The sequence below is a fragment of the Belliella marina genome, assembly GCF_042682445.1.
Classification (GTDB): Bacteria; Bacteroidota; Bacteroidia; order Cytophagales; family Cyclobacteriaceae; genus Belliella; species Belliella marina.
Window position 1 is genome coordinate 434694 of sequence record NZ_JBHUHR010000015.1, and the last position, 57671, is coordinate 492364.

General features: G+C 40.4%; 50 protein-coding genes. 13 read left to right on the top strand and 37 right to left on the bottom strand.

Annotated features, from left to right (window positions below):
* Window positions 1-417: 417 nt before the first annotated feature.
* Window positions 418-1272: a formyltetrahydrofolate deformylase gene (gene purU / locus ACFSKL_RS06145; RefSeq protein ID WP_376884425.1), complete on the top strand. Its 855-nt coding sequence runs from the start codon at window positions 418-420 to the stop codon at window positions 1270-1272.
* Window positions 1273-1598: 326 nt separating this feature from the next.
* Here purU and ACFSKL_RS06150 read toward each other — a convergent pair whose 3' ends face one another.
* On the bottom strand, window positions 1599-2576 hold the full coding sequence (locus ACFSKL_RS06150) for an NADPH:quinone oxidoreductase family protein (RefSeq protein WP_376884427.1): 978 nt from the start codon (window positions 2574-2576) through the stop codon (window positions 1599-1601).
* A gap of 305 nt (window positions 2577-2881) precedes the next feature.
* On the opposite strand from ACFSKL_RS06150, the gene ACFSKL_RS06155 reads away from it, so the two are divergent.
* A complete protein-coding gene (locus tag ACFSKL_RS06155) occupies window positions 2882-4270 on the top strand; it encodes a dipeptidase (protein ID WP_376884429.1) in 1389 nt (462 codons plus the stop codon).
* Between the two features lie 139 nt (window positions 4271-4409).
* A complete protein-coding gene (locus ACFSKL_RS06160; RefSeq protein WP_376884431.1) occupies window positions 4410-6500 on the top strand; it encodes a protein-disulfide reductase DsbD family protein in 2091 nt (696 codons plus the stop codon).
* A 244-nt stretch (window positions 6501-6744) separates the two neighbouring features.
* On the opposite strand, the gene ACFSKL_RS06165 is transcribed toward ACFSKL_RS06160, so the two are convergent.
* A complete protein-coding gene (locus ACFSKL_RS06165; RefSeq protein ID WP_376884433.1) occupies window positions 6745-8106 on the bottom strand; it encodes a fasciclin domain-containing protein in 1362 nt (453 codons plus the stop codon).
* A gap of 205 nt (window positions 8107-8311) precedes the next feature.
* Complete coding sequence (locus ACFSKL_RS06170) at window positions 8312-9280, bottom strand: fasciclin domain-containing protein (RefSeq protein WP_376884435.1); 969 nt, start codon at window positions 9278-9280, stop codon at window positions 8312-8314.
* 312 nt (window positions 9281-9592) lie between these two features.
* On the opposite strand from ACFSKL_RS06170, the gene gldB reads away from it, so the two are divergent.
* The gene (gldB, locus tag ACFSKL_RS06175) at window positions 9593-10600 is read left to right on the top strand and encodes a gliding motility lipoprotein GldB (protein ID WP_376884437.1); all 1008 of its coding nucleotides are present in this window, start codon (window positions 9593-9595) and stop codon (window positions 10598-10600) included.
* On the opposite strand, the gene ACFSKL_RS06180 is transcribed toward gldB, so the two are convergent.
* The 3 genes from ACFSKL_RS06180 to nth are packed head-to-tail and all read right to left on the bottom strand — an operon-like array spanning window position 10569 to window position 14256.
* Complete coding sequence (locus ACFSKL_RS06180) at window positions 10569-11789, bottom strand: glycosyltransferase family 4 protein (RefSeq protein WP_376884438.1); 1221 nt, start codon at window positions 11787-11789, stop codon at window positions 10569-10571. The two genes, gldB and ACFSKL_RS06180, sit on opposite strands and share 32 nt — an antisense overlap.
* Window positions 11786-13576 (bottom strand): asparagine synthase (glutamine-hydrolyzing), encoded by a 1791-nt coding sequence (gene asnB / locus ACFSKL_RS06185; protein WP_376884440.1) that lies wholly within the window; start codon window positions 13574-13576, stop codon window positions 11786-11788. The genes ACFSKL_RS06180 and asnB overlap by 4 nt, the downstream gene beginning before the upstream one ends.
* A gap of 11 nt (window positions 13577-13587) precedes the next feature.
* Entirely contained in the window at window positions 13588-14256 is a 669-nt protein-coding gene (nth, locus tag ACFSKL_RS06190; protein WP_376884442.1) for an endonuclease III, read from the bottom strand.
* 111 nt (window positions 14257-14367) lie between these two features.
* On the opposite strand from nth, the gene ACFSKL_RS06195 reads away from it, so the two are divergent.
* The gene (locus tag ACFSKL_RS06195) at window positions 14368-15246 is read left to right on the top strand and encodes a prolyl oligopeptidase family serine peptidase (protein WP_376884443.1); all 879 of its coding nucleotides are present in this window, start codon (window positions 14368-14370) and stop codon (window positions 15244-15246) included.
* A 63-nt stretch (window positions 15247-15309) separates the two neighbouring features.
* Here ACFSKL_RS06195 and ACFSKL_RS06200 read toward each other — a convergent pair whose 3' ends face one another.
* Entirely contained in the window at window positions 15310-15543 is a 234-nt protein-coding gene (locus tag ACFSKL_RS06200) for a hypothetical protein (protein ID WP_376884445.1), read from the bottom strand.
* Complete coding sequence (locus ACFSKL_RS06205; RefSeq protein ID WP_376884447.1) at window positions 15518-16120, bottom strand: RNA polymerase sigma factor; 603 nt, start codon at window positions 16118-16120, stop codon at window positions 15518-15520. Before ACFSKL_RS06205 ends, ACFSKL_RS06200 begins: the two co-directional genes overlap by 26 nt.
* A 479-nt stretch (window positions 16121-16599) precedes the next feature.
* Here ACFSKL_RS06205 and ACFSKL_RS06210 point away from each other — a divergent pair, with 479 nt between their 5' ends.
* Window positions 16600-16959: a DUF3127 domain-containing protein gene (locus ACFSKL_RS06210; RefSeq protein WP_376884448.1), complete on the top strand. Its 360-nt coding sequence runs from the start codon at window positions 16600-16602 to the stop codon at window positions 16957-16959.
* 132 nt (window positions 16960-17091) lie between these two features.
* Entirely contained in the window at window positions 17092-17544 is a 453-nt protein-coding gene (locus ACFSKL_RS06215) for a hypothetical protein (RefSeq protein ID WP_376884450.1), read from the top strand.
* A 4-nt stretch (window positions 17545-17548) separates the two neighbouring features.
* Here the strand turns inward: ACFSKL_RS06215 and ACFSKL_RS06220 are convergent, their stop codons facing one another.
* From ACFSKL_RS06220 to ACFSKL_RS06230, 3 genes are all read right to left on the bottom strand, one after another.
* Window positions 17549-17698: a hypothetical protein gene (locus ACFSKL_RS06220; RefSeq protein WP_376884452.1), complete on the bottom strand. Its 150-nt coding sequence runs from the start codon at window positions 17696-17698 to the stop codon at window positions 17549-17551.
* Between the two features lie 228 nt (window positions 17699-17926).
* Entirely contained in the window at window positions 17927-18442 is a 516-nt protein-coding gene (gene purE / locus ACFSKL_RS06225) for a 5-(carboxyamino)imidazole ribonucleotide mutase (protein ID WP_376884453.1), read from the bottom strand.
* Between the two features lie 3 nt (window positions 18443-18445).
* Entirely contained in the window at window positions 18446-19585 is a 1140-nt protein-coding gene (locus ACFSKL_RS06230) for a 5-(carboxyamino)imidazole ribonucleotide synthase (protein ID WP_376884455.1), read from the bottom strand.
* Between the two features lie 388 nt (window positions 19586-19973).
* Here ACFSKL_RS06230 and katG point away from each other — a divergent pair, with 388 nt between their 5' ends.
* On the top strand, window positions 19974-22217 hold the full coding sequence (gene katG / locus ACFSKL_RS06235; RefSeq protein WP_376884458.1) for a catalase/peroxidase HPI: 2244 nt from the start codon (window positions 19974-19976) through the stop codon (window positions 22215-22217).
* A 916-nt stretch (window positions 22218-23133) separates the two neighbouring features.
* Here the strand turns inward: katG and ACFSKL_RS06240 are convergent.
* Window positions 23134-23286: a lmo0937 family membrane protein gene (locus ACFSKL_RS06240; protein WP_376884460.1), complete on the bottom strand. Its 153-nt coding sequence runs from the start codon at window positions 23284-23286 to the stop codon at window positions 23134-23136.
* 297 nt (window positions 23287-23583) lie between these two features.
* A complete protein-coding gene (locus tag ACFSKL_RS06245) occupies window positions 23584-25344 on the bottom strand; it encodes a MutS-related protein (RefSeq protein ID WP_376884462.1) in 1761 nt (586 codons plus the stop codon).
* 338 nt (window positions 25345-25682) lie between these two features.
* On the opposite strand from ACFSKL_RS06245, the gene ACFSKL_RS06250 reads away from it, so the two are divergent.
* The 4 genes from ACFSKL_RS06250 to ACFSKL_RS06265 all read left to right on the top strand — a co-directional run bounded on the left by ACFSKL_RS06250 (window position 25683) and on the right by ACFSKL_RS06265 (window position 29022).
* Window positions 25683-26846, top strand: coding sequence for an AIR synthase related protein (locus ACFSKL_RS06250; protein ID WP_376884682.1), 1164 nt, complete (start codon window positions 25683-25685; stop codon window positions 26844-26846).
* A 116-nt stretch (window positions 26847-26962) separates the two neighbouring features.
* Window positions 26963-27304, top strand: a complete 342-nt coding sequence (locus ACFSKL_RS06255; RefSeq protein ID WP_376884464.1) for a type II toxin-antitoxin system RelE/ParE family toxin — start codon at window positions 26963-26965, stop codon at window positions 27302-27304.
* Between the two features lie 20 nt (window positions 27305-27324).
* Window positions 27325-27633: a helix-turn-helix domain-containing protein gene (locus ACFSKL_RS06260; protein WP_376884684.1), complete on the top strand. Its 309-nt coding sequence runs from the start codon at window positions 27325-27327 to the stop codon at window positions 27631-27633.
* A gap of 57 nt (window positions 27634-27690) precedes the next feature.
* Entirely contained in the window at window positions 27691-29022 is a 1332-nt protein-coding gene (locus ACFSKL_RS06265) for a neutral/alkaline non-lysosomal ceramidase N-terminal domain-containing protein (protein WP_376884467.1), read from the top strand.
* Between the two features lie 17 nt (window positions 29023-29039).
* Here ACFSKL_RS06265 and ACFSKL_RS06270 read toward each other — a convergent pair whose 3' ends face one another.
* From ACFSKL_RS06270 to ACFSKL_RS06385, 24 genes are all read right to left on the bottom strand, one after another.
* Window positions 29040-29879, bottom strand: a complete 840-nt coding sequence (locus ACFSKL_RS06270) for a UbiA prenyltransferase family protein (protein ID WP_376884469.1) — start codon at window positions 29877-29879, stop codon at window positions 29040-29042.
* A gap of 83 nt (window positions 29880-29962) precedes the next feature.
* Complete coding sequence (locus ACFSKL_RS06275; protein WP_376884472.1) at window positions 29963-30286, bottom strand: hypothetical protein; 324 nt, start codon at window positions 30284-30286, stop codon at window positions 29963-29965.
* Window positions 30287-30316: 30 nt separating this feature from the next.
* Window positions 30317-31717, bottom strand: coding sequence for a class II fumarate hydratase (gene fumC / locus ACFSKL_RS06280; RefSeq protein ID WP_376884473.1), 1401 nt, complete (start codon window positions 31715-31717; stop codon window positions 30317-30319).
* Window positions 31718-31795: 78 nt separating this feature from the next.
* Window positions 31796-32281, bottom strand: coding sequence for a hypothetical protein (locus tag ACFSKL_RS06285; protein WP_376884475.1), 486 nt, complete (start codon window positions 32279-32281; stop codon window positions 31796-31798).
* A 21-nt stretch (window positions 32282-32302) separates the two neighbouring features.
* Window positions 32303-32683, bottom strand: coding sequence for a RidA family protein (locus ACFSKL_RS06290; protein WP_376884477.1), 381 nt, complete (start codon window positions 32681-32683; stop codon window positions 32303-32305).
* A gap of 168 nt (window positions 32684-32851) precedes the next feature.
* Window positions 32852-32935, bottom strand: a complete 84-nt coding sequence (locus ACFSKL_RS06295; RefSeq protein ID WP_376884686.1) for a GxxExxY protein — start codon at window positions 32933-32935, stop codon at window positions 32852-32854.
* Between the two features lie 79 nt (window positions 32936-33014).
* Window positions 33015-34148 carry a glycosyltransferase gene (locus ACFSKL_RS06300; protein WP_376884479.1) on the bottom strand — a complete coding sequence of 378 codons (1134 nt, stop codon included), beginning with the start codon at window positions 34146-34148 and terminating at the stop codon, window positions 33015-33017.
* Between the two features lie 20 nt (window positions 34149-34168).
* Entirely contained in the window at window positions 34169-34783 is a 615-nt protein-coding gene (locus ACFSKL_RS06305; RefSeq protein WP_376884481.1) for a glycosyltransferase family 4 protein, read from the bottom strand.
* A gap of 134 nt (window positions 34784-34917) precedes the next feature.
* Window positions 34918-36054 (bottom strand): glycosyltransferase, encoded by a 1137-nt coding sequence (locus tag ACFSKL_RS06310; RefSeq protein ID WP_376884483.1) that lies wholly within the window; start codon window positions 36052-36054, stop codon window positions 34918-34920.
* The gene (locus tag ACFSKL_RS06315) at window positions 36044-37144 is read right to left on the bottom strand and encodes a glycosyltransferase family 4 protein (protein WP_376884485.1); all 1101 of its coding nucleotides are present in this window, start codon (window positions 37142-37144) and stop codon (window positions 36044-36046) included. Before ACFSKL_RS06315 ends, ACFSKL_RS06310 begins: the two co-directional genes overlap by 11 nt.
* Window positions 37137-38525, bottom strand: coding sequence for an O-antigen ligase family protein (locus ACFSKL_RS06320; protein ID WP_376884488.1), 1389 nt, complete (start codon window positions 38523-38525; stop codon window positions 37137-37139). Before ACFSKL_RS06320 ends, ACFSKL_RS06315 begins: the two co-directional genes overlap by 8 nt.
* Window positions 38513-39448 (bottom strand): glycosyltransferase family 2 protein, encoded by a 936-nt coding sequence (locus ACFSKL_RS06325; RefSeq protein WP_376884489.1) that lies wholly within the window; start codon window positions 39446-39448, stop codon window positions 38513-38515. The genes ACFSKL_RS06320 and ACFSKL_RS06325 overlap by 13 nt, the downstream gene beginning before the upstream one ends.
* Window positions 39449-39468: 20 nt before the next feature.
* Window positions 39469-41160 carry a capsule assembly Wzi family protein gene (locus ACFSKL_RS06330; protein ID WP_376884491.1) on the bottom strand — a complete coding sequence of 564 codons (1692 nt, stop codon included), beginning with the start codon at window positions 41158-41160 and terminating at the stop codon, window positions 39469-39471.
* Between the two features lie 34 nt (window positions 41161-41194).
* Window positions 41195-42811 (bottom strand): capsule assembly Wzi family protein, encoded by a 1617-nt coding sequence (locus ACFSKL_RS06335; protein ID WP_376884493.1) that lies wholly within the window; start codon window positions 42809-42811, stop codon window positions 41195-41197.
* Between the two features lie 45 nt (window positions 42812-42856).
* On the bottom strand, window positions 42857-43504 hold the full coding sequence (locus tag ACFSKL_RS06340; RefSeq protein WP_376884495.1) for a hypothetical protein: 648 nt from the start codon (window positions 43502-43504) through the stop codon (window positions 42857-42859).
* A 1-nt stretch (window position 43505) separates the two neighbouring features.
* Window positions 43506-44423: a methyltransferase domain-containing protein gene (locus ACFSKL_RS06345; protein WP_376884497.1), complete on the bottom strand. Its 918-nt coding sequence runs from the start codon at window positions 44421-44423 to the stop codon at window positions 43506-43508.
* A gap of 37 nt (window positions 44424-44460) precedes the next feature.
* The gene (locus ACFSKL_RS06350) at window positions 44461-47913 is read right to left on the bottom strand and encodes a CotH kinase family protein (RefSeq protein WP_376884498.1); all 3453 of its coding nucleotides are present in this window, start codon (window positions 47911-47913) and stop codon (window positions 44461-44463) included.
* Between the two features lie 12 nt (window positions 47914-47925).
* A complete protein-coding gene (locus ACFSKL_RS06355; protein WP_376884500.1) occupies window positions 47926-48600 on the bottom strand; it encodes a DUF4956 domain-containing protein in 675 nt (224 codons plus the stop codon).
* 9 nt (window positions 48601-48609) lie between these two features.
* The gene (locus ACFSKL_RS06360; protein ID WP_376884502.1) at window positions 48610-49329 is read right to left on the bottom strand and encodes a VTC domain-containing protein; all 720 of its coding nucleotides are present in this window, start codon (window positions 49327-49329) and stop codon (window positions 48610-48612) included.
* On the bottom strand, window positions 49326-50414 hold the full coding sequence (locus ACFSKL_RS06365) for an HlyD family secretion protein (RefSeq protein ID WP_376884505.1): 1089 nt from the start codon (window positions 50412-50414) through the stop codon (window positions 49326-49328). Before ACFSKL_RS06365 ends, ACFSKL_RS06360 begins: the two co-directional genes overlap by 4 nt.
* A 127-nt stretch (window positions 50415-50541) precedes the next feature.
* Complete coding sequence (locus ACFSKL_RS06370) at window positions 50542-51840, bottom strand: oligosaccharide flippase family protein (RefSeq protein WP_376884508.1); 1299 nt, start codon at window positions 51838-51840, stop codon at window positions 50542-50544.
* Between the two features lie 15 nt (window positions 51841-51855).
* Window positions 51856-52920 (bottom strand): Wzz/FepE/Etk N-terminal domain-containing protein, encoded by a 1065-nt coding sequence (locus tag ACFSKL_RS06375; protein WP_376884510.1) that lies wholly within the window; start codon window positions 52918-52920, stop codon window positions 51856-51858.
* Window positions 52921-52973: 53 nt separating this feature from the next.
* Window positions 52974-55616 carry an SLBB domain-containing protein gene (locus ACFSKL_RS06380; protein ID WP_376884512.1) on the bottom strand — a complete coding sequence of 881 codons (2643 nt, stop codon included), beginning with the start codon at window positions 55614-55616 and terminating at the stop codon, window positions 52974-52976.
* A 168-nt stretch (window positions 55617-55784) separates the two neighbouring features.
* Window positions 55785-56786 carry a radical SAM/SPASM domain-containing protein gene (locus tag ACFSKL_RS06385; RefSeq protein ID WP_376884514.1) on the bottom strand — a complete coding sequence of 334 codons (1002 nt, stop codon included), beginning with the start codon at window positions 56784-56786 and terminating at the stop codon, window positions 55785-55787.
* A gap of 272 nt (window positions 56787-57058) precedes the next feature.
* On the opposite strand from ACFSKL_RS06385, the gene ACFSKL_RS06390 reads away from it, so the two are divergent.
* Window positions 57059-57481, top strand: coding sequence for a hypothetical protein (locus tag ACFSKL_RS06390; RefSeq protein ID WP_376884516.1), 423 nt, complete (start codon window positions 57059-57061; stop codon window positions 57479-57481).
* Window positions 57482-57671: the final 190 nt, after the last annotated feature.

Sequence of the window (57671 nt, forward strand, 5' to 3'; positions counted from 1 at the left end):
GGAAAAACAAGTCTCAAAAAACAATGAAAAAAGTGTCAATTATTTTCAGGACGTGACCAGAAACGAGAAACGAGAGGGAATCAACCCCGAATGGGCCTGCCTGACGTCAGGCAGGGTTAAACTTTAAATAACCCCGGGTCGCAACCCGGGGAATAATGATGATATAGTAGACAACAACCCCGAAGTGGGTTGAACTTCTCTAATTAAAAGAAAAAAGTGTCAACTAATTTCATGACGTGACAAAACAGCAAATTAACCTCCCAGCTTCTTAGTAACTCAATTAACCAATAACCTAATCAACTTTATTGACCAATTTCCTTCAGGTTTCAACTATTCCATTTTAACAAAACCCTATATATTTGCTTCCAGAAATAAGACAATATTGATTTTGACTTACCCCTCAAACCTAATTTTGAAATGAAAAAAGCAACCTTAATCATTCAGTGTAAAGATCAAAAAGGTATAGTTTCTGCCGTTTCGGCATTTTTGTATGCTTATCAAGGCAATATTTTAGAGATAGACCAGCATGTTGATCAAGAGTTGGGGATGTTTTTTATGCGGGCATCTTGGGAATTGGAAAGTTTCGGATTGGCAAAGGATGAAATCGAAACCGTCTTTCAAGAACAGGTAGGAGATCAATTTGGCATGCAATTCCAGTTGTATTTCAACAACAAAAAGCCCAAGATGGCACTTTTTGTTTCCAAGCAATCACATTGTCTTTTTGATATTCTGAGTAGGTATTATTCAGGCCAGTTTGAAGTTGAGATTCCTTTGGTTATTTCCAACCACAAGGATTTGAAGCGTGTGGTGGAGGCCTTCAGGATACCTTTTCATTATCTACCAATGGACAAGGAAAATAAGGCTGCAATAGAACAGCAGCAGATAGACCTTTTGGAAAGCCATGAAGTGGATTTTGTGGTATTGGCAAGGTACATGCAGATTTTGAGCGGTGATTTTATCAGAAAGTACCCAAACAAAATCATCAACATCCACCACTCCTTTCTCCCGGCATTTGTGGGGGCGAAGCCTTATCACGCAGCGTATGAAAGAGGTGTGAAAATCATCGGAGCTACCGCACATTACGTCACCGAAGAGCTGGATGCAGGGCCAATCATCGAGCAGGATGTAGCGCGTGTCCGTCACCATAATACCGTATCTGATTTGGTCCAAATGGGTCAGGATATAGAGAAAGTAGTCCTATCAAAAGCAATCAAATACCATCTGGAAAACAAAGTTTATCCAGTTGGAAATAAGACTGTTATATTTTATTGATAACCCGGGTTCAATTAACCAATGACCATGTATTTGTCTGTAAAAGATGCAAGTACTAATTATAAGAGTTTAACATGCTTTGTGCTTTTAATCCTTTGCGGGAAAATTACAACATAGGAGACGCTAAGAGCGCAAAGTTTTTTTGATTGAATTAATACAACACTAACAGAATACAACCAAACTCAGTTTGATATGAATATTCGAATTGTGTTAACCAAAATTGTCGATGGAATTATTTAAGCAAATAACATCAAAAAATTTCTGGATCAAGCCAATCAATTAGGGCTACAAATTGAAACTAAATAACCCTTCAATTTTCAAATTTTTCAATCAATTTCCACAATCGCCTTCCCAATTATTTTCCTGTCAAGCATATCCTGCAGTGCCTGCGGTGCTTCCTGAAGGGGATAGATTTTATGAATGTGTTGGGAGATTTTCCCTTGCTGAATCATTTCGACCAGCTCATTGATGTTCTGTTGATTTTGTTGGGGTTCTTCGGTTGAAAACCTCCCCCAAAATACCCCCATGACCGAACAGCCTTTGAGCAGTGCAAGATTGAAGGGGAGTTTTGGGATTTCTCCGGCAGCAAATCCCACTACGAGGTAGCGGCCTTTCCATGCCATTCCCCGCAATGCCGGATCGGCATATTTTCCCCCTACGACATCCAATATGACATCCACTCCTTTTCCATCCGTAAGTGCTTTGATCCGCTCTTTGAGATCTTCTGATTCATAATTGATCAGCTGTTCAGCTCCATGTTTTTGACAGATTTCCAACTTATCAGCTGTAGAAGCTGCTGCGATTACTTTTGCACCAAGGACTTTGCCCAATACCACTGCTGCAAGCCCAACCCCTCCTGATGCCCCAAGGACCAACAATGTTTCTCCGGACTTGATCTGTGCACGGTCTTTCAGCGCATGGTATGCCGTACCAAAAGTATAAAGGGTAGATGCTGCAGTCACATAATCCATCTCATCTGGAATTGGGAATACCCGATCAGCACCCACTTTCACTTTTTCCGCAAAACCACCCCAGCCACAAAGTGCCAAAACCCGCTGTCCTTTTTTTAAGTTTTTAACATCGGAGCCAACTTGCTCGATGATTCCCGAGACTTCTCCGCCGGGGGAAAACGGCAATTCAGGTTTGAATTGATATTTATTTTGGATGATCAGCACATCGGGAAAATTTACTGCACAGGCAAATACACGGATCATCACCTCTTGGTTGCCCAATAGGGGTTCGGGAATTTCTGTATAAATCAGAGAATCAGGTAATCCGAATTGTTGGCAAATTATGGCTTTCATGTGTTTATAATTGTTTTTTTCACGGTCCCGACCATCAGGGAAATCTCCCTGGCAGAATAGCCATCCGGCTGTGTGGGATTTTCTCCATGCCCGTCTGCCTCAGACAGACAAGCCTGCTTGTAGCAGACAAGCTCGATATCATAGATAAAAGTTTTCCCTAAAATAGGCAATTGACGATATAAAACGTAATTTTGCCTGCACAAATGGCTTCCAAGGTTGCCGAGAATCAAAAAAATACTAATTTATAATTTTCCCACAAGTGTATTGGCTTACAGTGTCTTGTGGGACATAATCTAAACCCAAGTATGTCAGTAAAAAAATATATCCAAGACAATCAGGAGAAATTTCTCAATGAACTTTTAGACTTGCTGAGAATCCCATCGGTAAGCGCTGATCCAAAATTTAAAGACGATGTTTTTGCAGCCGCTGAATTTGTAAGGGAAAGTTTGGAAAAAGCAGGTGCTGATCAAGTTGAACTTTGTCAGACGGCAGGTTATCCGATTGTCTATGGAGAAAAAATAATCGATCCATCACTTCCTACTGTTTTGGTCTATGGCCACTATGACGTGCAGCCGGCAGATCCGTATGAGCTTTGGGATTCTCCACCCTTTGAGCCTGTGATCAAAAAAACTCCAAGACACCCGGAAGGTGCGATTTTTGCCCGTGGATCGGCAGACGACAAGGGGCAGTTTTACATGCATGTCAAGGCTTTCGAAGCCATGATGGCCAATAACAACCTCCCTTGCAATATCAAATTTATGATCGAAGGAGAGGAGGAAGTAGGTTCTGAGCATTTGGATATTTTTGTCAAGGAAAACAAAGAAAAGCTCAAAGCTGATGTAGTATTGGTATCTGATACACACATGATTTCTTTGGAAGATCCTTCCGTGACTGTTGGGTTGAGGGGGCTGTCGTATATGCAAGTGGAGGTGACTGGCTCGAATAGAGACCTTCATTCTGGAACATATGGCGGTGCAGTTGCCAATCCCATCAATATTCTTTGTAAGATGATTGCATCCCTCCAGGATGAAAACAACCACATCACTATCCCGGGATTTTATGATAAGGTAGAAGAATATTCAAGCGAATATAGAAAAGCATTGAATGATGCCCCGTTTGATTTGGATGCTTATAAAAAAGAACTGGACATCAATGACGTGCATGGTGAAGCAGGTTACTCGACCATCGAAAGGGTTGGGATCCGACCTACCTTGGATGTCAATGGGATCTGGGGTGGCTATACAGGTGAAGGAGCCAAGACTGTCTTACCTTCCAAAGCCTATGCAAAAATCTCCATGCGACTTGTACCAAACCAAGACCACAGGGAAATTTCAAAATTGTTTGAAGAGCATTTCAAGGCCATTGCCCCAACTTCAGTGAAAGTAAAAGTGACTCCACATCATGGAGGACAGGCAGCAGTTGTGTCTACGGATACACCGGGTTACAGAGCTGCCGATTTGGCAATCCAAGAGGCATTTGGGAAAAAAGCCATCCCAACGAGAGAGGGTGGTTCCATCCCTATTTGTTCTTTGTTCCAAAAAGAGCTTGGCTTGGATCCTATCCTGCTTGGTTTTGGCTTGGATACTGATGCGCTGCATTCTCCAAACGAGCACTATGGTGTAAAAAATTACTACATGGGAATCGAAACCATCGCATTGTTCTTCAAATACTTCAAAGAGCAGGCTGGTAAATAACAGATGACAATGAAACTCCAAACAGTAATTATGATGCTGTTTGGAGTTTTTGTTTTACGAAGTCCTTTTGTAGACCCCTTCACTGAACTTTCTTAGTTCATTTATCCTTTTTACAATCAGTTTAGCATCCATTCATATTATGTCAAGACTTATCAAATCTTCACTGGTTCTATCGCTATTTGTATTTCTAAGCAGCTCAGCGATTGCCCAGATGATTTCACCACCAAACTGGTCGATCCAATTATCCCAAAAAGATATCAAAGTAGGAGATGAAGTAAAGTTGGTTTTCAAAGCACAGATACCAATTGATTGGTATATCTATTCCAATGACTTTGATCCCGATTTGGGACCTATGTTGACTGAGTTGCAGTTGGAAGACAAAAAGTCAACAGGCTTCACCTTGGTCGGAAAGCTCAAAGCCATCAATCCCAAGAAGAAATTCGATGAGACATGGGAAGGTGATGTCACCTATTTCGAAGGTTCTGGAAGCTTCGAACAAACGATTAAAATCACTTCAGAAAACATCAACATAGAAGGCTTTTTGAGTTACCAAATGTGTACAGATGTCACTGGGCAATGCGTGCCATTTGAAGAAGATTTTACCATAAAAGCTACTGCAACTGTTACAAAAAATCCAGCAAGTGTAGTTGACTCGGAAGTGATATCGTCAGCTGATGCGGAAGAAATTGCTAATGAGGACTCAGTTGATCAGGTTGAAGAGACTCCAAATACAGAAGAGGTAGCAACGCATGAGCAAAAAAGAACTTACATTGATTTGGAAGGAGATTCTGACAAGGAAGGTTTGATCGGATTTATGATCTTGGCCTTTTTGGCTGGTTTGGCTGCCTTGTTGACTCCCTGTGTGTTTCCGATGATTCCGATGACGGTTACTTTCTTCACAGGAAGGTCCAAGACCAGAGCTGCCGGAATCAGAAATGCCTTTATTTATGGATTTTCTATCATTGCCATTTACACGATTGCAGGTACGGCAGTTGCTGCTATCCAAGGTCCTGAATTTGCCAATTGGCTGTCCACCCATTGGGTTCCCAATGTGTTTTTCTTCTTGGTATTTATTTTCTTTGCCTTCGCATTTTTGGGAATGTTTGAACTGACTTTGCCGAATAGTTTTGTGAACAAAATGGACGAAAAGGCGGACAAAGGTGGTATGACCGGAATTTTCTTTATGGCTTTCACATTGGTATTGGTGTCATTTTCCTGTACTGGTCCTATAGTGGGATCGATTTTGATCAGCTCTGCAGGTGGAGCTTTGGTCAAGCCAATCCTCGGTATGTTTGCATTTTCCTTGGCTTTTGCCATACCTTTTGCCCTATTTGCTGTTTTTCCACATTGGCTAAATTCCCTGCCAAAATCCGGTGGCTGGTTGAATTCCGTGAAAGTTGTCTTGGGTTTTTTGGAATTGGCTTTGGCTTTCAAATTCCTATCAGTTGCCGACCAGGTGTATCATTGGGGCTTGTTGGATCGGGATATTTACATTGCGATTTGGGTTGTGATTTTCACTTTGTTGGGCTTTTACCTTTTGGGAAAAATCAGGACCAAGCACGATTCCCCAATGGAGACCATTGGGGTACCTAGGTTGATGTTGGCGATTTCCACATTTGTATTTGTGGTCTATTTGATACCTGGACTGTTGGGAGCACCATTGAAAGCTTTGAGCGGTTACCTTCCTCCGATGGCTACGCATGACTTTAACATCATGGTAAACAGAAATCCGGCCATGTCAGAAGCAAACCAATTGGATGAAATCCCAAAATATGCTGACCTTTTGCATTTTCCTCCTGGGTTTCAGGGTTACTTTGACTACGATCAAGCTTTGGCAGCAGCAAAGAAGGCAGGCAAACCATTGTTTATTGATTTCACAGGCCATGGTTGCGTGAACTGTAGAGAAATGGAAGCGAGGGTTTGGACTGATCCTCAGGTAATGCAGCGATTGAATGAAGATTTTGTATTGGTAGCATTGTATATCGATGAGAGGTTTGAGTTGCCAGAATCAGAATGGTTTGTGTCCGAGTATGATGGAAAGGAAAAGAAGACAATTGGCAAGCAAAATGCTGATTTCCAAATCACAAAATTCAACAACAATGCCCAGCCTTATTATGTGATTTTGGACCACAATGAAGAACTGCTGGTAAAGCCAAAAGGGTATGATAGCAATATTGTGGGTTTTGTTAACTTTCTGGACGCTGCAAAAGAAGAGTTTGGCAGGAGATAGGTTTTGATGAACCACAGATAGACACGGATAATACTGATTATCTCATGGTAAAGGGTTGTGTTTTAGTGTTTATCTGTGGTTTTTGATTTTTATCTATATCTCACCAATCCAGGGCAGTCTATATATTTCCCCTGATAGGGCATTGGATGAACCACAAGTGGGCACGGAAGACATGGTGGTGGGGACATAAAAACTGTGTTTATGGTGTTCATAAGTGGTTCTGATTTTTCCTTTGGTTCGATTTTTAATCCTCTGGGATCAACACTTGATCTATCCCGTGAACCACACCATTTTTTCCATGGATATTGAGTAAATCGGAGATCAATCCCGATTCGTTGATCTGCAGCTGTGCCAAATTTACAGTCAATGTTTGGCCACTCACCAAAGTGGGAAGTGTGGCACCTTCACGCAGATCCTGGGAAAACATCCTATTGGGAACCATATGGTATTGTAAGATTCTTCTGAGTGTCTCAGTATCAATGTCACCTGTTCCAGATACACCCAGATCATCAAACAACTCCTCAAAAGCCACATCTGTCGGGGCAAATACTGTAATATTGTCTTCAAAGCCCCTATCCAGGTTTTCCAACAAACCAGTGCTTTCCAAAGCTGCTTTCAGGTGTGTGAACTGAGGGGGGGCTGCGCTGTTCAGTTCAGTGAGTTTTTCGGCCAATGTTTTGTTTGGTGCACTGATGATGTAATCTACCACATGGACCAAACCATTATCAGCCTGTAGATTGGAAGAGGTCAGTCTTGATTTTCCGTTGATCCAGATAGCGCCATTGGGAGCGATGCTGAGGAAAAGAGGCTCTTCAGTCACCGAAGGTACGGAACCCGCTTCTATGGATGATGCGGGCAATACCCCATCGATCAGATGATAGGTGATTAGATCCTCCAACTCAGGTGAATCCAACAATTCATCTTTCGTCATTTCATTGTCGGTCAAATACCTGTTGAAAGCAGCATTGGTAGGGACAAATAGGGTTAGGGGGCCTTCTTCTGACAAGGAAACTTCCATTTCAAGTACTTCGACAGCTTCAAGAAAGATGGTAAACCCGTTGTTTTCAACCACATTCAAAATGGAATTGGCCGGTGGAAACAGTACCTTGTCAATCTCATGGATCATCCCGTTTCGAGCTTCTATATTTCGGGTCAATACTTGCACTGAGTCGTTTAGAATGACATTGCTGCCATTTCTGCTGAAGGAAATATTGATTCCCTCCAAGAATGTTTCCACTTCCTCAGAAGGTATTTGGTTGTAAATAATCCTCCCTGGGATGACGTGATATGCCAAAAGTGCTGACAAATCATCTGGCGAAATGTTCTGTAAAGAAGATATTCCCAGATTTTTCAGAGTTTCCCTAAACGCGTCATCATTAGGCGCAAATACAGTAAAAGGACCTGGACCTGAAAGGGCTTCTTGAAGGCCTGAGTGATTGATTGCTTCATTGAAGAGGGAAAAATTCTCTAAACTTTCTATTGTTTCAATGATAGGTTGCTCATTTTGGGGAGGGAGGTTGTTGGTGTCATTACATGAAAAGTAAAGAAAACATATGATGCAAACCTGCAAAAATCTTTTGAGCAATTCCAATCCTTGTTTTTTCATTCCTATTCTATTAATGAGGTGTTTCCCTCTAGATTCTGTATGCCAAAGTTATCAAGTAAATTGTTTCCATAGCCAATCTCTAGGGGTTTATGTCTTCTTGATTTCATAAAAAATATTCAAAAGTATGAAAATAGCATAGCCAAAGCCAAAAAAAGGAGAAGGCTTTTGCCTCCCCCTTTTTCTATATTCCAATAATTGGATCAAATTAATCCATTGGCGGTAGCAATACCTTATCGATTACATGAATTACACCGTTAGTGGCATGTATATTCAATGATTCGCCTATTAGCCCCGAATCATTGATTTGCAAGTTGTCCAAATCAACCGTCAAAGACTCCCCTACCAATAATGTCTCCAATTGTTCACCGTCCGTCAGATCCTGCGAGAAAGCCCTCGCTTCTACGACATGGTACATTAAAACATTTCTAAGTGTTTGGATATCGATTTCCTCTACATTATTTACAGACAAAGCTTCATATAAATCTTCAAAAGCAGCATCTGTTGGAGCAAATACAGTATAATTATCCTCAAATCCACCCATAAATGCATCAACAAGATCAGCTCTTACCAAGGCAGCTACCAATTGGGTGAATTCAGGGTTGTCACTAGCTGCCATATCGGTAGCAATTTCAGCAATGTTCTGAGTTGGAGCGGTGATAACGTTCTCCAAAACATGAATTACACCATTAGAAGCACTTACATCTGTAGCAATGATTTTGGAATTACCATTAATCCAAAGTTCTCCATCCGGATCTCTACTTACAAAAAATGGAGCTTCAGCAACAGTGTTCACCCTTCCGGTTTCTACATCTCCAGAAGCAATGTTTCCACTCACAACATGATAAGTCAATATATCGGCAAGATCTGGATTAGCCAATAATTCATCGACTGTCATGTCATTATTAGCAGACAAAAATCTCGCAAAAGCTTCATCATTTGGTGCAAAAACAGTAAATGGGCCATCGCCCGATAGTGTACCTACCAATTCAGCCCTTTCTACTGCGGCTACCAAGGTTGAAAATTCAGGATTTGCGGCAGCTACTTCTACGACATTATTAGTTTCTACAATTGGGTTGGTGTCGTCATCATCATTACACGAGACAAGACCAAATCCCAAGGTCAAAGCAATAACTGGGTATTTTAGACCCCAATTTGATAGACTATTCTTTTTCATAATATTTATTGGTTTAGTTAAATTAAAAATACAACTCATTAACCCTTCCCGTGATACAATTGTTATGATCTTCCCCACATTGGATTGAAATTGTGTTTCAAGCAGCTTAAATTGTAGACATATTTCGGCGGTATGTCAATATTTGTTTTTCTGTATATTCAAATAGGCCATAAAATTTGTATTTGTTTTGTACAATTCATATCGGAAATTTTATATATTGAAGATGTGCATTTATCATACCAAAATTTTTTAATGGATCTGAACCGTTATGAAACCATTATCTATTAGATTTGGAATTCAAAGTATTTGATAATGAATTATAACCCCAAGTATTTCTTCCTAAGTTTCTTACCACTGTTGCTTTTTTTCTCGTGTAACAAGGACAAAGAAGAATGTAATCTAAACCCCATGATTTTGGATGCTTTGGATGACTTGTCCATTACCAGGTTGGAGGACAGCTTTTATACAGTGGAATCCATGGAAGAAATGAGGTATCTGTTGGAGGACTTTCCGGACTTTACCAAAAATTACCTCCAAGTAGAACAATATGAATCCAAGGAGGAACTGGCAGAAGAGCTATTGGAAATCAACCAAGACTCGTTGATGCAAGAGCTGTATGGAGAAGTGAAAAGCAATTTTCCTGAGTTGGATCAGTTGGAGAAAGACTTGAACCATGCTTTTGCATACATCAAATATTACTTTCCGGACTTTAAGGTTCCCAAAGTTTATACCTTCCTCTCAGGATTTAGCAATGACCTTTACATTTCGGATGATATAATAGTCATCGGTTTGGATTATTTTCTCCCAAAAGAACATAGATTCCAGCCTTCCGACCTTCCCAGATACATAGCCGATCGCTATGAAAGCGATTATATTGTACCGATGATAGTCACGGCGATTTCTTCTAAATACAACAAAGTAGACCCAAACCAAAATTCATTATTGGCAGAAATGATTTTTTATGGTAAAGCATACCATTTTACCAAGGCAATATTGCCCTGTATGCCTGATGATTTTATTATTGGTTACACAGCCGAAGAGGTTGCTTCTTGTTTTGCCAATGAGAAATTTATTTGGTCACATTTTATCGAAAATGACTTGCTGTTTGAAACCAATCCATTTGAAATCAGGAAGTATACAGGGGAAGCTCCGGCCACTGATGTCATCAGCCCTGATGCGCCGGGAAGAATCGGAAGGTGGCTTGGATGGAACATTGTGGATGATTACCGTATGAACCATGATATCCCTCTTGATGAACTGATGGAAAATCAAGATGCGGAATCAATTTTTAGGCTGTCAGGATATAAACCTCGTCAGTAATTTCCCCACCAAATTTCTTGGCATCGATAATAGTCAACACACGCTTGATCGCAATTTCTTTGGAGAAATGCTGCTCCGCCATTTTTCGGGCATTTTGTTGGTATCTATTGAGTATTTGGCTTTTTCCGGTCAATAAATCAAAATTCCGAATAGTTTGTCCAGGGTCATTGGGGTCATGATAGATTCCCAGTTCGTACTTTTTGGTCAAGGTATGCACCCAGCCCTTGTGGTTGACAAGAATGGCCTTCCCTGCCGCCAAGGCATCAAAAAACTTGTTTGGACTGTTGGTTTTCAATACAGGGAGATGGTCAAATGAAATAAAAGCCATATCTGAGATTGACAATAAATCAGCGACTCTTTCCTTATTTCCAAACGCTACAAATCTGACATTTTCCAATTGCAGTTTTTCACTGGTATCCAATAGCTTTGCCAACTGGCTACCTTTGCCCAAAATGACAAATTGGTAATCTTTTCTATTCTCTTGGGAGCATTTCGCAATTTCAAGCAGTTCCCCAACGGCATTTACCTGCCCCAATGCGCCTGTGTAAATTACCGTAAACCGATCTTCCAAACCATATTTTTGCAAAATTCTAGGACTTTTGTCTTGGGGATAGAAAAATCCAGTGTCAGAAAAATTCGGCACAATATATACAGGAGTCTCTGTCCTGGATCTTACCGTATTGGCTATGCCGGGAGACAGGGCAATACACTTGATGGCATGTTTATAAATCCTTTTTTCCAGATTATAAAGAAGTTGTTTTACAAGGGGATTGCCAATCACCCCAACCTGGATCGGCGCATCAGGCCAAAGATCCCTGATTTCAAAGATGTAGGGAATCGCAAATTTTCTCTTTGTCCAAAGTCCAATAAGGCCAGTGGTCAATGGAGTGGATGTGATGTACAAATAATCGGGTCTTGGGAGCTTGGCAACCCAGCTCTTGGCTAGCATGACAAATCGGAGGAAGGATTTGACTCTTTTGAAAAAGCCCCATTCTTGATGGTATGTCACCGGTAAATAATGCACATGGATACCATCTATGATTTTCAAATCATAATATCCCTTGTTGTGGCTTGTAATTATATCCACGGCAATACCTGCATCTACCATGCCTTTAGCCAAATGGTAAGAGCGGATAGCGCCTCCTTCTTCTGGTGTGAGGAAATATTGATGGATATAGATTATTCTCATTGCTGGTATTTGAGCCAAGTTGCTAAGATAAACAGATTCCATACCAATAGAAATCCATCCTTGGGGACTTTTTCGGGAGCCTTGGTGAATGCCTGCATTTCTTCAGGGAATTGGGGATGCCATTCAGAATGCATTTCCCTAATGCCGTCAAACACCCAGTATCTAAAGTCTTCATTATCTTCTAGCCACTCCTTGATAGGCATGCCAAAGCCTAGTTTCTTTCGGGAAGCTATTTTGCCTAAACCTCTGCTTGTCAAGGCTTCTTTGATCATTTTTTTTCCCAAATGCATCAGTGATTGCTCTTCCGAAAAGCTTGTTGCCCACTCGATCAAATCATAATCCAGGTAAGGAGATCTGCCTTCTATCCCATGTGCCATGCAAGCATTGTCATGGATTTTGAGGACATCATTGACCAAATAATAACTTCTGTCAAAATTGAGGGCATTCTGAAATGTGGATGGGCTATTGGGATACCAAGCCAGAAACTTTGGGAAATCTTCCTCAGGGATATTTTGGAGGGAAGCAAAGTTGATAAATGTCCTTCTGGGATCCGATTCAATGCTTTTGAGGAATTTTTTATATGGACTGGGAAGCGGAAGGTTTGCAGTCCATTGCTTCAGCTTGAGATAGAAATTTAGCTTTTTGAGGAATTCCCCGAAAGCCAGATGTCTCGTGTAGCCAGCAAACAATTCATCTGCCCCAGCTCCAGAGATGAGGACTTTTACGCTTTTTTTTGCCTCCTTGGCTATCAGCCAAGTTAAGATACCAGCACTGTCTCCAATAGGCTGATCCATCCCTAGGATATATTCATCCCAATGATTTCTGATTTTCTCGGGCGTTATGAGCACTTCATTGTGGAAATCCCCATACTTGCTTGTCAACTCTCTCGCAAAAGCCGGATCATTGTACTTTTGCTGAAGTTTTGGTTCAAATGCGGCTGTGAAAGTTGGGGTAGGTGTACCAGTCTCCTCAATCCATAACCTGTATAGCAAACTGCTATCTGCGCCGCCACTAAGGATCAATCCCACAGGTCTTTCTGCATGAAAAGTCTTCAATACGGCATCCTTCAGTTTGTCCTCAAACACTTTTTGTTCGGGGGCAATCTTTTCCGTTTTTGCATGCGTCCAGTGAAAACCATCTATTTCTTCCCCTTCAAAGTTCAAAATGATGCCATTTCCTGGAAGTAACTGTTGTACTTCTTTATAGAAACTTTTGTCCGGAAAAGAGTGTCTGGAGTAAAAATAGGGCAGAAATTGATGCTTGTCTATTTCGGGAATTTTAGACAATCCCGCCAAGACGCCTTTTGCTTCGGAAGAAATGTGCCATAGGATTCCATTTTTACGAAAATAAAGAGGTTTTTCTCCAGAAGGGTCTCTGGCGATGATGATCTTCCGGGTTTCCAAATTGATAAAAACAAAGGCAAACATACCTTTGAGTGAGGCTATCTTATCGGCACCATAATGCCCAAGCCATTGTAGAAGAACTTCGGAATCCGAATTGGAATGAAAGGTATGCCCCAAATCAATAAGCTTATTTCTCAAATCCTGATAATTGTAGAGTGCGCCATTCCATACCAAGACCGAACGATTGTCCTCAGACCACATTGGTTGGTTGGAAGTATCACCAAGATCTAGGATTTTTAACCTGTTGCCAGCTATCCAGATATTGTCTGTTATTTTGGAGTAATTTGAGTGGTCAGGTCCCCGATGTTGAGTTGCCAGCATCATTTTTCGGATGGCAACTTCTCCATTGGTTTCCGGATTGATGAGCAGGTTGATGCCACACATGTAAGCTTTCTCTAGGGGGTTTGTACGCTTGATTTGATATTGTTGCTTTTTTCAAAATACCTACAAAAATGTGTGATGGTACATTCCTCACATTTGGGCTTACGGGCCAGACAGACATATCGTCCATGCAAGATTAGCCAGTGATGTGCTTTGTGTACATACTTCGATGGGATGTTTTTGATCAGTTGCTTTTCGACTTCCAAAGGTGTTTTGGCATTTTGAGGTACCAAACCCAATCTTTTTGAAACCCTAAAGACATGGGTATCAACAGCCATATTCGGTTGGTTCCATACAACTGAAGTGATCACATTCGCAGTTTTGCGCCCTACTCCCGGAAGTTTGACAAGCTCTTCTACCGTAGATGGCACTTCACTCCCAAAGTCATTTACAAGCATTTTTCCCAATCCGATCAAATGCTTCGTCTTGTTGTTTGGATAGGAGATGCTTCTGATATAAGGAAATAGTTCATCAAAATGTGTATTTGCAAGATGTTCTGGAGTTGGGAAGTGCTGAAATAAGGTCTTGGTAACGATATTCACTCTTTTGTCTGTGCATTGGGCACTTAGGACTACTGCCACAAGCAACTGAAATGGATTTTCGTAGCTCAATTCAGTCTCAGCAACAGGCATATTTTCCTCAAAATGATCTATGAAATTCTGATATCTTTCTTTTTTTAACATTCCTTTTTCTTTTGGTTTTTAAAAATAGCAAGCTTCTAGTTGATTTACGAGTCAGAATTTATTTATTTACAACAAGATAGTTAAAGAACCGGCTAAAAGTTATTCTAAATTATGGATAGGGCAAACATAAGTAGGATCATATTCAAATTGATATTCGTTTCAATTTTGCTCGTAAATGCTTGCGCCGATCCCGGAGAGCCACCTTTGAACTTGGATCCCAGTGTGGCTGTAGAAATCAAAGATGATCCATATGGAAACCACCCTAGGCAAGTTGTGGATGTCTACCTTCCGGCAAATAGGTCATCGGACAAGACCAAATTATTTATTTGGGTACATGGAGGTGGCTGGACAGATGGTGATAAATCCGAATTTGCGCAGATCAAGCCGTTGATGGAGGCAGTGTTTGAGGATTATGCTTTCGTCGCTGTCAATTATAGGCTATACAATATCACCACGAGGAGCAATCAGTTTCCCAACCAGGAGGAAGATATCCAAAGTATGATGGACTATGTGAAGTCACGCTTAGGTGATTGGGATGTGGGGGAAGATGTAGTTTTGGCAGGAGGAAGTGCCGGAGGGCATTTGGCACTTTTGCATAGTTACAAACACAACGGGAATGGATTGGTAAAAGCTGCTGTTGCATTTTTTCCACCGACGGATTTCAAAACTTTTCATGGTTTCAATTTTCTGACTACTGCATTGCTTGAGGCGCTTATTGGGGGCTCTCCCAGCAGCAATCCAAGTGGCTATGCCAATTCCAGTCCAACGAATTTTGTCAAATCGTCTTCCGTACCCACTGTGTTTTTTCATGGAACAGCCGACAATGTGGTGCCTGTATCCCAGAGTTATCGATTGGAGGAAAAGTTAGTTGGGAGTAAAGTGCCACATTATCGGGAATATATCGATGGAGCAGGCCATAGTTTCCCACAGCCTGTCATTATAGATTTGATTGGTAAGACTGCAGCATTTCTACAGGTCCATGTTCCTTGATTTTTTTGGGATAAAAAAAGCCTGAAGAATATATCATCAGGCTTACCGGTTTATTTAAAAGGATCAAACTCTTTCGAGTCCCGTAGATTTGGCCTTCTTAAGAATGGCTTTTACTACTTTTTCGGAAGGGTGAAGAATGATTAGGTCTAACTTCTCGATCGCGCTCAGCATTTCCAAGTATTCTTCCATCATAGACTCATCCTGATGTAAGGCCTGCACTAGAAGTTCATTCTCTCCCTCACTCATTTCTTGGTAGATATATCTTACCAAGTCATTTGGGGTAAATTGTTTTGTCATAGGCTATGTTCAATTGTTTCATTTTTTTTCGCATGTTGATCAGCGCATAGCGCATCCTGCCCAGGGCAGTATTGATACTGACTCCTGTCTGTTCGGCAATTTCCTGAAAACTCAAATCCATGTAATGTCTCATGATCAACACCTGTTTTTGGGTATCAGGCAGTTCATCAATCAATTTGCGGACTAACTCCAAGGTGTCTTCTTTGATTCTGAGATCCTCGACTGTTTCCTCTGCAAATTTTAAGGTATTGAATAGATTTCCGCCATCCTCCATGATGATGGTTGGATAGCGTTTGCTCTTTCTAAAGTAATCAATAGCCAAATTGTGCGCAATCCGCATTAGCCATGGCTGAAATTTTCCCTCTTCATTGTACTTGTCTGAATTGAGTGTCTGAACTACTTTGACAAATACATCCTGCAATAGATCCTCTGCAACTCCTTGATCCTTTACGATCAAATAGATGGTCGTATATACCCTGGATTGATATTTTTCCACCAACACTTCAAATGCAGCCTCACTACCACCTCTGTATTGTGTTATTAGTTCGCTGTCTTTAGGACTGATCCTTTTACTCATGTTTATCGACTTTTAAATAACGTAGAGGTTTATGCCATATTATATATTTATGAATGAAACAATATTTACGAATGTAATCAAATGTATAGATTCATAAACACACTTGCAATAGATGAATCGATTTTTTTGGACAAACCACCTAGCAAACGCGTAGCAAATACCTTTAAATGGTTGTTCAGGCTTGGTTTTATGAAATAATATTTGGCTGGAGACATTGTTTTCCCCGATTGAATCCAAATCAGTCCACGTGCATTTTTACTCAAAAATTGTGCAGGGAATTTTTTACGGGGATGTATTTTTTGATTTTCTATTTTTGTGGTCGGGAAGTTGCTCGTTGTCAGTGACCAGATGAATTGTCCGGTGTACACAGACTCGGAAAATTTCGACTTTTTTAACAGGATACACATTATCTAAAATGGTGTTTCTTGACTGATTTTAGTACCTTCGTTTTTCAGAGAAAAACAATAAAACATATATATATGGAAATCAACGGGAAAATTGTTCAGGTAATGGCTGAGCAAAGTGGAAATGGTAGAAATGGTGTCTGGAAAAAGAAGGATTACATTTTGGAGACAGATGGTAATTATCCAAAAAAAGTTGCTTTGACTGTTTGGGGTGATAAAATCGACCAATTCAATTTGCAAGAAGGTGATCAGGTTACCGCAGGTATTGAGATAGAAAGCCGGGAGTACAACGGCAGATGGTACACGGATGTGAAAGCTTGGAAAGTAGACAAACAAGGTGGAGCAGCTGCCCCGAACACCCAGGCACAAAGCCCTGCGGCAATGCCAGATGTGACTTCGTTTTCCAGCGACGAAGGAGATGTGTTGCCATTTTAATGGAAAACAATGGGTTGATAAGCTTTCAACAAAAGTTTATCAACCCTTCTTTTTTAGATTTTTTTAGACAAAGTTTTCTATCTTGTTTTAGTGTTACAATCTTAATATTTAGTAAAACTAAATTCTTTGACCATGTGGGACAATTTTGACGATGATGATTATGATGAAGACGATGAAGCTGAATTTCAAAGAGAAAGGGATGAAAAGAAAAAACATCCACTTTGGATAAAAAGTAGGGATATTTTTGAATTGACTTTGGCACTGGTGGGATCGCTCGATGAAGCAAGGAGCGAGCTGTATGGTTCCTTGATGATGGAAAGTGCTGCCGTTTTGGGAGCTAAATTTTCCGGTGCGCATGCTGTGGACAGCTATGTGATAAAAATGGAAAATGCTGTCATCATGAAAGTCCACGCAAGGTCATTGGGAAGTTTGATTTTTCAATTGTCTTTGGAAGAAACCCATGCTGAAGAGCATTTGCAATTGCTTCGGGATGCCTTGGATGAATTCAAGATCCTATTTAGGGAATGGGTCAAAGGGTTTGATAGTGCAGATCGCTATGACGATGGCTGGGGCTTATTTGTGTAAGCTGCTATTGCATATTTTCACCAAACTTGAACCCCATATAAAGTCCTCCGACTATCAGCAATAAAGAAATCCCACCGAGCAACAACAGCACTCCCAGTGGCATTTCCCAATCTTCTTTGCCGATTTTAAACTTTACAATTCTATTGAGATCCATGACTTAATGTTGGTTTCTTTTGTGATTTTTTTTTGAAAATACGCTAATACTTTATTTAGTTGATTGGAGATTAGTTATTTGTGTATTAAAAACCATAAATTGTCCAATCAACCAATCCCTATTTTCCCAATAACTTATTAACCAACTTTCGATTAGAGTTTAGAGGTTTTGAACTTAATCCAACTGACAACTTAATTAACCAATCACTAATCCCCCAGTAACTAACCCCTAATCCCCCAGACTGTCTTTCCAGCCTTTCAATTCAATTTCCCTTGCCGAATCTTCCACTTTTTGTTTGAGGTCTTTTTTGAAGTTATCCATATTTTCGGCGATTTTTGGATCAAAAGCTGCAATGATCGAAGCAGCAAGAATACCGGCGTTTTTTGCGCCATTGAGGGCTACTGTAGCTACAGGAATTCCACCGGGCATTTGCAGGATCGAAAGGATACTGTCCCAGCCATCTATGGAATTGGAAGAAAGGATAGGAACCCCAATCACCGGAAGCGAAGTCAAAGAAGCGACCATTCCAGGCAAATGGGCAGCACCTCCAGCTCCTGCAATGATAACTTTCAGACCTCTTTTTCTTGCAGACTCTGCATAATCTAGCATTCTATGTGGTGTACGGTGCGCGGAAACTACCGTAAGTTCATAAGACACTCCCAATTCCTCAAGTGCTTTGGCAGCTTCTGACATAATTGGCAGATCAGACTTGCTTCCCATGATGATTCCTACTTGCTTACTCATAATTTATGCTTTTATTTTTATCAAATCTTTGATTTTCAAGGCTCTTGATTTGAGCTTCTCTATATTCTCATCCAAAATGGTTACATGCCCCATTTTTCTGAATGGCTTTGTTGTTTTTTTGCCGTACAGATGCACGTACACCCCTTTTTCTGCCATGGCCTCATCCATGCCCTCCACGACTGCATTTCCTGTATATCCCTCTTCACCCAGTAAGTTCACCATAGCTGCGGGCATCCTCAATTCAGGATTGCCAAGTGGCATGTTCATCACTGTACGAAGGTGCTGCTCAAATTGGGAAGTGAAATTCGCTTCAATGGTATGGTGGCCACTATTATGTGGTCTCGGGGCAATTTCGTTGACAAGGATCTCTCCGTTTTTGGTCACAAAAAGCTCTACTGCCAAAATCCCCACCAAACCCAATGATTCAATGACTTCTACTGCTACTTTTTTTGCTTTTTCTTCTATTTCCGCACTTACGGAAGCAGGGGCAAACAGGAACTCAACCAAATTGGCAGTTGGATGAAAAGCACATTCTACCGAAGGGTAAGCAACCAAATCACCTCTTTTGTTTCTGGCCACAATCACCGCAAGTTCCTTTTCAAAATCTATGAGTTTCTCAAGCAAACTTGGAGCTTCAAAAGCTTTGTCCAAGTCTGAAGCTGTTCTTAAAATTTGAACACCCCTACCATCATAACCATCCTTTCCAAGCTTGTTGACAGCAGGAAGAAAATCTGCATTTTTCAAGACCTCTTCTTTGTTCGCAGTCAGTATAAAATCTGCTGTTGGGATTTGGTGCTCTTTGTAAAACTGCTTTTGTGCCCTTTTATCTTGTATAAGTTTGATCAAATGTGGTTGTGGATAAACCTCCTTTCCCTCATCGACCAGTTTTTGCAAAGCATCCGTATTTACACTTTCGATTTCTATTGTAATCACGTCGCAGTTTTTACCAAAAGCATAAACTGTCTCATAATCCGTCAATGAACCTTGGGTAAATCGATGTGCGATTGCCTTGCAGGGAGCGTTTGGATCAGGATCCAAAATATGGATATCTATATTGTAATTGATGGCCGATTGGATCACCATGCGTCCCAATTGTCCGCCACCAAGTATACCCAATACCTTCTGTTGATAATTCTGTTGCACTGAAAAGCTTTTGTTTGTTTGCCCAAAAATAAGGAAAAAAGAATTGTTAAATCATTTTTCCTGCGATTGTTGTCCCGAAATCAGAATTGGAAGAAGTGTCCACTGAAATTAACCCAGACCTATGATAAAATCCGGAAATCGAAGCCTTCTACTTCAAAAGTATCCAAACACCGATTATCAATTCGATGGAGTTGTGTAATGCTGATCTCTTGGAGTTTGTGGGGAGAGATTGATTGGCATCATTGTATTTGCGCAAGCTTTTATGTATTTTGGATTGCATAGAAAACAGACAAGATTCATAGATTTTATCAATCGAAAAAATATTACGATAACAAACATATTACATAATTTAGTGATTCTATAAATCAACAATAAAATCAAATACGATATGGAAAAAATCAATGAAGACGGTAGCATGGGCCACAATGTAAATGGAGGAGGCAAATGTCCTGTCATGCATGGAGCCAACACACAATTGGGAAATGGTGGAACGATGAACCAAGATTGGTGGCCGAACCAATTGAATTTAAACATTTTGCATCAACATGCCCCAAAATCGAATCCGCTTGGGGATGATTTTGATTATGCAGAGGAATTCAAAAAGCTTGACTTGCCACAGGTGAAAAAAGACCTAGAAGAGGTTTTGACCACTTCGCAGGAATGGTGGCCTGCGGATTATGGTCATTATGGACCTTTGATGATCCGTATGGCTTGGCATAGTGCTGGGACTTACCGTACAGGAGATGGACGGGGTGGTGCCGGTACAGGAAATCAGCGGTTTGCTCCATTGAACAGTTGGCCAGATAATGGCAATTTGGATAAGGCCCGCAGGTTACTTTGGCCGATAAAACAGAAATATGGAAATAAGATTTCCTGGGCAGACTTGTTCATCTTGGCTGGGAATGTTGCCATAGAATCCATGGGGCTGAAAACTTTTGGATTTGGTGGAGGTAGAGAAGATATATTCCAACCTGAGGAAGATATCTACTGGGGAGCAGAAAAAGAATGGTTGGCAACAAGCGATAAAGAGAATAGCCGCTATTCGGGAGACCGTGATCTTGAAAACCCATTGGCAGCAGTTCAGATGGGTTTGATCTATGTAAATCCCGAGGGGCCGGATGGTAATCCAGATCCATTGGCTTCTGCAAGGGACATTCGGGAAACTTTCAAGAGAATGGCTATGAATGACTATGAGACTGTGGCATTGACAGCTGGAGGACATACTTTTGGGAAAGCACACGGAGCTGGGGATGCGGCACTGGTAGGTACAGAACCTGAAGCTGCAGCAATCGAGGAAATGGGTTTTGGATGGAAGAGTAGTTTCAAAAGTGGAAAAGGCAGGGATGCCATTACGAGTGGCTTGGAAGGGGCCTGGACTCCTACCCCCACGACATGGGATATGAGTTATTTTGATGTGTTGTTTGGCTATGATTGGGAATTGACCAAAAGTCCGGCAGGAGCGCACCAGTGGGCGGCAAAGAATTTGGCTGAAAAGGATCATGCACCAGATGCTGAAGATGGATCGATCAAAGTAGATATCATGATGTCAACTGCCGATATGGCTATGAAGATGGATCCTGAGTACAGAAAAATATCAGAGCATTTTCACAAAAATCCAGAAGAATTTGCGGATGCTTTCAAACGTGCCTGGTTCAAATTGACCCACCGAGATATGGGACCAAAATCCCGCTATTTGGGACCGGAGGTGCCAGCTGAAGATTTGATCTGGCAAGATCCAATTCCAGCCGTAGATCATGAGTTGGTCAATGGAGAGGATATTGCCAATTTGAAAGCAAAAATACTTTCTTCGGGTCTTTCTGTTTCTGAATTGGTATATACGGCTTGGTCATCTGCATCTACTTTCCGTGGATCGGACAAAAAAGGCGGCGCCAATGGTGCTCGTATCCGTCTGGCTCCGCAGAAAGATTGGGAAGTAAACCAACCGGAGCAACTTTCAAGAGTATTGGGTATTCTTGAAGGAATCCAAAGTGATTTCAACAATTCACAGACTGGAAACAAGAAGATATCTTTGGCAGATTTGATTGTCTTGGGTGGTTGTGCAGGGATCGAAAAGGCCGCCAAAGATGGTGGATTTGCTCTAGAGGTTCCTTTCAGACCGGGAAGAGCAGATGCCACAGCAGAGCAGACCGACGCAGAGTCTTTTGATTGGTTGAAGCCAGAGGCCGATGGGTTCAGAAACTATCGCAGGGCGGCATTTACCGTTTCTGATGAAGAGATGTTGATAGACAAGGCGCAATTACTGGAATTGAGTGCTCCTGAAATGACCGTTTTGTTAGGCGGGTTGCGTGTGTTGGATGCCAATTTCAAAAAATCCAAACATGGAGTATTCACTGATAGGCCTGGTACTTTGAGCAATGACTTCTTTGTGAATCTCGTGGATAGCGGTGTGGCTTGGGCTCCTTCAAGAAAAGAGGCGGATGTCTTTGAGGCACATGACCGCAAGACTGGTGAAGTGAAGCGTACTGGAACCAGGGTAGACTTGATTTTTGGATCCAATTCACAGCTTCGTGCGATAGCAGAAGTGTATGCCCAAGATGATGCGAAGGAAAGATTTGTAAGGGATTTCGTCAAAACCTGGGACAAAGTGATGAATTTGGATCGCTTTGATTAAGCTATAATATATTGAACCTATAATCCAAAAGGTGATCTGGAAACGGATCACCTTTTTTGTTGCTGTTGAAAATGAATTAAAATCAAAAGCAGAGTCTTAGCTATAGTCAGATGTAGTTTTGCGACTTTGTGTTCATTGAGAACTCCTCGTATTCACTGTGGATTGATCCCAGAGCAGTTTTACCACAAGGGACATCAGGATTACACAAGGGACACTATGATTTTTACGCTATGTTGAGACTTTGTGATCCTTGAGAAACCTTCGCATTCCCTGTGGTTTGATCCCAGAACAGTTTTACCACAAGGGACACCAGGATTGCACAAGGGACACTATGGTTTTTGCGCCATGTTGAGACTTTGTGATCCTTGAGAAACCTTCGTGTTCTCTGTGGTTTGATCCCAGCAGTTTTACCACAAGAGACACCAGGATTGCACAAGGGACACAATGGTTTTTGCACTATGTTGAGACTTTGTGATCCTTGAGAAACCTTCGCATTCCCTGTGGTTTGATCCCAGCAGTTTTACCACAAGGGGCACCAGGATTGCACAAGGGACACAATGGTTTTTGCACTATGTTGAGACTTTGTGATCCTTGAGAAACCTTCGCATTCCCTGTGGTTTGATCCCAGAACAGTTTTACCACAAGGGACACTATGGTTTTTGCACTATGTTGAGATTTTGTGATCCTTGAGAAACCTTCGCGTTCTCTGTGGTTTGATCCCAGCAGTTTTACCACAAGGGACATCAGGATTGCACAAGGGACACTATGATTTTTACGCTATGTTGAGACTTTGTGAGCATAGTGAAACCTTCGTGTTCTCTGTGGTTAAATCGATGCTGCATCATATGAGGATTCTAAATCCGCAAATAAAAAAAGCTCCAGTTGGAGCTTGTAATATTCAAATCAAAATACAAAACTATACTGCTCTACCACCGATAAGCCTAAGCAAAATAGAAATCACGGCCAGCACCAATAGTATGTGAATCAATCCACCAATACTATATACAAAGAATCCCAAGATCCACCCTATAATCAAAATCACTGCGATCAAATACAATAAAGAGTTCATAATATGTTGGTTAAAGTAAATAATTGGTTTATACCAACTTAAACAAGTACTATGCCAACACCATTATTTAGGGTCTGCTTAAAAACACAAAACCAACTGGTAATGTATGGGTTATTTTATATAGTGAATGATCTTGCGCAAGGTTTTTCAGCAAATGAACGCAAAAACCTTGTAGTATATTGACTTGGTTTTGTTAGCCAGCTTCATCCCGATACGCTTCGACATCGGGACTACTTCCTTGGCTTCACTTCTCCAACTCGTATTTTACGCAAATCTGACTTTTTCAGCAGACCCTATTTACTCAAAGCGGATGCCCATGAGTTCCATCAGTTTGTGCGCATTGAAGCTCGGGCATGGGCCTTCTTTTATGGTATAGTCGAAATGGATCTCTTTATCGGTAATCTCACTGTGGAAACTCTTGTTCACTAGATAATCGAGTTTCTCATCCAATTCACTGAGTTCTATGTCATGGGTGGAAATTATCCCTTTTCCCCCTGCATGATACAACTGCCGGATCAATGCTTCACTTCCCAGGATTCTATCAGCAGTGTTCGTTCCTTTGAGGATCTCGTCCAATAGAAAGAAAACTTTTGTCCCTGACTCTGCTGTATCCAACAACAATTTGATTCTCGCCAACTCTGCATAGAAAGAACTCACACTTTCACCCAAATTATCCGAATTCCGCATACTGGTAAAAAGTTGGAAATTGCCTATTTCAAAGGACTTGGCGAATGGGCTCAATCCCAAGTTTGCCAAAACCATATTGATCCCCAATGTCCGCATGAATGTAGTCTTACCAGACATATTCGCACCCGTGAGCAATACGACCTGTTTGGTTTCATCCATGCTAAAATCATTGCCTATAGCTTTATCGGGATGTAGCAGTGGATGGCAAATGTTTCGGACATTGATTTGTTCTTGGTCCAGCCAATTCACTTTGCAGGTGGATTTTTCCCCTTTCGTGAATGAAGCCAATGAGACCAACACTTGCCATTTATCTAAATTTTCTTCCCAATGCTTGAGATAATTGCCGTTTTTGTTCTTCCACAACACCAATCTCCACCAGAGAAAGATATCAGTCCAAAAAAGAAAATTAAAAACCAAATAGACCATATTGAGTCGGCTTTGGATCATAAATGTTTTTTGTTCGAGTGACTTCAATACTTTTGGTGCTTCTATTTCTTCATTCTTGAATGCATGCTGGAGTGTCTGTAAAGTTTTGTCCTGAAATTCTTCCTTGACAAGCAGTGAAGACCAAAAAGTAAAAGTCTTGACATCTCCCTGGTTGGGCATGAGCATTGCCGCTTCTTGCAGAGGTTTGAAGACGGTTGCCAAAAATGCTCCACCCAAAAGTATCCAAAGTCCAATCCAGCCAAATGCCAATCCAAAATACAAAGTTGCAATCAACATCGCCAATCCACCGATAGGTCCTAAGAACATCGGGATGAAAAGCCAAGATTTGAATGAAACTGCAGACTCCAGCCAATGATAAAATTCGACTTTGGACTTTTCCTTTTTGATAAATGCCCTTCCCAAAGCTTCAAAGCTTTGCAGGAATTCATCCTTTTGGGAGAGTTCTTGGATGCTTTTACTCCGCTCTTTGGCTGTATGTGGATCAAATTGACTTTTCATCCAAGAGACCAATTTGGTTTTCCCTCCCTTGTTGACAGTATGGTTGATCAACTGGAAAAGCGAATGCTCACCAAAAAGGTCCAAGTCATTAGCGAAGGGATGGCTCTTTTCCTGAAACTCTACCCCAGGATCGAAGGCATGCAATTTTCTTTCCTTTCTCATCTGAAGCTCTCCCCGCATACTGATCAATTCCTTCAGAAAGACTTCTTTGTCTTTTTGCTTGTTGAATTCCAATATGAGATAGACAAATATCCCAATCATGAATGGGAGTATTAGCAAGAGCAATCTCAATTCGCTGATTCCCACTATGGCAACAGCCAAAATCCCAAAGAACAATATGAGCCTGATGATGGAAAGTCCAGCGGCTTTTTTCTTTGTATTGCTAAGTGCTATTTCCAGTTTGGTAAAATCTATCTGATCAATCATCCTGCAAAATTAGTCTTTTATGTGAATCCCAAGACCAAAATCAATTAACTCTTGGGAATTCTTTGGGTTATGGAGAATTGCCAAGGACATAATTTTCAATCTACTGATTCCGATATATACCAATGAAAACCACTATTATCAATTTGAAAGCGAGGAATCCTTCGAGGGTTGCCTGTTTAGGTGGATTGGTCGGTGAGGACACCGACCAAGGCGATTAAGTGACAACCCTTGAAGATTTTTGGCTAAAAGCTATTTGACTACGATAAATGGTAACAGGTTATTCCAATCCCCAATTTATCATTACCTTTGTCTCCCATATAAACAACCCATCTACCCCCATGAACGAAAGGTATATGCAGCGCGGTGTTTCTGCGTCCAAAGAGGATGTTCACCAGGCAATTTCCAAGTTGGATAAAGGTCTTTTTCCCAAGGCTTTTTGTAAAATTGTAGAAGATACATTGGGCAATGATCCTGAGTATTGCAACATCATGCATGCAGATGGAGCAGGGACTAAATCGGCATTAGCCTACATGTACTGGAAAGAGACCGGGGATTTGAGTGTGTGGAAAGGAATCGCCCAAGATGCGATTATCATGAACACAGATGACCTACTATGTGTGGGAGCTGTGAACAACATTTTGGTGTCTTCCACTATTGGAAGAAACAAGAATCTCGTGCCCGGAGAAGTCATCTCTGCCATCATCAATGGCACTGAGGAAGTGCTCCAAATGCTTCGTGATAATGGTGTGAATGTGGTTTTGACAGGTGGAGAGACGGCTGATGTGGGAGATTTGGTCAGGACGATCATTGTGGATAGCACCGTGACTTGCAGAATGCGCAGAGACGAAGTGATCTCAAACGATCAGATCAAAGCGGGAGATGTAGTGGTTGGACTTTCATCTTACGGGCAGGCTACTTATGAAGATTTTTATAATGGCGGAATGGGCAGCAATGGGCTTACATCTGCCCGTCATGACGTTTTTTCCAAAGTATTGAAAAGTAAATTCCCCGAAAGCTTCGATCCGGCAGTACCCGAAAGCTTGGTTTATTCAGGAAAATACAACCTTACAGATGCCGCACCTGGTACTTCTGTAGATATTGGAAAGCTGGTACTTTCCCCTACGAGGACCTATGCTCCGATCATGGTGGATGTATTGAAATATCTTAGGCCACAGATCCATGGAATTGTACATTGTAGCGGTGGTGCACAGACCAAAGTTTTACACTTTGTGGATAATGTGCATGTGATCAAAGACAATCTTTTCGAAACACCACCATTGTTCAAAATCATCCAGGAGGAGAGCGGTACAGATTGGAAAGAAATGTATAAAGTGTTCAACATGGGCCACAGAATGGAAATCTACCTTGATGAGAAATATGCCGAAGAGGTCATTGATATCGCCGAAGGGTTTGGCGTAGATGCGAAAATCATCGGAAGGGTAGTGCCGCATGAAGGCAAGAAAGTTACCGTTCAGGGAGCTCACGGTACTTTTGAATACTAAGAAGTCTTATTTATCTTTCTTTTGATTTATTGATATAAGGATCAATATCTTAAAATAAAAACAAACCAATAGTTTCCTTATTGGGAAATTGTTGGTATTTTTGAAAAAGCATTTCAATGAAATCAAACTTTGAAATAGATTTATTGCCTGATGCAGTTGAGTTTTTAGGGGAGTTGGACGAAAAAGCCCGAGAAAAAGTCTACTACAACCTTAAGAAAGCTCAATTCGTGAATGATCATGAACTCTTCAAAAAGCTAACAGACTTGATATGGGAGTTTAGGACATTGTACAGAGGAAAGGCATATAGGCTATTTGCGTTTTGGGATAAATCAGATGGCATGAACAAATTGGTTGTTGCTACTCACGGTTTATTGAAAAAAACTCAAAAAACACCAATTAAGGAGATAAAGAAGGCAGAAAAAATCAGAGAATTGTATCTGAACAATAAAACAAAATAATCATGGCAAAGGAAAATGAAATGAAAGCCATATCGCTTGACAAAATGATCGATAAGCACCTGGGAGAACGTGGAACTACCAAGAGGGAAGCCTTTGAAAATGAATTGAGAATTGACCTTCTTGGTCATGCTATTAAACAAGCTCGGAAAGAACGTAATCTAACCCAAGAACAGTTGGGACAATTAGTCGGTGTGCAAAAAGCACAAATTTCAAAAATTGAAAATAGTACCAAAAGTGCCAGGTTAGAGACTATCATGAAAGTATTTGAGGCTTTGGGTGCTAAAGTAAATTTCAACGTGGAATTGAATAACCAGACTTTGGCTTACTAAAAGAGCTACAATTGATTTACCTAAAATCGCCATTCGATATCTGCCCAAAACACAATTATGCTTCAAAAGACGCTATCAACAATTTTCATTGTGCTTTTTGCTATCGCCTTGTTGGGTGTATTGTTGACAAGTACCATTGATCGGTCGGATTACAAAACAAAAGCGTATTATCTAGAGACTATTTCTAAGCTTCAAGACCTTAAACCTGATTCTTCCGAGGGTGATTCTTGGCTAGTAGGTTGGTCCAAAATCAATGCAACTCCAGCTGAACCTGCAAATCTGGTAGGATATGCCCCTAGGGGAAATTATGATTTTGTGCTGGATAGTAGCTTCGTTCGGGCTTTGGTGATAGGAAATGGAATGCAGAATGTTGCGATTTTGAATTACGAATTGCTTATCGTCCATCCCTATTTGGCTGACAGGATAAAGCAAAGAATTGAAAATGAAAACCTGCCGATTGACTTCATCTATTTCACTGCTACCCACACCCATAGTGGGATTGGAGGCTACATTCCCGGCTTGATGGGCAAAGTTGCTTTTGGCGGTTATGATGAAAGTATTGTCAATATGCTAGAACAAAAGACCTTAGAGGGGCTTCAGAATGCATTGGAAAGCCAAGATTCAGCCTCGGTGTCATTTCAGGTTTCGTTGACAGATTCGCTGGTTTACAACAGGTTTGTCCATGAAGATCCCGTTGATCCATATATCAGACAATTGGTTTTCCGGAAAAGCACGGGAGAAAAAGCCACATTTTTGACATACAGTGCACATCCCACCACTTTGGCCGTAAAATTCATGGGGCTGTCTGGAGACTATCCACATTATCTGATGGATAAATTTGAAACTGGATTGTATGACTTTGCCTTGTTTGCGGCAGGTACAGTGGGCAGTCAAGGGCCTTCCCGCACAGGCAACCAGCCCGAACATACCAAGGCTTTTGCTGAGGCTGTCTTTCAACAGGCTATCAGCAATGTAGAGGAAGAGGAAACGGTGGATAGAAAGAAAATTGGATTTACCCGTCTTCCCGTAGCATTGCGTGAGGCACAATACAGGTTGGGTAAAAATATCAGGCTGCAGCCATGGGTTTTTGAATCTGCGTTTGGAGAGAGCAATGCCCACTTCGACGCAGTCTTGATAGGGAACACACTGTTGATAAGTTCCAGTGGTGAGGTTTCGGGAACCTTTATGCAAGACTGGGAAAAATTGGCCAAAAGCAGAGGGCTCAACTTGATGGTCACCACTTTCAATGGCGGCTATATTGGTTATATCACACCCGACGCCTATTACGATTATGAATACCATGAAGTACGCAGCATGAATTGGTACGGTCCTTACAATGGGACATATTTCATCGAATTAGTCAATGGACTGATTGGGAAGGATTGGTGATTTTTTCGGTTGAAATCCTAAAATAAAAGAACCAACAAGGGCAACAAAAAACTTGCTTCCAAGATTTTTCTGATTGTCTCCTTGTTTTTTTTATTGTCCAGAAAGTAAACAACATGGATCAGCAGCATCAAGAGCAAGATACTGGTATAAATATGGAAATAAGATACCTGACTTATCAATAAGTAGCATGACAGAAGTATCCCCAAGATTGCCAAAAAAAGAATGAATGTGTTTAATTTTCTTGGTGTAACCCAATTGAGGACAGAATTGAATCCATCTTTTTGGTCAGAGTCCCTGTCAAGATATGAAAGGATCAGAAGATTGATCCAAGCTATAAGAAAATACGCTGCTGCCAACAAGAAAAATGGTGTGGGAATTTGTGTATCCTTGAGTAAAAAAGGCGCCAGAGTTATTCCCAGCACATAGAATATCGCGATCAAAAATTCCTTCAAAAATGCGGTTCTTCTTCCAAAGAAATAGAATAAAGCCAAACTGACAGTAATAACTCCAGCTAGGACAATTCCGGGAACTATCAAAAAGCGAAGACTTGGGAGGAAAATCAACATGAAAACTACCAACAAAAATGCAATCACCAGTGCAAATTGAATAGGGTTTCCATACCGGAAATGAAATATATGCCTTGGTGTGCTGGGTTGCGTTTTGGTCTTTTTGGCATCCATGAGATGATCCAAAGTATAAATTATCCATACCGTCAATCCCAAAATCAGGTAGATTTCAGGGATGAGAAACACACCCAATAAGTGGGCAAAAAATGCCATTCCGGCAGTAGCTCCGAGGACAACGTCAAAGGAAAGGAAATTGAGATAGCTGTAGAATTTTTTAAGTGAATTCACCATTCAAAACTAGAAAAAAGAGTTGGCCTTTCTAAATCGAATTTAAAATAGCCAACTCTTAAAATTTAATCAGTAAACGGAATTACTTAAAGCAAAATGATCAACAAGATCAAGATTACGATCAAAGCACCTGTGGAGATGTAAAGGCCATTTCCATTTTGCTTTGCTTCTTTGTTGAGTTCTTTCAGCTCATTCCGGATCTCTTTTCTTTCCGCTTTGCTCAATTCTTTGAAATCCATTTCCTTAATTTCCAAAACCCTGGCATCGATTTCCTCAAACCTTTTCAGATCTTCAGCAGTGATTTCCCTAGCTGCCTTATGGGAATCTTTGTCTTTTCCCGCAAAGGATGCCTTAGCTGTAAATCCCGAGAGTAAAACAGCAAAAACGAGTGTGTTGATAACTTTTTTCATATTCATTGATTTGTCTTGCTTCGAAAATAATTATTTCAAACTGCCAATCATGTCTTCAGGTTTTACCCATTCGTCAAATTGCTCGTTTGTAAGTAAACCCAATGCCAAAGCGGCCTCTCTCAAGCTAGTGCCTTCTTTATGCGCTTTTTTGGCGATGGCAGCAGCGTTTTCATAACCTATATGTGGATTCAAAGCTGTCACCAACATCAAGGAGTTTTCAAGATGCTGTTTGATAAATGGCGTATTCGGCTCGATACCGATGGCACAGTTGTCATTGAAAGAAACTGCTGCATCTCCCAAAAGTCTTGCCGACTGGAGGAAGTTGGCGATCATCATTGGCTTGTAAACATTCAGCTCAAAATGGCCATTTGAACCACCTATAGAAATTGCCACATCATTGCCCATCACTTGTGCAGCGACCATTGTGATTGCTTCCACTTGGGTTGGATTTACCTTGCCCGGCATGATGGAAGACCCAGGCTCATTTTCGGGAATCAATATCTCACCAATCCCTGATCTTGGACCCGAAGACAGCATTCTAATGTCATTGGCAATCTTCATCAAGCTTACTGCAAGTTGTTTCAAAGCACCATGGGATTCTACAATTGCATCATGCGCTGCCAATGCTTCAAACTTGTTTGGTGCTGTGACCAAAGGTTGTCCCGAGAATTCAGCGATTTTCTTGGCCACCAATTCAGAATAGCCTTTAGGGGTATTCAAACCTGTCCCCACTGCTGTACCTCCCAATGCCAACTCGGATAGGTGCGAAAGGGTATTTTTCAATGCCCTCAATCCATGGTTAAGTTGTGCTACATAACCGGAAAATTCCTGCCCAAGCGTAAGTGGTGTCGCATCCATAAAGTGGGTTCTACCGATTTTCACCACATTCATAAATTTCTCAGACTTTGCTTTCAGGGTATCCCTCAGTTTTTCTACCCCTGGGATAGTTGTTTCCAAGACCATTTTATATGCCGCAATATGCATCGCAGTAGGAAAAGTGTCATTGGAAGATTGGGATTTGTTCACATCATCATTGGGATGGATTTTTTTCTTTTCATCTTCAAGTGATCCACCAAGCAATACATGCGCTCTATATGCAATGACCTCGTTGGAGTTCATGTTGGATTGAGTACCGGAACCTGTCTGCCAAATGACAAGGGGGAATTGATCGTCGTGCTGACCGGTCAAGATCTCGTCGCAAACTTTGGCAATGATATCGGCTTTGTCCTGAGCCAATACGCCAAGTTCTGCATTTGCCAAGGCGGCAGACTTCTTCAAAATGGCAAAAGCCCTGATGATTTCTACCGGCATGCGGTTTCTTTCACCGCCGATTTTGAAATTATTGATAGACCTTTGGGTTTGTGCACCCCAGTATTTGTCTGCAGGCACCTCTACCGGCCCCATGGTATCTTTTTCAATCCTAATGCTCATAATATTCTTAGATTTAAGAGTTTTATTTTTGGCTTGCTAAATTACTACCTGAAGGTCATAATCCATAAAATAAATTGATTAATCGGTCTTTTTCATTTCTAGGATATCATGAAAAATCTTTTGGGAGTTTTTGATTTTTCTGTTGAAATGTGTCCACGCAAAGGCATAGTTTAGTACGCAAAAGACGACGCATATCAAGGCATACCAAATTTGGTTTGCGAAAAAACCAAAAAAGATGCTTAACCCCATGGAAACAAAGCTCCAAAACCCCAAAAAGAAAGCTGAACTTGGAAATAGGCTATATTCCAAAAATAGAATAGATCCCATCGGGGTATCTTCAATCTTTCCCTTGATCAAAGGGAGAAAGCTGTCTGCTTTTTGTATTACCAGAGAAATGCTAAACCTATTTTCCTTTATAGTGCCATTGAATAAATGCCCTTCTTCTTGTGTTCTGTCATAGGCCAAAAAATTCACATCTTTAGTGACCTTTCCCAAATTACTTATCACCTCTTTGCTGCTGAGAGATGATACCAGTATTTCGCTTTGGGTTGGAAAAAAAGGCATCCTATAGATTCTCTTTGTAGACTATTTTACAGCAATGCAGGAAATCTCCACGTTGACATCTTTTGGCAATCTGCTGACTTCTACTGTTTCCCGTGCAGGTGGGTTGGTTTTGAAATACTGGCCATAGGCATCATTGATGGTTGAGAATTGCCCCATGTCTTTGATAAAAATACTGCATTTGACTACATTGACGAATCCAAAACCTGCCTGTCTCAATACGGCTTCCAGGTTTTTCATGACGGCATGTGTTTCTTCAGTAATGTTTTCATTGATCAATTCCCCTGATTCAGGATCCAAAGCGATCTGGCCAGAGATATAAAGTGTATTACCAGCCAATACTGCTTGGCTATATGGCCCAATAGGGGCGGGGGCTTCAGGTGTATAGATGATTTCTTTTTCCATAGTCTAATCTCTAGCAGATTATGCGGATTTCACAGGGATTACCACAGATAAACACAAAACACACAGTTTTATTGATTGGATCAGACTCCAAATCCATTGTGTTTTTGATTTACCCATGTTTATTTTGGCTCTAATAAAGATGATTAGCAATCAAAGATGTTTTTCAATTTATGATTCTTTTATCTCTACTTTCGGTTTAGCAAAGTTAATTAATAGCCCGAGAGTTTTATTGCTTGCTTTAAGATAATTCAGAAATCAAAGCGCCAGTGAGAAAGCTGTTTGTTTTAATGAGTTTTCTATCATTGTGTTTTTGGTGTTCATCTGTGATTGATCATTTTTTCCCGGCGAGGGATTTGAAGACTTGGAGGTATTGGTCTGTGACATGATCCCAGTTGTATTTTTGGGTGAGGCCGGAGCGTGCCGTTTCCCTTAGTTTTTTCATTTCTTCCGGTTTTTTTTCAGCCTTATCCACAATCTCCACCACTGAATTGAGATCTTTTTCAAAATACCAACCATGTTTCCCATTTTGCAACATTTCTTGGTTGAATTCGGTGTTTAGAGCCAAAATTGCGCACCCATAACCCATTGCCTTGAGCATTGCAGGATTGGTCCCCCCATATTCATGTCCATGGAAATAGCCATAACAGTTGTGATACAGTGCTTTGAGCTCTTTTGGATCGGTAACATATCCTGTAAACAAAAGCCTGTCATCTTCAATGGATTTTAAGTTATCCACATAGTCGTCCTTGTAGGGAACATCTCCTACGATCACCAATTTCCTTTTAGAATTGGATTTCACATAGCCCTGAATGATCAAGTCGGCATTGTTGTCAGGAACCAACCTCCCGACGATAAGGTAGTAGCTTTCATTTTCCAAATCCCATTTCCTGATTTTTGAAGTATCAGAACTCAGGGAAGGGTTGGCGCCATAAGCAATTACAGTAGATTTTGCGTTGAATAGCTCTAGGTAGATTCTCTGCATTTCTACGGAATCATTGATGATATGGTCGTAGAATTTTGTGGCCATTTTTGAAGCCCAATAAAAGTATTTGGATCCCAACCCTTTCCATTTGGGTCTCAGCCACTCCAGCCCATCGACATTGATGGCGGTAGGTTTATGGAAGATCCTTGAGATAATGCCAAAAGGCCCATTGCCGGAATTGACTACAAATATCACATCAACATCCGATAAACATGCATGGCACATGGACACAAAAGAATGTGTGAGTTGCGTCAAGCTTTTGCTTTCGATAGCTGGAGTGTAGACCAGTTTGATTCCATTTACATGCGAGGGCTTATCCTTGAAAAGTGCACGATGGCAATAGACAGTGACCTCGACTCCTTTTTTCTGTAACCTCTCTCCCAATTCTTTGACCAAGGTGTCGTAGCCCCCATAGACATAAGGATAACCCTTTGCTCCTAGGATGGCAATTTTTAGATTAGAAGATTTTAAAGATTCTGACATGTTTTTCGTTTCCCGAAATTTTATCTGCTAAAATGTTGAATTACTCTTTCTTGACCTGATTTGCCCATTTTTTCGGTAAGATCAGGATTTTCGAGTAAGAGGCTGATTTTTTGAAAAGCGGATTCAACATCATTTTTATCAATCAAAAAACCTGTTTCTTGATCCAAAATTACTTTTTGAAAAAGATTTGATTTTATACTTACAACCGGCAATCCCGTCGCCATGGCTTTCAATATTATCTGGGGAAATTCATTTTCTATCGCCATCGGAAATACAAAGATATCTGATGCTTTTAGAATATCTGGTATTTCGTCCTTGAATTTAATTATATCGAACCTTCCACGAAGGTTGTATGAGGTTTTTATCGAGTTAAATTCCTTTTGGAAATCTAGGTCAATCTCTTGATGAACAATCAAAAAATGGGCATTTTCATAGATTTCCACGATTTTTCTTGCCACCTCCAAAAAAAAGCAATGGCCACAGTCCCTTTTGAGGGGAGAGATCATTGTGATGATGGTTTTTTCGGGAGGAAGTTGTAAATAATACCTGGCATCAACCTCGGGATTTATGTAAGGTTTATAATCAATGTTTTTTATCAATACTTTCTGTTGGTTAGTTTTGTGGATATCGTTCATGAAGGGCCTTTCCATTGAAAAGGCAAATATAATATGTCTAATACGAATTGTTTGCCTCCTTATTTTATTTATATTGAATGTTCAAAAACTAAATTATCAAGAATTCTTGAGGCATCAAATTTTGTCAAAAAAGTCTATTGGTATAGTGCGTTTATAGCTTTCAACAATTCTTGCTCATATCGCTCAAGGCTGAATTTTTGTTCAACAATTTTTCTTCCTTCCAAACCCATTGCTTTGGATTCATTTCTATTGAAATAGAGCTGCATTACAGCGTTTTTTGTCTGTTCAATATTGTCAATTTCTACAAGATAGCCTGATTTCCCTAGAACAACCATTTCTGAAGCCCCACCGGAGAGTGTAGCAATCACAGGCAAGCTGGAAGACATTGCTTCCAGCACTACGTTGGGAAGAGAGTCTGGCTCGTTTGATGGTAATATAAAAAGATCAGAATTGGCTAAGATTTCGGGGATATCTTTTCTAAATCCTAAGTAATCTACATAATCACCAAGATTCTCTTGTTCTATATAATCAAGTATTTCCTTTAGGATGTATTCATAGCCAGTGTATGGGTCACCCACGATCTGGAATTTTATATTGACATTACCATATTCCTTTATGATTTCGTTAATTACTTTGAGGAAAAACAATTGCCCTTTGCCCGGGTTGATCCTACCGATAGTAGTAACGGTAAATGGTTCATTTTCATTTTTCTGGTTGCTATAGTATTTTTCAAAATCAATTCCATTGTAGATCACCTTAGCAGTTCCTGCAGCTTTCAGTGGGGGGTAATTTTCCAACACAGCATTGGAAACGCAGATGATAAGATCACTGGTTTGCTTCAGTGATGAAGTGATAAATTTCTTGTAGACCTGTGGCGACAGGACAATCTCTCTGACATGGTTTACATGCTTTACCTTAGCCAACTTAGCTGCATATGCACCAGCGAGGACTGTTGAGGTATTGGAATACACTATAGGGTAGTTTTCCCTTTTGATCATTTTGTAGATTTTCCATATTGCAGCGGACAGGTAATATAACCTGTTGATCAATCCCAATAGTTTAAGGTATTTTTTTCTCAATATTCCTAAGCGCAATATTTCCACTTCCCCACCTAACTCCTTAATGCTTTCACATAAGGGACCATCATCTGAAAGCAATACTTTTATATGGTAACCTTCGTTGACTAATGCTTTCGAAGATCTAAGGAGACTTCTTCCTGCACCATACAAATCGGAACTACTATGTAGGATGAGAATCCTTTTATGAAGCATTTTTAATTGTTTTTTTAAGGGTTTTCCAAGAGTTGTGCCAGTTATACCATGCCAATACTTTGGCTTGTTCCTGCCGTAGTTTATGTGACTGGAACTCATCTATGGTTAGTATTTCATTGATTTTATCTGTTATCTCCTGTTCGGATGAAGGGTCAAAGAGTAATCCTCCTCCCCGGACTACTTCCGGCAGGGAACCTTCCGATGAGGCGATCAGTGGCAATCCATAGCTGTAAGCTTCCAACACGGGAATCCCAAAACCTTCGTAACTTGATGGGAATACATATGCCCGGGCATTTTGGTAATATCCAGAAAGTTCCTGATCTGGAACATATCCAGTCAGATGAACCCGGTGTTCCAACCCTGAGCGGAGTATGGCATCTGAGATTTCAGAAGTACTGTCCATTGATTTCTTGGATGGACGGCCACCGACAAGCACCAAATGGATGTTTTTTTCCTTGATTTCCCCAAAAGCCCTGACAAGATTCGGCAGATTTTTTCTTTTATCCAATACACCAACATGAAGTATATAATCAAAAGAATATTTGGAAGGTGCCTTTTCTGATCTATATCTTTCAGAACCAGTCCTTTTGGGACCTAGAGGTATCACTTCAATTTTATCTTTGTTTATTCCCAAGACTGAGATGATTTTAGATTTGGAAAACTCAGAGACAGTGATGATTTTTTCCGCTCTTTTTTGACCATAGATTGCCAAAATAGTGAAATAAAAACGCCAAATTCGGTTATAGTTTTTAGGAAGTTCCCAAATGTTGCAGCCATGGAAAACAGGATAAGTCTTGATTTTACCCAAAAAAAGAAAGGGAGCTACATAATCTGGGCATATCAGGTGATCTACCCTGTTTTTTCTTGCCAAGAGAGGTAGCGTGAATGTCTTCCAAATGATAAAGGCAAAATGCACCAAAGCTTTGCTGAAAAACCCCTTGGGCTTGGTGGCACGCTTGGGAGCGAGCTCAACAAGCTCTACTTCGGGGTCTGATTTTATCTCCCAAAGTAGCTCCTCTGTAAATGTCCTTGTCCCAGTTTGGGCAAAAAACAGATCACGGGTATCAAATCCTATTCTGATTTTAGACATGGCGAATTGCATTTAATTTGACCCTATGCATTGCATTGACAGTATATCCCACCATCCACCAAGTCAATAGGGACACAAACAGAAATTTCTCTGCGTTAGAGGTGAAAAGGGGGAGTAAACATCCAAACTTCACCGTACTAGCGATAAATGCAATCCTAGCTTCATTGAGGTTCTTAAGCATAAAAAATGCCTTATAACAGTAGATGATAGACGCAATGAGTATCAAGATGTAAAGAAACATTCCCAAAACTCCTAGCTGCACTCCGAATACAAGAAATTGGTTTTCCCCACCGATTCTCAGCTCCTCATCTACCGAACCTACATTCCCACTCATGGCAAGCCCGATACCTTGTGGATTTTGGATGATAGACTCTATAGCTGCCAGCCATTCTACCACATGCCCAAGTGAGGAGCTGTTTTGGAAAGTGACTGTGTCAATGATGAAATATTGAAACTCCTCTGTGGCAAAGAATATAAAGTATCCTGCAAAACCAAAAGTCAAGACTCCTACGGCAAAGATAATGTTATACAATCTGAAGACAAAAGCTATATACAAGCACATTACAAACCAAGCAACCAAAGAAGACCTGGAAGAAGAAAACATCAGGATGCAAAAGGATATGAAGACAAGTAGCAGGTATTTGCCGGCATCTTCCCTTTTGGTGGTGAGAAACATGATCAATGCTGTAGAGAATATCAAGAGCGAGGATATGGCAAGCTCAAGTGGGTCTGAGAAAAATGAAGCAAACCTCTTTCCTGTTGTTTGGGTCTCAAATGTCCAAGTGAGTCCATAATTTCCAGTGGGATATATTTCGTTTATTTTTTCATTGAAGATGGAGTACCCAGTGTGCTGTTGAAAATGTGTGTTGGTGAGAAATTCGAACAAGTTCAAACCAAAGGCCATCAGTCCTACGAACAAGATAACGTTAAAAATATTCTGGGATTCTTTAAGATCAAAGTGTGTATTTCTACCAAAAAAGAAGAAAATCCCCATCAATACAATGTTTTTGAAATAAAGGGCTTTGTTTAGAAATGTAGCTTCCCCGATGGGTAGCAACAAGAATATGAATGCCAATAGGTAAAATCCCAAGAATAAATAATCAATAAAACCCAACCTGAATGGATGAGAGGAAAAGTCTCTGTGGTAAGCAAAGAAGCATATTATAGCAAGAAAAATCATGATTTCCTTCAAATATTGGAAAACGCCCAGAACCTGTACAGAGCCCGTAGTGCTGAATACCACACTGATCAAGGTGATATATACCGGAAAGAACAATGCTGCAAAAAAAACAATATACTCCCATCGTCCTTTAAAAAGTATCTGGTTAAAAGTGTAAACAGATAGAATAAATACTCCAATAGTCAGAATTATAAATAGCATATAGCTTGGGGTAGTTTTCCGTCATTGGGATCATCAAGCAAACCGTCTCTCATACCATGGATTGATGCCTTTAATTTTTTGAAGCGACATCTAACCAAGAAATACAAGATAAAAGTAAGGGTTTTCCCGCATTGATATGGCCAAGCGAGTAATTTATTTATCTGATTAGGGTGTGACTTCAGCAGCAGAAATTGATTTCTGATGTTTAGATAATGTGCCATTGGACTGATAAAGCCTTCTTTTTGCTTAGCCTGTGCTTTGGTAGATGCACTGATTTCATGGTAGATGACTGACTGGGGTACGATCTGGAGTTGGTAACCTATTTTTCTAATCCTTAAGGACCAATCCACATCTTCGAAGTAGGCGAAAAACGTCTGGTTCAATGGACCTACTTCATTCAAGACAGAGCTTCGAATCATAAAAGCACAACCAGTCAGCCAATCAGTAAAATATGGACTGGTCAGTTCTGTCTCATATTTTTGGCTTTTGCATTGCCCTGTCCTTTGATTGAACACTCCCCCAGCATGCCATACACTTTTTCTATTATGAAAATCATAGATGATTGGTTGCACAGCACCCAGTTTTGGAGAATTTTCAAGTGCTGCTACCAAGGGAAGGAGAAAATCACTATCGAAATGGGTATCGTTGTTGAGAAGTAGAACATAGTCAAAACCTTTGTCAGTGGCATATTTCAAGGCGGTATTATTACCTCCTGTAAAACCTAGATTTTCTGTATTCGCCAAGTAGGTACAATCTGGGAATTCGCTCTGTAGTCGCATGCCACTTTTGTCTTTTGAGCCATTATCTACAAGAATAACTTCATAGTTTCCATATTTCAGATCCAGAAGCTGCTGTAGGCAGTTTCTGCTATGGGTGTATGTATTCCAATTGATGATGATAATGGCAACTGATGGACTGTCCATTTAATTTGTATGGTACTTGATTAGAAGAAATAGGCCAGATTAATATGTGCTACAATGTTTTTCCGGTCATCACCAGACTGAAGCCTGTACAGTGGCGCATTTGGATCTCTTTCCAAAACCCAATAATAATTCAATGTATTTACAAATTGAAGGCGTGTAGATACCAAAAACTGTCCAATCTTCCTATCTGCTACCAGAGAAGGTACGATATCTACCCAATATCTATCCCAACCATTGATGTGTTCAAAATGTAGGTAAAAAGAGTCGTTTTTGTTTGCTATTCTTTCGAATTGCAGACCGATTCGGTTGAAATTATTGATCCAACTTGCTTCTACAAATAGGGAGTTGCTACCACCTCCATGGCCAAATCCCATAACCTGTCCTTGATTCGTATATCCATGTCTTACATGTGGATGGGTATACCAAGTCATGTTTTCCCTGATGGCTTTTCGTGTTGTTTGGCCGGTCTGGCTCATCTCCAAATGGACTTGGATGAATTGTTCGTCTTTTTGTAAAGGGATGTATTTGACGAAACCTAGGGTGAAAGCCCTATTGAGGTCTGGATTTACTATAAATTCTCTGAGTCGCTTACTATTGCCATTGCTGCCATATTCACCGTAGAACTCAAATTTCCCTTTGGTAGAGAACCACCTGAAAAAACCGGCACTTTGCTGTTGCCTTTTTGCTATGATAGGGTCGTCCAAATGGCTGAATCTCTTTCTTCCATTGAAAATAGGGAGAAAATCACCAAACCTATCCATATCATTGTGATATATCTGGCTGGTACTGGAATAGCCTATAGAGAAACCTGGAATCCACTTTGGTTGATATGTAAGCACCATTCCTGCTAAATATCGCCAATCCTCATCACGCTTGGGTACATATAATGGAGTCCTCCTAAAAACCATCCCTGGATTTGGAGGGAGAAAACCGGAATTTTCCAACCTGCCTGCAATGACCTGTCCTTCAAAACTACCTATATTGGTTTCAATTGGTTTTTGGGTATTGACTGTAAAGTGTAAAAATCCAGGTGCATTGTTGCTCATCATCAGGGAGTTTCTTTTGGAAGGTCCCCACCAGAGATATTCATTGGAAACTCCGACCGAGATCCCGTTGTCAAAATTATATCTGATACTGCTATTACCCCAAGTCGCACGGGTATATGTTCCGGTACCAAACTGCTCTGGTTCATCTATCCTGTTGAGATACTGGTAATAGTCTTTCCAGTTGGAAGATTCTCTACTCGGCATACCTCTGAAACCTTTGTTTTGGGCTGTAAGGAATTCGGGTTGAAGTTGGAAGCTGAACTTCCCATATTCTATGTATGCCCCTCCACTTATCAACATTTGTATGCCCCTGTTGGGGATCATGGCACCATTGTTTTGAGCAAATGGATAGGCTGAATTGAATTGGGTATTGACTATTATAGGAAGAGGCTGTACTTTAACAGTGTTTTTTTTCTCCAAATACTGATATTTCCCTGTCCGGTCCAAGTGATCATATCCAGGAAGCCCTTCTTCCAAATCAATCCCTAATAATTGAGTGGGATTTATGGGTTTTACCATAAAGGAGAAGTTATCGGGAATCTCGCCAGTAAGCTGTTTTCTTCTAAGGTATTCTTCCAAAAGTGGCGTGGATAGTGATATAGATTGAGCTATGCTATCAAGTCCAAGAGAGATTAATAGAAGTGATAATAATATAGTCTTTTTCATTTATTTCAGTATTTGTAGGTATGCTAAATCAGATTTAGAAAAGGTAAACCGTCCTTATTGTACCTTGGAAATTAAACACATCTTTACCTTTTGGACTTAAGTTACTGTCATCCAATTGCCACTGGTAGTTGAAAGAGTTGATGAAGTTGAGGTTAGTACTTACAAGGAGTTTGTTAAATTTCCAATCTCCAAATAGGCCGAAGGCCAAATCCACCCACCGCTGTTCTGGAGTCATGTCATTGAACCTTTTCACATAGATATCTTGGTGTCTGTTGAGCCTATCTATTCTCAATCCTGCGCGTTTGATCCCTTTCACCCAGGCAGTTTCCAAGGTTTGGATATTGCTGGATGGTCCTATACCAGGCCCCAGCATCTGCCCATAGTGCGTGAATCCATGCCTTACAGGCGAATGCCCTCCCCAGTTGTTTCCTCCCCTAAAACCATCATAGCGAACGATGATATTGATGGATTCCTGTTGGTGAAACATCTCAAATTTAGTTTGGATATGGGCATCGTTGTCTATTGGGAAGAGTTTGCTGAACCCAATCAAATAGGCCCTGGAATGTTCCGGATTGAGCAAAACCCCACGCCAAGTGGCTTCGTGATCCCTTCTGCCGAACTCAAAATAAATTTCTGCATTCCCCTGTGGGATAACCCATCTTGCGAATACTGTTGCTTGCTGGTCTCTCCCTTCAGCGTCTCTGTCAAATCCCTGATTGACTTTTTGGAATGGTGAGAAGATGGGAAAGTAATCCGAAAATGAGTCCCCACGCAATGATTCGTATTGTTGGTAAACCCTTGAAACACCAACTGACAAACCTGGAGTCCACTTAGGTTGATAACTTAGTAGAATTCCATTCAGGTATCTGTCATCATTTCTTAGGCCCCCATTGCTTTGGAATTCTGCCCCTTTGAGGTAACCTGCGATGATCTGACCTTCGAATGATCCCAGAAATGTTTTGGCTGGTTTTCTGGTATTAAGTGTGAAGTGCTCAAAGCCAAAAGCATTGTTTGAAAAAAGAAGGGCATTGAATTGTCCAGGTCCCCACCAGATATTTTCGGTAGACAATCCTGCAGAGAAAGCGCCTAAATTAAGACGTACGCTACTTTGGCCTGGGAGAAACTTTCTGTACGAAGACTCCCCAAAACGCTCAAGATATTCAGTATTGTTTGTCTTTGGAAATCCAATGTCATAATCTTTGTTTTGTGCCCAAATGACTTCAGGTTGTAGCTGTACGGTCAATGGACCTGCTTCAAGATACAGCCCTGCACTCGCATAAGTCTGAAACCCCCTGTTGGGGATCATCCTACTTGCTTGAGGATAGGGATGGTGACTGTTCCATTCTGTATGAAGTTGGAATGGCAACAACTGTACACGTGCTTTATCCTTAAAGAACCGAACTTGAAAGTCACTTACACCAAGCGTATCCTGATCGAGAAGGTTGGGTACTTGATAAGTATCTGAATACTTGGTAAGCAACCTCGGATTGATTGGTCTTAGGGAAAATGATACTGTCGAATCAAGCTCCCCCAATAGCTGAGCCCTTCGTATATAATCTTCCAAAATAGGAAAGCCAGCAGGAATACTCTGTCCAAAAAGGTCTCCGAAAAAACCTGTTCCTAAAATGATTAGAAGTAAATATTTTTTCATTGTTTTATTTTTAGCCCCCATTCTTTCGAAGAGAGGTATATTATTTTATAGTTCTAAAGTCGAGACTACAATTCTGTTCAGAGACCAACTTTCATCACAAATTGGGTTTGCTGCATTTTCTTGCACAAGAATGTCACCCAAGGTAATGGTGGCAGTGGAAGCATTGTGAGGAATGGCTTTGGAAATGATATATCGGGAAGTGTAGCCGAGCACACCATTATGTTGGCACCTACCGGGTAGATTACCATTGAAAGCACCTGTTTTTGGATTGGCTTGATTTGGAAATTCTCCTGGAAATGATTGCATGAGACAATATGTGGAAGTACAAGGAGAGTTGGAAAATGTAGTATTCATAATTTCTTGATTGTCCAACTTCATATACCAAATATCAGGCCCGCCAGGGCTAGGTACATTTCCATCCCATGAATCATGTAAAAGGATGTCCACTGTGATCCTCAATGCCTTATGGGAAGGCAATTCACTTAAATTCAATATCAATTCTTCATTGTTATAGAACCCAAGGACAGGAATGTTCACGAAGTTCTCCAAATTGGCATTTTCTATCCCTGTGGTATTTCCTTCGGAAAAGTCATTTTCATACACGATTATTTCCTGCGAAATTTCCTGCTGGCATGAAATGAAACTCAGAGCTAGAAATGTAAAGGTCAAAGTGTTTTTTATGTACGAATGCATTTCAAATATGTGGGGTTTGGCTATTAATATTTTTAAAGTAAATCCTCAAAATTCCTCCCTTGCCAAATACAAGGGACAGCAGCTCCAGAAAAACAGATGCCGGCAACAAAAGCATAATTGGCAAAAGTAAGGATATTCTTTTATTGTTTTTGAGTTCTTTGATGATGTTTTTCTTAAATCCCAATCGGCTTAATAAAGCTTGGGTCATGCCCAAAACACCTAGGTGAAAGGAAAAATTTTGCCTACAAAGCTTGACCAAGCCTAGCTGTTCCATTTGCAAAGCAAGTACTTCCCCGTTCCAATGGGAAAGGTGCTTGGGCAGGTCAAGATGCATCCAATTTTCTCCTGCAACCCGACTTTGCCAACTGTCAATATTAGGTACTTCTATTATCAAAATTCCATTGGTTTTCAAATTCTGGAGCAACTTTTTAAGCAATCCCTTTGGATCTGGAAGATGCTCTAATACATGCAATAATGCTATCACATCAAAATTCCCGCCATTTACTAATCCTCCTTCATAAAATCCATCAGATACGTTCACCCCATATTTCTCTCTGGAAAAGTCAGCTCTATCTTTTGCCGTTTCTATGCCATGGCAATCCCAGCCTTTTTGTTGGCATTTGTACAAAAAATGACCTTTACCCGAGCCAAAATCGAGTATTTTGAGCGGTTGTTTGCTTTCAGAAAGCATCTCGGTTTTTTCAATGATTTTCTCAGATTCCCAAAAAATAATCTTCTCAAATATGGAATTCCTATTGTCCACGACTTTGTACACCTCATCCTGGTAAAGCTCCTCCAGATTGACTGGATTACCTATATATGTCCAAGTGACATCACATGAATTACATTGGACGAGGATCTTATCTTTTTGGGTCTTTTCCATACCCGTGTTACATACTGGACAAATAGTCTGTTTCATAAAAACTTCTTAAAGGTATATCAAAAAACAGAATCTATTAGTTTTTGATTATTTTAAAAGACTCAAGTTTGGTTCTTGTTAGCACGTTGATGATATAAAGTCCCGAGCTAAGATGACCCATGTCCAAAACTTCGGTAGTTTGGGTTATGTTTTCCAACCTTCCAACTTCTATCCCCCTAATATCCAAGATTTGGATATAGGAAATCTGACTCATTGCTTTTTCGTTGATCTCTATATATAGTTTTTCGCTAAAAGGATTTGGATAGATTTTGTTGAAAGTAGGTAGTGATTCTTCCTTTGGAAAATCCGGTAAATCGGTGATCAGGTCATCACCCCGTAATGGAAAGGCTTCGATGGCAATATTGTTGAATCTGACATTTCCAGAATTGGAGGCTGTGTTTCCTTCAAAATCTATTCTGATCTGAAATTCCGGGTTGTTTTTGGCATCTTCTACCATATCAAAATCCAATTCGAGCATCCCGAATTCTGTATCAAGTATAAATGAGTTGTCACTCAGATCTGAGGTAGTCCAATCTCCATCTATGGAAGTTCTATAGGATATAGAGATGCCTTCAGGACCGTTGTTGGTTTTGGAAACTGCAGCTGAGAATTTTGGTTTTTCGTGGGAAACCATTGGGGCATCTATGATAAGGTAGCCTAATTGATCTTCTACTTGCAAAGGATTCCTGACTCTCAATCCCCTCATGTCTTCGAATGTATACCCTAATTCCTCCAGTAAAGTTGGTTTGAAGTTTATTTCGGTGGGGTCGTTGACCCGATCCATGATTCCTGCTGATCCTTCTCCTGGATAAGGGGATATCGCTGGTTCAAATGATAGGTTTCCAGGGATTTGGGTGCGTGTATAGTTGGAAGGAATCTGAGTCAAAGCAAGGTTGTTGTCTAACTCAGTCCCAAAAAACCAATAGTAGATGGCTCTTCTTTCCACAATCGGGTTTTCTACAAAGATTGCGGTGATGTTGGTATTTTTCTCAAGGTTGAGTGAAATATCTTCTTCGTTGATTTTATTTCCATCAATCAACCAATGGTCAAAGAGAAACCCTTCTTTGGCTTTGGGGGAAAGCTGTATTGGGACACTTCTGTTATATATACCATTCCATGGATATGTTTGACCAGAAATACCATGAAGCGAATGGTTAATGGTCAAAGTATTGATTTGCACTTCGCCCATGCCGGGATTCGAGATATCTACAATCACTTCAATGTCATCACCGAGTCCCAATTCAGATCTCAACATTTCCCTTTGCATCTCAGGCCTGGAAACCATGTAGCCTTTTAGCTGATTTAATGAGTTTTTATAATTGGAAGCTATGTCCAATGAACTTGGATAATACCCCCATCTGTCCTTATGGTTTTCAAATTCTGTTTCTATCAATTTGAAGTGGGAATCTGCTATTTCAATTATCCTATCCGGATCAAATGAAGAATTGATTAGGTCGTAAAAGCGGTTGATGAATAAGTTTTTGAATTCATTATTTCTCAACAAAGACCTTAAAAACAGTGTTTTTTCAGGATCATTTGTAGCATATTGATTTCCCTTGCCTTCAGGGTGAATCCAGTTCTCCAAGGTATTGAAACCCGCACCGAAACGAAGACTTGCGTCAAAATCCCAAACAATCAACCTATACCTACCATCTTCATAAGGATTATCGGATAATCTTTTGGATTTCCAATATCTATAATGTTTGTGCCCATACCAATCTACATTGTTAAAATATACGAATGAGACCACAAAATCAACATAGCTCAACACATCCAGTTTGGATTTGACCAATTCGTAAGTCGCTTCTTCTTCTATATCTCCATTTGTAACCAAATTATACAAGGAGCGATAATCATCTATATCCCGCAATTCACCAGACTCAATATTTACGCTTGAACTTTGTCCCCAAGGTGCATTGATCATAATTACTTGGTCCGGATCTACCTCATAATAATTTCTGAGGTAGTTGTTGTCAATACGATCCCTTATGTTGACCAAGCCCCAATACTCACCATTAAAGTAGTTGACTGCAGGCCTGCTGTTTTGGGTCCCAATGTTCATATCTTTTATGGCCTGATGGATCACGTCATCAGTGAGATAGTCCGTTAAATCACCTCCATTTCTTAACAAGAGTCGTCTATAATCCGTAATTTCCTTTCCGAGTTTATTCTTATTTCCGGGGAAAACAGGATATTCGATTGTATTTGAGTTATCATAATCTCTTCTTGCATATAGCCTAAGACCCTTGTTTGGTACCCTTCTTGCTGCGCCTCCATGAATTCTCACACCGAGATTCTGGGTAAATTTAGATTCTTTATTCTCAAAGAATTCAAGGGTTATTGGTCTTTCAAACAATTCTCCACCTTGCTGGTAGTTGCCTTTATTGATATAGCTGGTTTCAGTTCCTCCAGCATCAAAATACCTTCTGCCCTCTACAAAAATCCCCTCATCAAAACTGAAAAAATCAAAATTATCAGCAACAATAGAAATTACCGGCAAACTATGGTTTATTTTGTTTTGCCCTTCGACAAAGTATGTTTTGGTAATGGTCGGGCTATAATCCCCATTTTGGAAGACTCTTATTTTTAGTATATTGGCTTTCGGTAGTTTTTTGGCTGGCTTGATCCACCTGATCCCAAATTGGTCAAAATATGTTGTGATGATTTCAGAGATGTCATTAGGTTCATTGGATTTTTCATTTAGTACGATCGGATCTTCATATTGGTAGGTTTTGTTTTTCCTATCAACATTATAATTGGGTGTACCTTCTTCCTTATAAAAATAGTTTACAGCATAAGGGACAGCTGCATCTATGTTTTCCAGCGCTGGTTCTGAGCCATCTAATGTGTAAAGGATTACGCTATTTTCATTCGGGTTAGAAATTTCAATATTAACTGGGTTACTATACCAACCAGACTGAAGTGATACAGTTGGACTATCTAGAAGTGTTATTTTTGTGCCTTGCTCGTTGGGAAAGCCCGGTGAGCTTGGGAAAAAAAAGGTCAAACTTTGACCACCATCCACCTGCCGTCCAAAAGAATAATCCCTAGGGATTTCTTTGGCAGGAACTTGGTCAACTTTTTCTCCATCAGAATTGGAAAGGAGTATTGGTTCTCCAGCTGCTGATATACTGAAGTTTGCGTGGAGCTGACCGTTGTCGAATTTGTCTTTTCCGGATGCCCAAACTAGCAAAAAACCCTTTTCCTTGATTTCTATTGCGGGGAATACCCACTTCATTGGCACTTCTTCGTCATCTGAGAGGCCAAACCCTTCGAGGTTTATGGGTTGGTCAGATGTATTGTGTAATTCGATCCAGTCACTATAATCTCCATCAGCATCAGCGATGGTAGTGCCATTGGAAGACATGATTTCGTTGATTTTTAAAGATTGGGCTTCTGAGGAGTTGACAGAAAACAGTATGAGGATGCTGGATATTGCCAGCTTGAAAAAAAACGAATAGCTGGTTACTTTTGATTTCAATGTTTTCATTGTGCAATAATGTTAGTATTCATCAAAGAATAGGTTTACAGTCGATACTCCTGGGATTTTTTTTAGATCTGTAACAAGATTCGGTCCCAGGGTTTCTGATTTGAGTTTGATATAGTATGATAATTCGATCATATCCCCCTCTTCCAGCTCAGTACCTTTCAAATTTACAATTTTATTTTTGTGGCAATAATTTTTCAGGACGTTTTGAAAAGGGTTTTCTGGGGATTTATCTTCTTGATATACAACCTGTAGGAGAAATTCCCTCTTGGGTGGGCTGGCATGATTCAGCTTGGTGGTGATGAATATTGCCAGTCCGATCAGAACTGTGCTGGAGAATGTGACAGCATATAGCCCCACACCTGCCGACAGTCCGATTCCGAGGGCAAAGAAGATGAACATGATATCTTGGCTGTCTTTGACTGCTGTCCTAAACCGGATGATGGACATGGCACCTACCAAACCAAATGCCCGTGCGAGGTTATTGCCTATGACCATAATAACCAATGCAGTGATCATGGTGAGCATAATGATGGCATTGGTAAATGTCGTGGAGTAGCTTACCCCCCTATAAGTCACCCTGTAAAGTATCGCAATGAAAACCCCACTGACCAAGGAAACAAAAATGTTGGAAATGGCTTCCCTAACCGTCAGCGAAAACGTAAATATATCTTGTAAGTTTTGCTCCATATTATTCAATTATAAGGATTCTTCTACGCTTTTAGCGTACTTCGATAATGCTTCGTGTTTCAGTTCAAATTCTTCAATGATAGATTTTGCCCAACTTGGCATCTCACCATCAAAGTATTTTACTTCCAATATAAAATAGCCAATCCAGGCTCTGGTCAGTCCAAAGTCAGAAAATAGCTGTTCCAATTTTGGTATCGCGCGGTAACGGATATTTTTGTCAAAAGTAATCCTCACCCCAGGGTCGAACTTCCCATGGTAGGCTTCCCTATCATATACGATTAGGTTTTGTGGACGGAGATTGTATCTTTTGATGTTGTATAAAAATCTTGAAGCATCTTCTTTTTTTGGAGTCGTTGTAGGTCCAAAGCAAGCATCTAAGTTGCCGGTCTTTAATAGGTCTCCAAGTTGGTGAAAGGGGATGAATGCCCTGTTTTTCATGACCCTATCTTCAAGTTTCCTCTTGATTTCTAGGACAATTTTTGTATTTCCTTTTGGATATCCATATCCTCTTATCCGCATTTTCTTTCGGTCTTTCAAACCTTCGATTTTCTCAAAAAATGAATTGCTGCTATATGAATCGAAATAGATACTGCGAACGGTATATTCAGGGTTTGCTTTTTGGGAATCGGAATACTTATCAGCTTCCAAAAATGGAGCAAACCGATCCCTGAGCTTTGAAAGCATGACATTGGGGACGAGGTATTTTTTTTCGTAGCGTAGCCTAGTCATTTGGAGATCGTTTTGTTGAATGACCGTGTTAGATACTCCCATGCAGATACTTCACCAGTGATGATTTCGACTTCAGTCAGCTCACCGATGTACTCCAGATTCTGGTCTTTTACTTCGGCGGTGACAAAGAACACCTGGCGATTGTTTATTTTTTGCACGACATTATCGATCTTTATTACATTTCCTTCAAGTATTTTTCTATCCGATTTGGTTAGTATACGCACTTTGTCACCCCTATGGGTAAAACGCTTATCAAAAATTTCCACTGGTAGCAACACCATCACCGATGTGGTGTCAAAAACATTGATTTTCATCATGTCAGGTAGGTTGTTGGAGTTCTTCATAATCACCCCCCCAAAAGGGGATACAACTGTGAAATGCCCAAGTCTTTCCCTGATTTTTTCAATCTGATTTTGGGTACGGATTATTTTTGATTTGATCAGTTCTTCCTGCTCGGGTTTTTCTCCCGTGATGGCTGAGCTGTATTCAGCTGCCCGGATCTGGACTTCATACTCCTTTAGTTTTAGCTGGTTGAGAAACAGATCCATCTCCTGATGGGTGATGACAGAATCTTCAAACAACTTCCGGTTTCTCTCAAAGAGTATTTTTTCTGTTTCCAGGTCTTGTTTGGCCAACTTCAATTTTTCGTCTGTGACCTGAATGTCTTCAGGTTTTTGTCCAGTAGTGAAAAATAGCAACTCAGAGTTCAGCACTTCCAAAGCATCTACCAATTCTATCAAACGTCGCTGTTCCTCATTGGAATGGATATACCCTATCGTGTCTCCTTGGACGATATGGTTAGCTTCTTCAAAATCAGGGTTCAACTCAAACCCAACTACATCTCCCCGTGAAAACTCTGTGACATTAAAGGAAGTGGTAACCCCTTTGATATTGTCTTTGAAAGATGAAATGAAATTGCCGTCACCAGATCTGGAAAGTGTCCATTCTTTGCCGGGTATGACCAGGCCCTGTGTGTGGATCTTGTATGTCAATAAATAACTATTCAACAAGAAATAAACCAACCCTGCAAAAAGTACTATCATAGTACCGGTGAGAACGGTCTTAAACAACTTTTTGATTTTCAAAACTTATGGAATTTGGTACTTTAGTAAGCAAACGTAATGTCAAATATAGGGATAATTAACATTATAAATAGTTGAACGAAATCTATCTGCCAAGAAAAAGATTTTTAGAGGTGTTTTTGGAAGAATCTTATTGTGTATTCAGATAATATCTCCTGAACAATCCCGGAACGTTTCTGTAAAGCAGCGCTGAAAATGCAAACAAATAGACCGCTTCAGTTGACAATAAGGCGATACACACGCCCAATGCCCCATAAACGGAAGTAAGCCAAATAGATGCGATGATCATATATCCACAGGCAACAAGGGAGACTTTGAAGAGTTGCTGTTGCTGGTTGGTTACCAAGACTATCAGGACGTTGGCCATATTGAGACAGGCCAAAAATGGAATCAAGGAAAGTACCCTTAGATAGAGAATGGCATCTTCCAATCTGCTTTTTGACAATACCAGTACGATAAATGGAGCAAGAAAAAAGGTGCCAATTGCAATCAAGAAAGAGATGATCAAGCCCCTTCTATAGACCCTTCTCAGGAATTTTATAAAAAGCCGCTCATCCTTATTGTAAAGTTTGGTTGCATTCGGATAGATAGATTGGATAAGGAGTGAAGGAAACATCCTTGCAACCATGATGATTTTTTCTGAAAGACTGTAAGATCCCAATATCTCGGAACTGGCAAAAAAACTGAGTATGACTAAGCCCCCGTTGAGCGAAATGTAAGAACTCAGGTTGGATAGGAAATAGTGGATATTGTTTCGGAGGGATGTATAAATCTCTTTGAGTCTAGGCTTAAAAAAAATGATATGCATCTCAACCCTGATATAATACAGCAATAGAATATTGATTCCCAATGCACTGCCTCCGAGCAGAAAATTAACCCATTTGGATTGTTCAGGTGTAGTGATAAACAGCACTATTCCCATCAAATAGATCAGTTTGCTGAAAATATTGCCCATGGAAATAAGCTTCATTTTCTCCATTCCCTGAAAAAACCAAAGAGGGAGTGTAGCTTCCGAAAAAAGCAATAAAATAGAGAAAGCCAAAATGGTTTGGTATTCTTTGAACAAGTCCATGCCAAAGATTGCAAAAAACAGGCATACACTGATGATAAGTGCAATGATGACTTTCCCAGAGATGATATTGGAAATCAATAATGAAAGTTCTTTCCTGTTGCCTTGGTTGACAGCTACATCCCTAGGGCCACTGAGGTTGAAACCAAAGCTCACAAAGATATTGGATATAATGATGACTGAAAGGGACAGATTGACCAATCCAAATTGATCCATGCCAATGGACTGGATCAAAAGGGGCATGGATATGATGGTTATCAGAATGTTTGAGGCCTGAATGATACTTAAAAAAATAAAATTTTGTATAGACTTGTTTCTAATCAGGTTGCTAAAAGGAAAGGATGAGATTTTATCAAACATACTTTTTACCTAAAATCAAGAATTTCTCAGATATAAATTGTATTGCCTACCCGCATATAGGAAAATAACCGATAACAAAGTCCCAATAATAGCTCCAAAAAATATCCCTTTTTTTAATTTGATTTCAAATTTTTCGAGAGGGTATCTTGGCGCATCAATGATCTGTATGAGTGGAGAGTTGTTCCTTTGGCTGACTTTTGCTATTTCAAGATTTTTTACAATCTCTGTATAGATTGCACTTGAAGACTGTACATCTATTTGTTTTTTGGTCACATCCACATTTCCCGCCTTCAAGAGAGGGTTTGGGTTTGGTGTTTTGTCCGTGAGTACTGCAAAAGCATTGATATTATCACTTAAGACTTTTTTTACGCTGTCAGCTTGTGCTTGAAGGATTTGGAGGTTTTCAAATGTCTTTTTTGTCTTTGTCTCGAAGTAAAATGCGTTTACATTTTCTACCAAAGTTTCGTTGAAAACCTTGGAAAAAGACTCGTCTTTGGAGGAAATGACTACTTGGATAATGGACAGTTTCCGATCAGGTTTTGATACTTTGAGATGTTTTTCCTTGATGGTTTTGGTGAGCTCTCTCAGGACAGAATCTTGGGTGACAGTGAAGAGTTCTCTGTCTTTTCGGAAGTCCAAAGAATTGAGATCCACTTGTTTTTTCCATTTCTGATCCAGTTTGTTGAACTCAATGTATCTTTCGATCAAAAGTTTATCGTTTTCGAACGGACTCAGAAGGGTTTTGCCCAGCATATTGCTTGACTTGTATAGTTCTATGATATTATCTCCCTGGAACAACCCACTCGATCCTCCAAGCGAACCCAGGTTCACACCTACCAAAGATGCCAAACCAGACATCTGTCCAATTCCGCCCTTGTCCGAATCTTCCAGAACAAAGGTCGTCTCTGCTACATAGACAGGTTTTTTTAGATAGGAAACAAGCGCTCCAAGTATTGCTCCCAGAACCATCCAGCTGGCGATTACCTTCCATTTGGACCAGAAATAGACTTTCCAAGACCTCATCCTGAGAACCAATTCCTTGAATGTGATTTTATCGTCCAGTATATGTTTTTCCGACATGTTAATTTCTTAGATGTTTAACCTCAATTCTTCTACAAATTCACTTCCATAGATTAATTTCCAGCGGGGGTATTGTTGTTTGTCAATTGTGTGACAATCAGCACCAAGGTGGCCAGGCCTGTCGTCAATCCCACAATTTCTCCAGGTTTGATCGGCATTCTAGGTCCCTTGGTCGGGACAAAAATCTCCGCTCCGGGTTGTATGGCTGGATATGACCTGATCGCAATAAAACTTTTGGTCCTGGCAACTTCTCCATTTGCATAGACGACATATGTCCGTTTCCTATTTGCCCTATTGTCAAATCCACCAGCTCGGTTGATGTAGTTTTTGAGGTTTTTATAGTTTTCGTACCTTACCGTGGTGGGGTATACTACATCACCACGCATCCTTACCGTCTGAAGCTGTCTCGGAATGGAAATAATATCGCCTTCTTCCAAAATCAAGTCAAAATCCGAACCCGGATTGCTGAGGATTTTGCCAAGATCTATGGCTACAGCTTCCATTTCTTTGATTTTGATGGGGGATATGTCTGCTTTCGATTCTGCTATTCCGGAAATTGTTTCTTTTTTCACCGCTGAGGCTGAGGAACTTTCTGCAGCATCTTTTGCGTCAGTATCTTTGTTACCCAAGCTTTTGAAAAGTCTCTCAAGCAATAATTCCTGGGCTTCTGTGTTGTTGGGATCGTATTGTAGTTTTTGTTGCAGATCAATCAGGTTTTTTTGCCTTCTGAGTTGTTCGGATTCTGTATCGAAGTATTCTGTTCTCCTGATCAAAGTGGCGCCTTTTGGATAGGCAAAAGCAGTGAGTCCTCCTGCTCTATTGATGACATCCGAGACCCTTTCTTTGGCAGACTGTACTGCAAAAGCCCCCGGGGAATTGACTTGGCCTTCTATATAAACCATTTTTTCAAGTGTGAAATTCGGCTTTCTTCTGATGATCACATTGTCAAATGGTTCCAATATCTCAGTATTGCCACCAGGGCTTAGGTCAAGGTTGATACTCACTGGTACCAAAACAGAAAATGCCCCTGCCTCTGGTTCTGAAATTCTTCGGGAGATTTCTATGTCTTTGGTACTGGCAGCCTCTCTGAGTCCTCCAGCCATGATGATCAAGTCCTCTACGGTCATTTTTTTGGAAAAAGGGTAGGTGCCTGGCTTGCTTACTTCCCCCGTGATCTGAACATATATTTCTTCTTTGAGGTCATAGATACTGGATACTTTGATGACGTCTTCACGCTGGAGGGGAATGTCCTGTTCCGTTCCCTCCAGGATGTTTCTTAGATTGATAGCAATCACCTCTGTACTCAAGTCATCGTTTGTTCTCAAGATGCTTGCCCTTTCAAGATATGCTTCACCTCTTACTCCATCTGCATTTTCGATCAACTTTTTCAAGGTCAATCCATCAGACAGTGCATAGTTGCCTTCTCTGAATACCGCACCTTTTATCTGGACACGGTTGCTGTACCTGTTCAGTACTTTTCCGACTTTGTACACATCACCTCCTTTTACGGTAAAGATTGAAAACTGATCCTTGAAAATATCGGATACTGCCCTTTCTTTCCCACTGACCCTTGTCACGTTGATACGGTCTTGAAAAGCCTCATCTGTAAATCCACCAGCATATTTCAATAGTTGACCAAAGCTTTCACCAGATTTGACTTCATATATTTTCGGCCGTTTTACTTCACCTTCCACTGTCACCCTTCCCTCAAATGGCTCTACCAATACCACATCTTGGTCTTGGAGTTGTTGGTCGAGATTGGCATTGCCATTGATCAAAAAATCGTAAATATCAATGGTCTTGACCAGTTTTCCATTTCTCACCAATTTGATGTTTCGCATGGTGCCATTTTCGTTGGGACCTCCAGCGGCATAAAGTGCATTGAAAACAGAACTGAATGCACTCAATGTAAATGTTCCCGGCAACCTCAATTCTCCCACTAAATTGACTTTGATGGTCCTGACATTTCCCAATGTGACTTGGAGAAATGTGTTGGGATTGGAACCTCTCATGCCTTCATAATAATTGGAAAGCCTGTTTTTTAAGATAGCAGTAGCCTCTTCTATTGACTTACCTGAAAGGGGAATGGGGCCAATATTGTCTATGATTGCAAAACCATCTGGATTGATACTGGCCTCGTAGTATTTTTCGGATTGGCCATATACATCCACATAGATCATGTCTCCCGCTCCGAGGATATAACTTTTTGGGGTTGCCAAGTTCAAATTTGGCTCAAAAGTCAGCTTTCTGTTTTTGTTGTAGAAAAGATCTGCTCCAAAATACGGTGAGACTTCTGATTTCATGGATGGATCTTGTTGAAATTTGAAGAGTCCTTGGGTAATTTCTGCAAGATCTCCTTGGTTTCTTGGTTCTCTTTTGGAAGCGGAAGCACTTGTTCTTCCCGCAGCGCTATTGAAATCCAATTTTTCTATTCTCTCTTGGAGTTTCTCAACCTGGGAGTTTGGTAAACCTCTCAACCTTGCCATTTGGATCAATTCACTTTCGGAAAGGCCAGCCTCATTGGCTTTGTTGACCAATTCCTTGATCTGTTCATCTGAAAGCTCGTCCACATTGATACTTGAAATATCTGAGATGGATTGTGCTTGGGATTCGGCTGGAACCATCAAAAATAGCATGCCTACCAAAATAATTGTAGCTGGGATTAATCTATAGAATGGATTTAAAGGGAAATGCATATTGAAAATTGTGATTTTAGACCATTTGCTTTCTTTGAAAAGATGACTGACATCTAGCTGAATAAGAAATCGGTATTCTTCCAACATAAACTTTGAGAAAACTTGCGTAAAGATAACTATTCCATGCTGTAAAGAAATAGCTGTATATTTAAATTAAGCTGTTTTTGGTTATGCTGTACAGTTTTTGCAGATTTCAATCTGCTTTCTATCCTGTAGGAGTGACTTTCTAAAGTGCTGGTATTTTGGGTTTTTCCAAACTTCCGGCATGGTGTTGTAAGTGAGCTGGCCCATAGTGTGTTCCCCATCTTTGTCAAAGCAGCAAGGCACAACCCTTCCATCCCAGGTGATGACAGATCCTTGCCACATTCTCCAGCATTTGTTCTCCAATTTCTTTTTGATTTTCCATTTTCCATTATTTCCCATGATATACCTTGAATATTTTTGATCCTTTGGGATCAACTCCGAGCCATTTTCAAAATCATAGATCTGGGCAGACTTTAACTGTAACTCATCAATCCGCATTGCATTAGCCCATGATTTTAATTCGCTGAGTTGATGTTCATTTTTTCCAGTTACCAAAAATTGCAGGATGATCCGCGGGTAAATCTGTTTCCTCTCGGTTCTTTTTTGGATTAGCAATTCCAAACCCTTCTGGACTTTGGACAAATCCCCCCCGATACGGTAGTCTTGGTAGATTTCTTGGGTAATGCCATCCATGGAGACGATAAGCTGCCTGAGACCTGAATCCAATGTCTTTTCTACATTTTCCAAGGTAAGATAGTGGGCATTGGTGGAAGTTGCTGTGAATACCTTCCGCTGATTGGCATAGGTGACAAAGTCCAAAAACTTTGGATGGAGATAGGGTTCTCCTTGGAAGTAAAGATGCAAATAGGTGAGATAATCACCATTTTCATCAATGATTTTTTTGAAAAGATCTTCCTTAATCATTCCTGTGGGCCTCGTAAAGCTTCTCAAACCACTTGGGCATTCTGGGCATCGAAGATTACAGCTTGTCGTTGGCTCAATCGAGAGGGTCGTTGGTTTTCCCCAAATTATTGGAGTCTTCGTAACTCTACTGAGCTGATAAGAGAGCGATAGGAGGATAAGGTTATAGATTTTTTTGCAACTCAGGAAGCGCCAGTAACTATATGCGGTGATTAATTTATTCACAGGTACTCATTCAGTCATTTTGGATGTAAGATAGTGATTTGTGTTTGATTCGGGGATAGATTGGGGATATTGCATTTGATTTGGAGACCTTGAGAAGACGGATATGAGGGGAGCTACACCAAAGTTAGAGATTTCTAAAGGGATGTCAAGACCATGGAAATGCGAAGCCTTCAGAAAGAGATCATTTTTTTTAATTATTTCTTTATAAAATGAGACATCAAACAGTTATTTTTCGTTTAGACAATATTATTCAACCTAAAATTATTAACACTATGAAAAAGTCATTTACTTCCATTCTCCTAGGGGCATTTTTGGCATTCTTTGCCTGTTCAGAAGATGAAGCTCCAGAACAGCAGGTCGTTGGGAATTGGGAATTGATTGAATCTATTGGCTCTTGGCCTGTGGACTCCTCTTCCGATACTGAATTAGACTTCACCACAAATTATCAATTCAACTTTGACGGAACCTTCACAAAGACAAGGACTACTGATGATGTAGAAGAAGAGGCAACTGGAAATTACACTGTTGTATCAAATACAGACGGTACATATATAGATTTAACCTTCGAAAGTGGTCTTGAAATCATTGAAAGTTGTCATTCTGAAACTGAAGTTTTTGTTTTAAAATCCAAAAATAGATTGGAAGGAACTTGGGGGACATGTGATGGGATGAAATTTATATTTTCAAAAAGGTGAAACTTAGTTTAAAAAAATAAGACATTTTGGAATTAATTTCTATTTTGAATATAACTCACCAACCATCTGTCATGAAAAAGTCATTTACATTAATTCATTTGGAGGCACTTTTAGGCTTCTTTACATGATCTGAATATGAAACTCCAGAACAGCAGATCGTTGGGAATTGGGAGCTTGAAGGGATTAACAC

Bases quoted from the DNA above. Each gene is read 5' to 3' on its own strand.
- purU (WP_376884425.1), top strand. From the start codon at position 418: ATGAAAAAAGCAACCTTAATCATTCAGTGTAAAGATCAAAAAGGTATA.
- ACFSKL_RS06150 (WP_376884427.1), bottom strand. From the start codon at position 2,576: ATGAAAGCCATAATTTGCCAACAATTCGGATTACCTGATTCTCTGATT.
- ACFSKL_RS06155 (WP_376884429.1), top strand. From the start codon at position 2,882: ATGTCAGTAAAAAAATATATCCAAGACAATCAGGAGAAATTTCTCAAT.
- ACFSKL_RS06160 (WP_376884431.1), top strand. From the start codon at position 4,410: ATGTCAAGACTTATCAAATCTTCACTGGTTCTATCGCTATTTGTATTT.
- ACFSKL_RS06165 (WP_376884433.1), bottom strand. From the start codon at position 8,106: ATGAAAAAACAAGGATTGGAATTGCTCAAAAGATTTTTGCAGGTTTGC.
- ACFSKL_RS06170 (WP_376884435.1), bottom strand. From the start codon at position 9,280: ATGAAAAAGAATAGTCTATCAAATTGGGGTCTAAAATACCCAGTTATT.
- gldB (WP_376884437.1), top strand. From the start codon at position 9,593: ATGAATTATAACCCCAAGTATTTCTTCCTAAGTTTCTTACCACTGTTG.
- ACFSKL_RS06180 (WP_376884438.1), bottom strand. From the start codon at position 11,789: ATGAGAATAATCTATATCCATCAATATTTCCTCACACCAGAAGAAGGA.
- asnB (WP_376884440.1), bottom strand. From the start codon at position 13,576: ATGTGTGGCATCAACCTGCTCATCAATCCGGAAACCAATGGAGAAGTT.
- nth (WP_376884442.1), bottom strand. From the start codon at position 14,256: ATGTTAAAAAAAGAAAGATATCAGAATTTCATAGATCATTTTGAGGAA.
- ACFSKL_RS06195 (WP_376884443.1), top strand. From the start codon at position 14,368: ATGGATAGGGCAAACATAAGTAGGATCATATTCAAATTGATATTCGTT.
- ACFSKL_RS06200 (WP_376884445.1), bottom strand. From the start codon at position 15,543: ATGACAAAACAATTTACCCCAAATGACTTGGTAAGATATATCTACCAA.
- ACFSKL_RS06205 (WP_376884447.1), bottom strand. From the start codon at position 16,120: ATGAGTAAAAGGATCAGTCCTAAAGACAGCGAACTAATAACACAATAC.
- ACFSKL_RS06210 (WP_376884448.1), top strand. From the start codon at position 16,600: ATGGAAATCAACGGGAAAATTGTTCAGGTAATGGCTGAGCAAAGTGGA.
- ACFSKL_RS06215 (WP_376884450.1), top strand. From the start codon at position 17,092: ATGTGGGACAATTTTGACGATGATGATTATGATGAAGACGATGAAGCT.
- ACFSKL_RS06220 (WP_376884452.1), bottom strand. From the start codon at position 17,698: ATGGATCTCAATAGAATTGTAAAGTTTAAAATCGGCAAAGAAGATTGG.
- purE (WP_376884453.1), bottom strand. From the start codon at position 18,442: ATGAGTAAGCAAGTAGGAATCATCATGGGAAGCAAGTCTGATCTGCCA.
- katG (WP_376884458.1), top strand. From the start codon at position 19,974: ATGGAAAAAATCAATGAAGACGGTAGCATGGGCCACAATGTAAATGGA.
- ACFSKL_RS06240 (WP_376884460.1), bottom strand. From the start codon at position 23,286: ATGAACTCTTTATTGTATTTGATCGCAGTGATTTTGATTATAGGGTGG.
- ACFSKL_RS06245 (WP_376884462.1), bottom strand. From the start codon at position 25,344: ATGATTGATCAGATAGATTTTACCAAACTGGAAATAGCACTTAGCAAT.
- ACFSKL_RS06250 (WP_376884682.1), top strand. From the start codon at position 25,683: ATGAACGAAAGGTATATGCAGCGCGGTGTTTCTGCGTCCAAAGAGGAT.
- ACFSKL_RS06255 (WP_376884464.1), top strand. From the start codon at position 26,963: ATGAAATCAAACTTTGAAATAGATTTATTGCCTGATGCAGTTGAGTTT.
- ACFSKL_RS06260 (WP_376884684.1), top strand. From the start codon at position 27,325: ATGAAAGCCATATCGCTTGACAAAATGATCGATAAGCACCTGGGAGAA.
- ACFSKL_RS06265 (WP_376884467.1), top strand. From the start codon at position 27,691: ATGCTTCAAAAGACGCTATCAACAATTTTCATTGTGCTTTTTGCTATC.
- ACFSKL_RS06270 (WP_376884469.1), bottom strand. From the start codon at position 29,879: ATGGTGAATTCACTTAAAAAATTCTACAGCTATCTCAATTTCCTTTCC.
- ACFSKL_RS06275 (WP_376884472.1), bottom strand. From the start codon at position 30,286: ATGAAAAAAGTTATCAACACACTCGTTTTTGCTGTTTTACTCTCGGGA.
- fumC (WP_376884473.1), bottom strand. From the start codon at position 31,717: ATGAGCATTAGGATTGAAAAAGATACCATGGGGCCGGTAGAGGTGCCT.
- ACFSKL_RS06285 (WP_376884475.1), bottom strand. From the start codon at position 32,281: ATGCCTTTTTTTCCAACCCAAAGCGAAATACTGGTATCATCTCTCAGC.
- ACFSKL_RS06290 (WP_376884477.1), bottom strand. From the start codon at position 32,683: ATGGAAAAAGAAATCATCTATACACCTGAAGCCCCCGCCCCTATTGGG.
- ACFSKL_RS06300 (WP_376884479.1), bottom strand. From the start codon at position 34,148: ATGTCAGAATCTTTAAAATCTTCTAATCTAAAAATTGCCATCCTAGGA.
- ACFSKL_RS06305 (WP_376884481.1), bottom strand. From the start codon at position 34,783: ATGAACGATATCCACAAAACTAACCAACAGAAAGTATTGATAAAAAAC.
- ACFSKL_RS06310 (WP_376884483.1), bottom strand. From the start codon at position 36,054: ATGCTTCATAAAAGGATTCTCATCCTACATAGTAGTTCCGATTTGTAT.
- ACFSKL_RS06315 (WP_376884485.1), bottom strand. From the start codon at position 37,144: ATGTCTAAAATCAGAATAGGATTTGATACCCGTGATCTGTTTTTTGCC.
- ACFSKL_RS06320 (WP_376884488.1), bottom strand. From the start codon at position 38,525: ATGCTATTTATAATTCTGACTATTGGAGTATTTATTCTATCTGTTTAC.
- ACFSKL_RS06325 (WP_376884489.1), bottom strand. From the start codon at position 39,448: ATGGACAGTCCATCAGTTGCCATTATCATCATCAATTGGAATACATAC.
- ACFSKL_RS06330 (WP_376884491.1), bottom strand. From the start codon at position 41,160: ATGAAAAAGACTATATTATTATCACTTCTATTAATCTCTCTTGGACTT.
- ACFSKL_RS06335 (WP_376884493.1), bottom strand. From the start codon at position 42,811: ATGAAAAAATATTTACTTCTAATCATTTTAGGAACAGGTTTTTTCGGA.
- ACFSKL_RS06340 (WP_376884495.1), bottom strand. From the start codon at position 43,504: ATGCATTCGTACATAAAAAACACTTTGACCTTTACATTTCTAGCTCTG.
- ACFSKL_RS06345 (WP_376884497.1), bottom strand. From the start codon at position 44,423: ATGAAACAGACTATTTGTCCAGTATGTAACACGGGTATGGAAAAGACC.
- ACFSKL_RS06350 (WP_376884498.1), bottom strand. From the start codon at position 47,913: ATGAAAACATTGAAATCAAAAGTAACCAGCTATTCGTTTTTTTTCAAG.
- ACFSKL_RS06355 (WP_376884500.1), bottom strand. From the start codon at position 48,600: ATGGAGCAAAACTTACAAGATATATTTACGTTTTCGCTGACGGTTAGG.
- ACFSKL_RS06360 (WP_376884502.1), bottom strand. From the start codon at position 49,329: ATGACTAGGCTACGCTACGAAAAAAAATACCTCGTCCCCAATGTCATG.
- ACFSKL_RS06370 (WP_376884508.1), bottom strand. From the start codon at position 51,840: ATGTTTGATAAAATCTCATCCTTTCCTTTTAGCAACCTGATTAGAAAC.
- ACFSKL_RS06375 (WP_376884510.1), bottom strand. From the start codon at position 52,920: ATGTCGGAAAAACATATACTGGACGATAAAATCACATTCAAGGAATTG.
- ACFSKL_RS06380 (WP_376884512.1), bottom strand. From the start codon at position 55,616: ATGCATTTCCCTTTAAATCCATTCTATAGATTAATCCCAGCTACAATT.
- ACFSKL_RS06390 (WP_376884516.1), top strand. From the start codon at position 57,059: ATGAAAAAGTCATTTACTTCCATTCTCCTAGGGGCATTTTTGGCATTC.